General features: G+C 71.5%; 50 protein-coding genes, 1 tRNA gene and 1 rRNA gene. 9 read left to right on the top strand and 43 right to left on the bottom strand.

Annotated elements, in window-relative coordinates:
* Positions 1 to 29: 29 nt before the first annotated feature.
* The 6 genes from ACLJN9_RS29050 to ACLJN9_RS29025 all read right to left on the bottom strand — a co-directional run bounded on the left by ACLJN9_RS29050 (position 30) and on the right by ACLJN9_RS29025 (position 4143).
* Positions 30 to 383, bottom strand: coding sequence for a DUF3846 domain-containing protein (locus ACLJN9_RS29050; RefSeq protein WP_410814849.1), 354 nt, complete (start codon positions 381 to 383; stop codon positions 30 to 32).
* 151 nt (positions 384 to 534) lie between these two features.
* On the bottom strand, positions 535 to 1284 hold the full coding sequence (locus tag ACLJN9_RS29045) for a hypothetical protein (protein ID WP_410814847.1): 750 nt from the start codon (positions 1282 to 1284) through the stop codon (positions 535 to 537).
* A gap of 14 nt (positions 1285 to 1298) precedes the next feature.
* Positions 1299 to 1742, bottom strand: coding sequence for a hypothetical protein (locus tag ACLJN9_RS29040; RefSeq protein WP_410814846.1), 444 nt, complete (start codon positions 1740 to 1742; stop codon positions 1299 to 1301).
* Positions 1743 to 1976: 234 nt separating this feature from the next.
* On the bottom strand, positions 1977 to 2759 hold the full coding sequence (locus ACLJN9_RS29035; protein WP_410814845.1) for a hypothetical protein: 783 nt from the start codon (positions 2757 to 2759) through the stop codon (positions 1977 to 1979).
* Complete coding sequence (locus ACLJN9_RS29030; RefSeq protein WP_410814844.1) at positions 2747 to 3838, bottom strand: hypothetical protein; 1092 nt, start codon at positions 3836 to 3838, stop codon at positions 2747 to 2749. Before ACLJN9_RS29030 ends, ACLJN9_RS29035 begins: the two co-directional genes overlap by 13 nt.
* Positions 3839 to 3984: 146 nt before the next feature.
* Positions 3985 to 4143: a hypothetical protein gene (locus tag ACLJN9_RS29025; protein ID WP_410814843.1), complete on the bottom strand. Its 159-nt coding sequence runs from the start codon at positions 4141 to 4143 to the stop codon at positions 3985 to 3987.
* A gap of 79 nt (positions 4144 to 4222) precedes the next feature.
* Here ACLJN9_RS29025 and ACLJN9_RS29020 point away from each other — a divergent pair, with 79 nt between their 5' ends.
* Positions 4223 to 4408 carry a hypothetical protein gene (locus tag ACLJN9_RS29020; protein WP_410814842.1) on the top strand — a complete coding sequence of 62 codons (186 nt, stop codon included), beginning with the start codon at positions 4223 to 4225 and terminating at the stop codon, positions 4406 to 4408.
* Positions 4409 to 4608: 200 nt separating this feature from the next.
* On the opposite strand, the gene ACLJN9_RS29015 is transcribed toward ACLJN9_RS29020, so the two are convergent.
* The gene (locus ACLJN9_RS29015) at positions 4609 to 5376 is read right to left on the bottom strand and encodes a GGDEF domain-containing protein (RefSeq protein ID WP_410814841.1); all 768 of its coding nucleotides are present in this window, start codon (positions 5374 to 5376) and stop codon (positions 4609 to 4611) included.
* A gap of 95 nt (positions 5377 to 5471) precedes the next feature.
* Positions 5472 to 6134, bottom strand: a complete 663-nt coding sequence (locus ACLJN9_RS29010; protein WP_410814840.1) for a hypothetical protein — start codon at positions 6132 to 6134, stop codon at positions 5472 to 5474.
* Positions 6135 to 7209: 1075 nt separating this feature from the next.
* Between ACLJN9_RS29010 and ACLJN9_RS29005 the strand changes: the two genes are divergently transcribed.
* The gene (locus ACLJN9_RS29005) at positions 7210 to 9141 is read left to right on the top strand and encodes an AAA family ATPase (protein ID WP_410814839.1); all 1932 of its coding nucleotides are present in this window, start codon (positions 7210 to 7212) and stop codon (positions 9139 to 9141) included.
* A 206-nt stretch (positions 9142 to 9347) separates the two neighbouring features.
* On the opposite strand, the gene ACLJN9_RS29000 is transcribed toward ACLJN9_RS29005, so the two are convergent.
* From ACLJN9_RS29000 to ACLJN9_RS28965, 8 genes are all read right to left on the bottom strand, one after another.
* The gene (locus ACLJN9_RS29000; protein WP_410814838.1) at positions 9348 to 10325 is read right to left on the bottom strand and encodes a replication-relaxation family protein; all 978 of its coding nucleotides are present in this window, start codon (positions 10323 to 10325) and stop codon (positions 9348 to 9350) included.
* Between the two features lie 325 nt (positions 10326 to 10650).
* On the bottom strand, positions 10651 to 13191 hold the full coding sequence (locus ACLJN9_RS28995) for a type IV secretion system DNA-binding domain-containing protein (protein ID WP_410814837.1): 2541 nt from the start codon (positions 13189 to 13191) through the stop codon (positions 10651 to 10653).
* A gap of 118 nt (positions 13192 to 13309) precedes the next feature.
* Positions 13310 to 15097 carry a VirB4 family type IV secretion system protein gene (locus ACLJN9_RS28990; protein WP_410814835.1) on the bottom strand — a complete coding sequence of 596 codons (1788 nt, stop codon included), beginning with the start codon at positions 15095 to 15097 and terminating at the stop codon, positions 13310 to 13312.
* Between the two features lies 1 nt (position 15098).
* A complete protein-coding gene (locus tag ACLJN9_RS28985) occupies positions 15099 to 16037 on the bottom strand; it encodes a PrgI family protein (protein WP_410814834.1) in 939 nt (312 codons plus the stop codon).
* The gene (locus ACLJN9_RS28980) at positions 16024 to 16248 is read right to left on the bottom strand and encodes a hypothetical protein (protein ID WP_410814833.1); all 225 of its coding nucleotides are present in this window, start codon (positions 16246 to 16248) and stop codon (positions 16024 to 16026) included. The genes ACLJN9_RS28985 and ACLJN9_RS28980 overlap by 14 nt, the downstream gene beginning before the upstream one ends.
* Positions 16248 to 17495 (bottom strand): hypothetical protein, encoded by a 1248-nt coding sequence (locus ACLJN9_RS28975; RefSeq protein WP_410814831.1) that lies wholly within the window; start codon positions 17493 to 17495, stop codon positions 16248 to 16250. Before ACLJN9_RS28975 ends, ACLJN9_RS28980 begins: the two co-directional genes overlap by 1 nt.
* 1 nt (position 17496) lies before the next feature.
* Positions 17497 to 17835, bottom strand: coding sequence for a pilin (locus tag ACLJN9_RS28970; RefSeq protein ID WP_410814830.1), 339 nt, complete (start codon positions 17833 to 17835; stop codon positions 17497 to 17499).
* A 422-nt stretch (positions 17836 to 18257) separates the two neighbouring features.
* Positions 18258 to 19067, bottom strand: coding sequence for a hypothetical protein (locus ACLJN9_RS28965; protein WP_410814828.1), 810 nt, complete (start codon positions 19065 to 19067; stop codon positions 18258 to 18260).
* Positions 19068 to 19552: 485 nt separating this feature from the next.
* Here ACLJN9_RS28965 and ACLJN9_RS28960 point away from each other — a divergent pair, with 485 nt between their 5' ends.
* From ACLJN9_RS28960 to ACLJN9_RS28950, 3 genes are all read left to right on the top strand, one after another.
* Positions 19553 to 20335 carry a hypothetical protein gene (locus ACLJN9_RS28960; protein WP_410814827.1) on the top strand — a complete coding sequence of 261 codons (783 nt, stop codon included), beginning with the start codon at positions 19553 to 19555 and terminating at the stop codon, positions 20333 to 20335.
* A 222-nt stretch (positions 20336 to 20557) separates the two neighbouring features.
* Positions 20558 to 21514 (top strand): tyrosine-type recombinase/integrase, encoded by a 957-nt coding sequence (locus ACLJN9_RS28955; protein ID WP_410814825.1) that lies wholly within the window; start codon positions 20558 to 20560, stop codon positions 21512 to 21514.
* Complete coding sequence (locus tag ACLJN9_RS28950; RefSeq protein WP_410814824.1) at positions 21507 to 21818, top strand: hypothetical protein; 312 nt, start codon at positions 21507 to 21509, stop codon at positions 21816 to 21818. Before ACLJN9_RS28955 ends, ACLJN9_RS28950 begins: the two co-directional genes overlap by 8 nt.
* Positions 21819 to 22092: 274 nt before the next feature.
* Here the strand turns inward: ACLJN9_RS28950 and ACLJN9_RS28945 are convergent, their stop codons facing one another.
* The 3 genes from ACLJN9_RS28945 to der form a co-directional block, all read right to left on the bottom strand.
* Positions 22093 to 23052 carry a tyrosine-type recombinase/integrase gene (locus ACLJN9_RS28945; RefSeq protein WP_410814823.1) on the bottom strand — a complete coding sequence of 320 codons (960 nt, stop codon included), beginning with the start codon at positions 23050 to 23052 and terminating at the stop codon, positions 22093 to 22095.
* 113 nt (positions 23053 to 23165) lie between these two features.
* Positions 23166 to 23239: transfer RNA gene (locus ACLJN9_RS28940), tRNA-Pro, on the bottom strand.
* A gap of 200 nt (positions 23240 to 23439) precedes the next feature.
* On the bottom strand, positions 23440 to 24843 hold the full coding sequence (der, locus tag ACLJN9_RS28935; protein WP_410814821.1) for a ribosome biogenesis GTPase Der: 1404 nt from the start codon (positions 24841 to 24843) through the stop codon (positions 23440 to 23442).
* 199 nt (positions 24844 to 25042) lie between these two features.
* Between der and ACLJN9_RS28930 the strand changes: the two genes are divergently transcribed.
* Positions 25043 to 25657, top strand: a complete 615-nt coding sequence (locus ACLJN9_RS28930) for an AAA family ATPase (protein WP_410814819.1) — start codon at positions 25043 to 25045, stop codon at positions 25655 to 25657.
* Between the two features lie 286 nt (positions 25658 to 25943).
* On the opposite strand, the gene ACLJN9_RS28925 is transcribed toward ACLJN9_RS28930, so the two are convergent.
* From ACLJN9_RS28925 to ald, 6 genes are all read right to left on the bottom strand, one after another.
* Positions 25944 to 26714: a pseudouridine synthase gene (locus ACLJN9_RS28925; RefSeq protein ID WP_410814818.1), complete on the bottom strand. Its 771-nt coding sequence runs from the start codon at positions 26712 to 26714 to the stop codon at positions 25944 to 25946.
* Positions 26701 to 27501, bottom strand: coding sequence for an SMC-Scp complex subunit ScpB (gene scpB / locus ACLJN9_RS28920; protein WP_410814817.1), 801 nt, complete (start codon positions 27499 to 27501; stop codon positions 26701 to 26703). The genes ACLJN9_RS28925 and scpB overlap by 14 nt, the downstream gene beginning before the upstream one ends.
* Positions 27494 to 28429, bottom strand: coding sequence for a segregation and condensation protein A (locus ACLJN9_RS28915; RefSeq protein WP_410814816.1), 936 nt, complete (start codon positions 28427 to 28429; stop codon positions 27494 to 27496). The genes scpB and ACLJN9_RS28915 overlap by 8 nt, the downstream gene beginning before the upstream one ends.
* A 41-nt stretch (positions 28430 to 28470) precedes the next feature.
* On the bottom strand, positions 28471 to 29394 hold the full coding sequence (locus ACLJN9_RS28910) for a ParA family protein (protein WP_410814815.1): 924 nt from the start codon (positions 29392 to 29394) through the stop codon (positions 28471 to 28473).
* 180 nt (positions 29395 to 29574) lie between these two features.
* A complete protein-coding gene (locus ACLJN9_RS28905; protein ID WP_410814986.1) occupies positions 29575 to 30567 on the bottom strand; it encodes a site-specific tyrosine recombinase XerD in 993 nt (330 codons plus the stop codon).
* Between the two features lie 10 nt (positions 30568 to 30577).
* Positions 30578 to 31693, bottom strand: a complete 1116-nt coding sequence (gene ald / locus ACLJN9_RS28900) for an alanine dehydrogenase (RefSeq protein WP_410814813.1) — start codon at positions 31691 to 31693, stop codon at positions 30578 to 30580.
* Positions 31694 to 31919: 226 nt separating this feature from the next.
* On the opposite strand from ald, the gene ACLJN9_RS28895 reads away from it, so the two are divergent.
* Positions 31920 to 32243 carry a TM2 domain-containing protein gene (locus ACLJN9_RS28895; RefSeq protein WP_410814985.1) on the top strand — a complete coding sequence of 108 codons (324 nt, stop codon included), beginning with the start codon at positions 31920 to 31922 and terminating at the stop codon, positions 32241 to 32243.
* Between the two features lie 85 nt (positions 32244 to 32328).
* Here ACLJN9_RS28895 and ACLJN9_RS28890 read toward each other — a convergent pair whose 3' ends face one another.
* The 9 genes from ACLJN9_RS28890 to recN form a co-directional block, all read right to left on the bottom strand.
* Positions 32329 to 32934: an NUDIX domain-containing protein gene (locus ACLJN9_RS28890; RefSeq protein ID WP_410814811.1), complete on the bottom strand. Its 606-nt coding sequence runs from the start codon at positions 32932 to 32934 to the stop codon at positions 32329 to 32331.
* A complete protein-coding gene (locus ACLJN9_RS28885) occupies positions 32931 to 34682 on the bottom strand; it encodes a CTP synthase (RefSeq protein ID WP_410814810.1) in 1752 nt (583 codons plus the stop codon). The genes ACLJN9_RS28890 and ACLJN9_RS28885 overlap by 4 nt, the downstream gene beginning before the upstream one ends.
* Before the next feature lie 165 nt (positions 34683 to 34847).
* Positions 34848 to 37256: a hypothetical protein gene (locus ACLJN9_RS28880; RefSeq protein WP_410814984.1), complete on the bottom strand. Its 2409-nt coding sequence runs from the start codon at positions 37254 to 37256 to the stop codon at positions 34848 to 34850.
* The gene (locus ACLJN9_RS28875; RefSeq protein ID WP_410814982.1) at positions 37256 to 38407 is read right to left on the bottom strand and encodes a glycosyltransferase family 4 protein; all 1152 of its coding nucleotides are present in this window, start codon (positions 38405 to 38407) and stop codon (positions 37256 to 37258) included. Before ACLJN9_RS28875 ends, ACLJN9_RS28880 begins: the two co-directional genes overlap by 1 nt.
* 20 nt (positions 38408 to 38427) lie before the next feature.
* A complete protein-coding gene (murJ, locus tag ACLJN9_RS28870; RefSeq protein WP_410814809.1) occupies positions 38428 to 40119 on the bottom strand; it encodes a murein biosynthesis integral membrane protein MurJ in 1692 nt (563 codons plus the stop codon).
* A 1-nt stretch (position 40120) separates the two neighbouring features.
* Complete coding sequence (locus tag ACLJN9_RS28865) at positions 40121 to 40987, bottom strand: hypothetical protein (RefSeq protein WP_410814807.1); 867 nt, start codon at positions 40985 to 40987, stop codon at positions 40121 to 40123.
* Between the two features lie 121 nt (positions 40988 to 41108).
* A complete protein-coding gene (locus ACLJN9_RS28860) occupies positions 41109 to 42050 on the bottom strand; it encodes a copper transporter (RefSeq protein ID WP_410814806.1) in 942 nt (313 codons plus the stop codon).
* A gap of 28 nt (positions 42051 to 42078) precedes the next feature.
* On the bottom strand, positions 42079 to 43257 hold the full coding sequence (gene steA / locus ACLJN9_RS28855; RefSeq protein ID WP_410814805.1) for a putative cytokinetic ring protein SteA: 1179 nt from the start codon (positions 43255 to 43257) through the stop codon (positions 42079 to 42081).
* Between the two features lie 119 nt (positions 43258 to 43376).
* Positions 43377 to 45134: a DNA repair protein RecN gene (gene recN / locus ACLJN9_RS28850; protein WP_410814804.1), complete on the bottom strand. Its 1758-nt coding sequence runs from the start codon at positions 45132 to 45134 to the stop codon at positions 43377 to 43379.
* 90 nt (positions 45135 to 45224) lie between these two features.
* Between recN and ACLJN9_RS28845 the strand changes: the two genes are divergently transcribed.
* Positions 45225 to 46244: a helix-turn-helix domain-containing protein gene (locus ACLJN9_RS28845; RefSeq protein ID WP_410814803.1), complete on the top strand. Its 1020-nt coding sequence runs from the start codon at positions 45225 to 45227 to the stop codon at positions 46242 to 46244.
* Between the two features lie 71 nt (positions 46245 to 46315).
* On the opposite strand, the gene ACLJN9_RS28840 is transcribed toward ACLJN9_RS28845, so the two are convergent.
* From ACLJN9_RS28840 to ACLJN9_RS28820, 5 genes are all read right to left on the bottom strand, one after another.
* Complete coding sequence (locus ACLJN9_RS28840; RefSeq protein ID WP_410814801.1) at positions 46316 to 50038, bottom strand: S8 family serine peptidase; 3723 nt, start codon at positions 50036 to 50038, stop codon at positions 46316 to 46318.
* A 158-nt stretch (positions 50039 to 50196) separates the two neighbouring features.
* On the bottom strand, positions 50197 to 51081 hold the full coding sequence (locus ACLJN9_RS28835) for an NAD kinase (protein WP_410814981.1): 885 nt from the start codon (positions 51079 to 51081) through the stop codon (positions 50197 to 50199).
* A gap of 103 nt (positions 51082 to 51184) precedes the next feature.
* Positions 51185 to 52045 (bottom strand): TlyA family RNA methyltransferase, encoded by an 861-nt coding sequence (locus tag ACLJN9_RS28830; RefSeq protein ID WP_410814800.1) that lies wholly within the window; start codon positions 52043 to 52045, stop codon positions 51185 to 51187.
* A 38-nt stretch (positions 52046 to 52083) separates the two neighbouring features.
* Complete coding sequence (locus ACLJN9_RS28825; protein ID WP_410814798.1) at positions 52084 to 52383, bottom strand: hypothetical protein; 300 nt, start codon at positions 52381 to 52383, stop codon at positions 52084 to 52086.
* 28 nt (positions 52384 to 52411) lie between these two features.
* Complete coding sequence (locus ACLJN9_RS28820) at positions 52412 to 53008, bottom strand: phasin family protein (RefSeq protein ID WP_410814797.1); 597 nt, start codon at positions 53006 to 53008, stop codon at positions 52412 to 52414.
* A gap of 111 nt (positions 53009 to 53119) precedes the next feature.
* Between ACLJN9_RS28820 and ACLJN9_RS28815 the strand changes: the two genes are divergently transcribed.
* A complete protein-coding gene (locus tag ACLJN9_RS28815) occupies positions 53120 to 53458 on the top strand; it encodes an SCP2 sterol-binding domain-containing protein (protein ID WP_410814796.1) in 339 nt (112 codons plus the stop codon).
* Between the two features lie 31 nt (positions 53459 to 53489).
* Here ACLJN9_RS28815 and ACLJN9_RS28810 read toward each other — a convergent pair whose 3' ends face one another.
* From ACLJN9_RS28810 to rrf, 4 genes are all read right to left on the bottom strand, one after another.
* On the bottom strand, positions 53490 to 54515 hold the full coding sequence (locus tag ACLJN9_RS28810; RefSeq protein ID WP_410814795.1) for an HAD-IIA family hydrolase: 1026 nt from the start codon (positions 54513 to 54515) through the stop codon (positions 53490 to 53492).
* On the bottom strand, positions 54512 to 55519 hold the full coding sequence (locus ACLJN9_RS28805) for a Replicase polyprotein 1ab (protein ID WP_410814980.1): 1008 nt from the start codon (positions 55517 to 55519) through the stop codon (positions 54512 to 54514). The genes ACLJN9_RS28810 and ACLJN9_RS28805 overlap by 4 nt, the downstream gene beginning before the upstream one ends.
* A gap of 20 nt (positions 55520 to 55539) precedes the next feature.
* Positions 55540 to 57237, bottom strand: coding sequence for a hypothetical protein (locus ACLJN9_RS28800; protein WP_410814794.1), 1698 nt, complete (start codon positions 57235 to 57237; stop codon positions 55540 to 55542).
* A gap of 313 nt (positions 57238 to 57550) precedes the next feature.
* Positions 57551 to 57667 (bottom strand): 5S ribosomal RNA (gene rrf, locus ACLJN9_RS28795).
* Between the last annotated feature and the right edge of the window lie 4 nt (positions 57668 to 57671).

The raw sequence follows: 57671 nt of genomic DNA, 5'->3' as shown, positions 1-57671 counted from the left end.
CGGCGACCCGAGGCCGCCGGCTCGGGCAATCAGCGGCAGTGGGCGAGAGCGGCCAGCACCGCGTCGACCTGGTCGGCGGTGAGGCTGCGGACGGTGCCGTCCCCACGGCCGGTGACGGCGATCGGTCCGACCAGCGGCAGCCGCGCGCCGCCGAGACGGGCGACGAGCAGACCCGCGACGGAATTGGGACGGCGGCCTTGCGCAGGGCCGTCCTCGTCGCACCAGGCAGCCAGGTTCGCAGCGCCGACCCGAATCGGCTCGAGCCACCCGCCGACCGCGCGACGCAGCAGGTCGTCGACGGAGCCGGCGCGCTGCCGGGTGTGGTGTTGATGGCCGGTGCCATCCTCGGCGACCACGATGAACGTGAAAGCGGTATGGACCATGCGGGGACTCCCCTCGAAGGTGGAGTCGCCGGGCATAACCGTCTGGCCATGCCCGGCAACACGTGATGGCCGGGCATCGGCCAGGAAAGGTGCGCCCCCGTTGAGCCCGCACGCGGCGAGGCTCCACGCGGCGCAGGTGCAGCGGTGGTGGTTACGCTTCGAACACGGACTCGCCTTGCACGGTGACCCGCATCGGTACGGTGCTGTCGGGCCGGCGCAGCCACCCGGCCGCGTCGTCCAGGTGCGCCGACAGCTGCAGCACGCCACCGCCGTCGACGTAGGCGAAGACCCATACCCCCGCGACGTGGATCGCCGGGTGCGGCGCGTCGAAGCTCGCCGCGACGAGGCGGGCGTCGAGGTTCGCGGCGATCGCGACCACCGGCGTCGACTGGTGGATCTCGTGGAATCGTGCGGCTCGGCGCCGCCAACCGTCCGGGTGGTTGCCCGGCGGCGCGGTGCCGCCGTGCCGGTCGGCCCACCGCTGGGCGCGGTCGGCCATCAGCTCGCACAACCGAGCCGCCTCCCCGTAAAGGGTGGCGTGGGTCAGCTCGGCCACCAGCCGCGGCTGCGGCTGGCCCGTCGGCCCGCGCAGCTGGTGCACGCGCAGCCATACCGCGTGCGAGTCCTCGTGCAGCACCAGCTGGTAGCGGTAGTCGAGGTCACCGATGTAAGTGTCGTCGGCGGGAGCGGTGCCGGTGACCTCCAACCGCGGCAGCGTGCCGGGGAAGGTGTCGGCGTGGGCGAGCCAGTTGTCCACGGTCAGCGGTCGCTGGTGCCGGTCGGCCCAGGCGACGAAGTCGGCCAAGTGCGGGATCTGGTACTCGGGGCTGCCCCAGCCGGCCCAGAACGAGCGGCTGTCCCCGTGCTGGTCGGTGATGGTGACCACCGCGCGGTTACCCATCGGGCGTTCCTCCTTCACGACGTGGTGCCAGGTACGGACAGCGGGATGCCGTGGACGCTGACCGTCGGGGTCGGGTCGGTCAGGCGCAGGACCGCTGTCGGCGATACGACGGCGTGGGCGCCGTCGGCGTGGGAGATGACCCACCAGCGGTCACGCCTGGGCCATACGGCGGCGACGGTGCGGGTGGTCCCGTCGAAGGCGAGCACGTCGTCGCCGGCGCGCAGCTCACGCACGGGGCGCAGGCACACGCCGTCGGCGGGCCGCACCGCCCAGGGCGCGACTAGCTCGGCGCGCCGGCTCCCGGGCGGCGGGGAGATGCGGTAGTCGACGCCGACACGCGCGAGCGTGAGGGAGGTGACGGTGGCCGGTAGCCAGGCGGCGCGCGCGTTGACGTGCACGGCCTGCCCCACATGCAGCATTGCGGTGGGGAGGAAGGAAGAGGTGAACAGATCGGTCATGCCAGGCTCCTGTATCGAGGGATGAGGAACCCCGGGTACAGCGGCGTCGCCGTGCCCGGGGCGTGGGGTAACACGCGGTCAGGCCGGACAGCGGCCGGTGAATCGGACAGGGGGCGTCGCGCCGGTGGCGCCGGGCCGCGCGTGACGCGGCACCAGAAGGCGGCGGCCCACTCGGCGGAAGGCAGCTCCGCGGCATCGGTGAGTGCCGCGCCGACGATGGCTGCCGAAGCCGGGTCAGCTGGCCTGCCCCCGGACGGCGAATCGCTCGTCGAGGGCGGCCGGGGTGTAGCAGAAGCAGTCCTGCGGCAGGTCGCCGCAGTCGAGACAGCAGCCGCAATACCGGCAGGCCGGCTCGTCCAGGTCCGCGACCGCGCCGCAAGCCACGCACCGGTCGCACGCGTCGATCGCCCTACACGAGCGCGACCAGCCGTCGTCGCCGCCGAGCCAGGCGGGTTCGAACGGCAGATAGCTGTCGTTGGAGTACCAGATGCCGCCGTCCCAGATGCCCGACTCCTCGTTAAGCAGGTAGGCGCGCTGCTTGAAACGGCGATCGACGCTCAGCACGACCATCTTGTTGTCCACGGTCATCCACCGCTCGCACCGCAGACGGTTACGGCGCAGATGCAGCGACCCGAACCGGGGCAGGAAGTCCTCCACCGCGATCCGGGTGTCCGAGCGGGTGTCGCCCCGGCCCGGTTGGACGTGACGTGGCAGCACCCCGTTGTGCGCCAGCACGGTGCGCCGATCTCCCCCGACCGGGAACGGATGACAGTTGTCCAGGCTGGTGGCGCCGTGGGTGGTGAGCCGGGAATGGAACAGGGCGGGCCCGTGCGGGTGCTCACGGCGCGCCGCCGCGAAGGCGTCGATCATCGCCGGCCCGTCCATGCCGCGCCGGACGAGGATTGCGGTGCCAGCGACGACAGCGAAGCCATGGCCGTTGGCGTTGGCGTCGGCGCCATGCAGCAGGGCGGTCAGGTCCGGCATGACCGTGGCGGGCAAGAAAGTCAGCAGGCACATGTCAGGACCTCCAACTGCCCGGTCAGCGGCGCGTACGCGGGCCGCTCGGCGATCCACCGCACGAACGCCGGCCAGCTCCAGCCGCCGTCGCGGGTGATCTGCCGGACAGTCAGCTGCGCGGTGTACTCCACCGACGCGGCGGCGAACCCGAGCGCGGCCTTGACCTGCCGCGGGTCGAGGGAACTGGCGAAGATCCGCAGCTCGAACGTGTCGGTGTTACCGGTGTTGATCGCCCGGTACCGGTGACTGCGCGCGCCTTTGGCGTAGTCCTTCACCGCGCGGCGGTCGTCGCTGGTGAACGCCGCCCACTGCGGGGACGACCGGCGCGCCAGCACAGTGACCTGCCGTTCGTTGCGGTAGATGAACTTCATCCACCGGTAGACGTGACTCGGCGAGGCAAACGCAGCCCGAGAGACGTGCACGTGCATGCCGGTCCGCCCGGTGGCCTCGCAACCCCGCTCGCGAAGGTCGTCGAGCATCCGCCACGGAAAATGCTCCAGCGCCCACAAATACGACATCGGGTGGGCCACGATCTCGAAACCGCCGCCGATGGAGGTGTCGTTCTTCAGGTAACCCAGATCGCCGAGATGCGCGGCGGCGACCTCGGCGCACTCCCAGTCCCGGTCCGGCGGCGTGTCGATCTCGATCTCGGGACCGAGGTACAGCGGCCCGACGCCGTGGAAGATCGGGGACGGCTTGTAGTCGTAGTCCCAGACCAGCCCGCCACGGTCATCGTCGTCATCGCTGTCGTCCCGACAGGACGAGCAGTTGCAGTCGTCGCTGCAGCAGCCGTTTCCGCAGTCGGCGCCGTCGCGGTTCCAGCCGTCGCATCGGTCGCACTGCCAATAGCACTCGTCCAGACATCGGTCACAGATGACGGATCCGCGGACGGTGTCGGTTGTCTCGTCCTCGGCAACCACGGCGTCGCAGCGGCGGCAGGTGACGCAGTCGTCACACGGTGACCCGTCGACGGTTTCGCTGCCGCAGCCGCGGCAGCGGGCGATCACCGGCGCGGCAACGATGCCGCCGGTGTCGAGAACGTCGTTGCTGCGCCCTGCCGCGTAAGTCGCGGATGGCATGTGATGCACCTCCTTGATGCACGGCGGCAGGAGGCGCGAACCGACCCTGGCCCGCACCTCCTGTCAGCCGAATCGGCGATGAAGGGAAGGGCCCAGGTGCGGGCGATACGGCCGTGCCCGCAACAGGCACGGGGTTATGTGTGAGGTCAGGCGACGGCCCACGCAACGACCGTGGTGACCGGCCAACGTTCGTCAGCCGGTGCGGTGGCTCCGCAGGCGCAGCGACGCTGAACCCCGGCGGCGATAATGCGTTCGTCGAGCCCCGTCAGGCGGTTGCCGTCGACGACCCCGAAGGCGACGACCACACCGTTAGGGTGAGCAGGCCACTTATCGGCGACCCAGTAGCGGCTGCCCGGCTCCGTCAACCAAGTCGCAGTCGCGAACGTGGTCAACGATCAGGTCGGCCTGGCTGGCATCGATGCGGACGCGGCATCCGAGACACGACCACAGGCCCTGTCTGGCGTGCAGCAGCACCGCGATCTGGGCTCGGTGGGCCAGGTGGCGAAGCAGCCGTCCTCGGTGAGGTCGTCGCCGGCGTCGGTGCGGTGGACCTCGAAGCTGCGGCCGTGATCGGCCACACCAGTTCAGTGATCTGGACCTGGACTCCGTCGATGGTGCGGGCACCGCAGTCGATTCCGCGGACAATCCTGCTCACGAGTGCACCCATGATCGTTTTCCTGGCCAGGCCCAGGCGCGGAAGGTGACGGTGGTGACGGCCGGACCGTCGCCCTACGGGTACAGCAGCCCGCGGCGGCCCCGATCTGGCCGGGTCAGGAACTGCCGGTGCGGCGCCAGTTGGCGCGGCGGTCGCGGCGCCGGTCCGCCGGGCGCACGCCGGGTGAGAGCGGCTCGCCGTCGCGGACGGGGTCGTAGTACGCGATTCCGCCGCCGCGGCGCTTCGCGGCGTACATGGCCCGGTCGGCCCGGCCGAGGGCAAGGTGCGGGTCTCCGCCGGGCGTGCGGCAGATGCCGATGCTGACGCGCATCGGCCGAGTGACGCCGTCGATCGTGACGGGCGGCGCCAGGGCGGCGGTGAGCGACCGGGCCAATGCCTGCGGGTCGCGCGCTGTGACGAGGACGAATTCGTGGCCGCCGAGGCGGGCGATGAGGTCCCCGGCGTGGCCGGCGTGCACGAGTCGTTCGGCGAGGTCGGCGAGGTACAGGTCGCCGCCGTCATGGGTGCAGGTGGTGTTGATGGCGTGCATACCGTCGACGTCGATCAGCGCGACGGTCAGCTCGGTGCCCACGGCGTCGACGAGGTGCTGTTCGGCAACTCGGCGCACCGCGAGTCCAGTGACCGGATCCAGGTACGCGACCGCGAGGTCCGCCTCCAAGTCGGCGATGCGGTCCTTGGCGCGCACGATGCGCTCGTTGTACAGGGCTAACAAGATCGACTGGACAACGATGCCGACGGTGGCGATGACGCCCGCCAACGCGGTGTGGCCGGTGAGCAGCAGACAGAGCAGGACGGACAGAGCCAAGATCGTGGTGGCGACCGAGATCCAGCGCAGAGCTGTCACCCAGGGGGCGAGGCGCATGAACGGTTCTCCTTCCCAAGCGGAGTGAGTGGCGCACATGCCGGCAGGCGAACGGGTTCGACAGGTTCACCTGGGCGAATGGGGTGTGCTGTGGGTCAGCGGGTGCAGAGCGCGACGAGAACATCGCGATGGTGCAGCAGGCTGAGGCGGTGATTGGCCGCAGCGAGATAGGCCATCTGGGTGACGTACTGGTCGCTGGTGGCTACCAGATGATTGCCGTCGACGCAGACGAAGTTGGTGCCCGGAACGGCGCAGAGCCAGCCGTAGTGGGCGAAGCTGTGCGAGCCGGTCTGAAAAGCCTCCAGGTGGCTGGTGGGCAGATCCGTGAGCCGGGTCGGCAGGGCGTTGTAGGTGAGCATGGTCGCGATGCGGGGCTGGGCGAGGTAGTGCTGCTGGGCCTTGGCGACCGGGTACTTACCCGGGTCGACACGGTGCCGGTCGAGGAAGCTCCAATAGGGCTGGGCGGGCCGGGTGCCGGCGACGACCTGGTTCCAGACGTGCCAGCGATACCAATAGGCCCGCTGGGCGGCAGTGCGCATCGCGTCGAGGTCCAGAAGTCGGACCGGTCCGCCAGCGGCGGTGTTCTTCCAAGGCTGCAGAAGGCTGCCGCGGTGCAAGCGGGTGCTGGTGATGAAGTGCACGGCGCTGCCGAGGGTGGTCAGCGGCGTGGCCGCGAGGCGGGTTGCGGCCGCAGTGGCCAGTTGGTCGGCGGGGGTGCCCTGGGGCAGGCACACGATGGTCAGGGACGTGTCAAGCACGTTTCCTCCTCGGAAGGCGCAGCGAGATACGGGCATGCGGGAAGCGGCTAACCCAAAAGGGAAGAGCCAGGGAAAGACCGCGCCGCGGTCAGCGGCACGCGGAGAAAAACCGCGGCGGGCGCCTTGCACAGGGGTGGGCGAGACGCCTACGAGCGTCGCAGGCCGACCGGCCAGATGGCGGGTGGGCGGTTGCGATCGCAGTCGTGGGCGGCGGGACCCGGGTGGTGGTGCACGAAGGGGTTCAATAAATTGAGCCCTCACCGTAGCCCGATCACCCAACACCCCAACCGGGCGGCGCGTATCCGCCGACGGCCCCTGCCGACCTGTGCTGTTGGGTACGCCGCGGGTGTGCCGGTGCCGGCGAACAAGACGCTGTGGGATTAGCGCAAGGCACCGTTGGCCAACCACCAACCGCCGTCACGTGGTCGTCTGGAAACCCGCTGTGCGTCTCTGGCCTACGCAGCAGGTTGACGGTGGTGACACGGACGTGCCGAGTAGGGGGCGTTGCGGCAGCGATTCGGATGCGTAGAGCTCGCCTCATGAGCGACGATTTTCGCTCGTGTGCCGACGAAGGCAGGACCGGTGCCTGCGCTCGGCACCCGAGCAACGACCACACCGGGGGACCTCGGAACGCCCCTGATTCGTCAACCTGGCTGGACCCGATCGTCGCCGAAACTCGGAGGGCGGACTGTCGCGCGCTGGGCAGTAGACACGACAACCGCAGCCGAAATCATGATCAATAGTGACCGAACGCCACGAATTCTTAAGTAATATCCGCCGCCGGAGGGTCGGGTTAGAAATCAGCGTTCAGCCGACCTGCCTCTTCGGACGCGCGTTCAGGAGACGCAAGTACGGCGGCGAACCTCGTCAGCACTTTCAGTTACGATGTCCTGTGATCAAACCGAAGGACCCCGGGCGCCTCGCGCGCGGGCGACGGCATCCGGGGTCAACTCCTTGATGTGGTGTCAGGACGATACCCCGAACTCGCGCCTTGGCGTCTGATTCTTCGCCCAGGTGTGATCTTTGCCTGCCCAGCTCCCGAGCCTACGGGTCCTTCCGAGACGATGGAGGGCAATTGAAGCTCATCAGCGCGCGGGTGACGTACTATCGCTCGGTCGCGGACTCCGAGGAGTTCCGGATCGAGCAGGATGTCACCTGTCTGGTCGGCAAGAACGAGTCTGGCAAGACCAACGTCCTGCAGGCCCTGTTTCGGCTGAAGCCGATTGAAGGCAAGGCGTTCGACAAGGTCGTCGACTTCCCGGCAAACATGGGACGCAAGCGTCGAGAGCTGGGCGACTCAAAGATTCCAGTCGTAGAGGCGACGTTTCGCTACGACGACGACGAGGTCAAGCAGATCGAGGATGACCTCGGCCGAGATGCTCTCGCCAGCCCCGAGCTCGTCCTCACCACCGGCTACGGGGGACATCACCATGTCAAGCACAGCATCAACGAGATGGCAATCGTCAGCCACCTGCGCTCCAGCTTCGAACTCCCCATGTCCGCGCTCAAGCCCGTCGCGGCGGCCCGGACGCTCCCCCAGCTGCTCACCGCGATCGAGGCACTCGAGGAGCCAACCGCCGGTGCGTCCGCCGCGGCGGAACGCATCCGTGGCTGGCGGCAGCAGAGTGTCACCTGCTACTTGATCGACGAGTATGCGCTGCCGCTCATGCCGCACTTCGTCTACTACGGCGACTACGACACCATGCCGGGCAAGGTCTCGATCCCAAATCTCATCCAGAAGAGGGGAATCGGTACCCTCGACCGAGGCGAAAGGGCCTTGATCAGCCTGCTCGACATGGCCGGCGTCACCTTGGAGGAGTTCCGCACTGCGGACAACCACGAGCGGCTGATCCGGGAGCTTGAGAACACCAGCAACGCCATCACGGAGGAGGTCTTCGAGTACTGGTCGCAGAACACCGATCTCGAGGTCGACCTGAAGGTTCTGCAGCCGGAGGAGGGGGCTGAACCGCCGCTCAATGCCGGACCGATCCTGCAGGTCCGCGTCCGCAACCGTCGGCACGGCGTCACGGTTCCATTCGATGACCGTTCTCGCGGCTTCGTATGGTTCTTCAGCTTCCTTGCCTACTTCACAAAGCTGGAGGAGAGCACGCAGGGAGACCTCGTCCTGCTGCTGGACGAGCCGGGCCTGTCCCTGCACGGCCGCGCCCAGGACGATCTGCTCACGCTCATCGACGAACGCCTCGCGCCGAAGCACCAGGTCATCTACACCACGCACTCGCCGTTCATGGTCTCGGCGAAGCATTTCGAACGGGTCCGGACCGTCATCGATTACATCGAAGGCGGCACCAAGGTCTCCGCAGAGATCTTCAAGGCCGACTCCGACACCGCCTTCCCGCTGCTCGCCGCCATGGGCATCGAGATGACACAGACCCTGTTCGTCGCCGACGACACCCTGCTCGTCGAGGGTCCCAGCGACCACATCTACCTGGACATCTTTAACGACGCCACGGAGAGCGACGGCCGGGCCAGCCTCGATAGCCGCTGGGTGGTCACCCCGATAGGCGGCTCCGGCAAGTTGTCCACGTTCGCCACACTGCTCGGCGCAAACAAGATCAACGTTGCGGTCTTGGTCGACTCCAGCACCAAGGACACCCAAGCCGTCCAACGGCTACGCGACAACGATCAACTCGCCAAGAACGGTCTGATCGAGATCAAGGAGTTCACCGGCACTTCCGACGCCGACATCGAGGACCTCTTTCAGCGCGACTTCTACCTCGAGCTCGTCAACCGCGCCTACACCAACGAACTACCCGCTCCGATCACCGCAGCGGATCTGAACGCCCGTGACCCGCGCATCGTCCGCCAGATCGAGGCTTACTTCCGCAAGCACAAGATCGCCAACGGGACCTTCAACCACTACAAGCCTGCTCGCACGTACCTGCGTGAACAAGCATCGTTGCCCAGCTTGGACGCCGCCACACTCGACCGAGTCGAGAAGCTTTTTCGACGGCTGAACAGCCTGGTCCGCGAGAACAAGCGAAGGTAGACGAGGCCGCGAAACCGGCCGCGCCGGGCGTACGCAGCGCTCGGCGCTCGATATCGACTGCACAGCATCCCTGACTCTCAGTAATCAGTCCGAGCTGGTGCGAAAAAGACTGTCGGCTCGGAGAGGCCCGGCGGCCCGAGGAGAGCGTCGACGCGCACATTCCCGGCAACCTTGGGTCGTCCTCATGTCGACGAGCACCCGCTTGGTCAGCCAGCGGCGTCGACGATGAGCCGGAGTGGGTGGTCGCCCGGTCGGGGCGGCCCGGGGGTGAGGGGACCCGGTTGGCCGTGGCTGCTGGGCAGGTCGGTCAGGGCGAGCCGGTGGCGCCCGTCACCGGCTAGCCGCCACACCGGCCCGGACGGATCGGATCCGGATTCCGGTGAGGTGGTGGCGACGATCAGGGTGGGCTCGGGACGGTCGGCGAGCTTGCGATGCAGGTTCTGCTCGCGCAGTCGGCTAGGCAGGACGAACAGGATGGGATAGTGCGGGCCGCCCTCGGCGCGCAGCCTGCGGTGGGAGGCCAGTTTGTCGACGAGGCGGTCGATGGGCTCGGTACCGCGGTCGAGTTCGAGGAAGAAGCCGGTTTCCTGGTCGCCGTCGGTCCAGACGCCGTGGCCGTCGGGTTTGATGCGGTGGCCCAAGGCCGCGGCGGTGCTGCGTTCGGACCACCAGCGGGTCAGCGCGGCGCCCGGCTGGTGGCGGGCGTGTACGAGCAGGGCGACGAAGAAGTCGTTCACCTCGAGCAGGTGTTCCAGGGTGGGGCTGGAGTAGATGCGGTCTTGGCGATCTCTCAGGGCTCTGGCGGTCGGTGGGCTGTCGTCGTGGGCGAGGGCGACGTACCGGGAGGAGAGCAGGCCGGGCAGCCAGCACACCGGGTTGGGTGCGCCAGGCCGGCTGCGGATAAACCGGTCGATGAAGCCGAGGCGGCGCAGGAGGTGTAGGCGATGGCGGCAGGTGGTGGGGTTGGAGAACAGGAGGGAGGTGAGGTGTTCGGTGGTGAGGGTGAAGTGCTCGGCGAGGAGGAAGGCGATGGTGTAGTCGCGAGGTCGGAGACGGTGTGAGACGTCGATGAGGGTGTGAGCGGCAGTAGGGCGAGGGTTGATGGCGCGGAGTACGAGCGGGGAGGTGTCCCCTGCGGAGAGTTCCCCCTCGGGGAAGTGTCGGGATTCGATGTGAGCGGACATGACGGCTCCTAGCTGGGCTGTTGGGTGGGCAGGGGCGGCCTGGCCCCGGCAGTACGGCGCCGGGTGCCGGCCGCGTCGGTGGCTGGTGCGACGACCGGGTCTTGGCCGACCCGGCGAGGCAACAACCGGGGTGCTCGGCGAAGAGAATCCTCGATCTGGCGACCGGTCAGTGGCAGGCGTACGCTCGATTTGTCCCTCAGCGGCTCCCCCCGTGGTCGCTGAGGGACATTGCGTCCAGCCCTCTGGATACTCGATGGTCTCGCCCCCCGGCGGCGAAGACCGCGAACCTAGGCTGGCGAAGTCGTTGCGTGGCGTACTCGTTGGGTCACGCGGTATTCTGCGGGGTGATTGCTGGGTTGCCCGGATCAGAGTTCACGTCGTCCGGCAGGTTGGCGACGCCGGCGAGCCGGGCGATCGCCGTCCGGTTTCCGGACTGCCCGGCTGAGGCCGGCGCGGCGGCCTGTCGGACCGCCGTCGCTTCGCCGACCAGTGCCCGCGGCGGGTTGGTGTGCAGAGTGAACGCCGAGGTCTCGCGGCTGTTGACGACCAGCCGGCACGCCGCCCGGTAGGCGTCGAGGTGGGACAGGTCGTGCTCGTCGAGTTCGGGCATTGTGTGGCGGGCCAGTTGGTGGGCGTCCTCGGGAGCGCAGGAGAAAAACACCTTGTTGCGGGCGTTCGCGGAGATGGCCAGTTGCGTGTCCCGCGGCATCTGCGCCAGGTTCTGGTGGGCCAGCACGAGGCCGAAGTGATAGCCGCGCGCCTCGGCGAGCATGTCACCGACCGAACCCGGCAGGTTGAGGAAGTTGTGGGCTTCGTCGATGTAGGCGAAGGAGTCGCGGCGGTCGGCTTCGGGAAGCCGGGCCCGGCCGGTCGCGGTCTGCCAGGCGGAGGCGAGGACGAAGCTGCCCATCAGCCGGGCTGTCTCCTCACCGATCTGCCCCTTGGGTAGGCGGGCCAGCAGGATGCCGCCGTCGAGGACGCGGCGCATGTCGAAGCTCGACTGCGGTGCGCCGAGGGTGCGGCGGACGAAGTCGCGGAGCAGGAACGCGCGTAGGCGGGATAGCACGGGGCCGATGACCTGGGCCCGTAGCGGCGGCGGGGTCGACTCGAACCATTCCCAGTAGCCGCGCAGACCTTCCGGGTCGTCGAGGTCCTGGGTGAACATGTACCGGAACTTCTTGTCGTTGAGCAGCGGCGGGATCAGCGTCAGCGTGGCGTTGGACTTACGCATCAGCGTCAGACAGGCCACGCGCAAGGTGTCGTCGATCCGTGGTCCCCAGTGCTTGGCGAAGATCCGTCCGAAGATCGACACGATGTTGTCCACGACCAGGTCGTGGTCGTCGCCCTGCAGCGGGTTGAGGGTGGTGCCGGCAGCTTGGTTCGGGTCGATGATCGTGAGCCGCTTCGCGTGGCTGTGGGGGATCCGGTCGAGCAGGTCGAGGACGAGGTCGCCCTTGGGGTCAATGACGACGACGCCGCGGCGGGCGTGGATGTCGTCGAGGATCATGTTGAGCAGCAGGGTGCTCTTGCCGGAGCCGGTGGAGCCCAGCACGTGCAGGTGCTGGCGGGCGTCGGCGACGTTCACGGCGACGGAGTGGCCGCCGACGTCGGCGCGGCCGAGGACCTTCGTGCCGCGTCCGCCGGCGGCGACGGCGACGGGTGCGGGCATTGGCTTGGCGCGGGCCCGGTCCAGACCGGGCACGGCGATGTCCTGCGGCAGTGCGGCGATCGTGGCCACCTCGGCGGCGCTGAGCAGAAAGCCGCGGCGCAACATCCGGGCGGCCAGGACGCGGGCCGGATGGGTGGTGGACAGTCGGCGTAGCCGGTTGCGGCCGGTCCAGGCTCCGAACGCCGAGGCGATGCCGTGGGCGAGCGTGGTGAGTCGGGCGGTGAGGTCGTGAGGGTCGCTGCCGCGAGGGTTGGTGTGAGCGACGCCGAAGCGCAGCGCGACCTCCCACTGGGTGCCGGTGAGCTTGTCGATGCCGGCGCGGCCGTCACGCTCGCGTTGCGGGTCGCTGCCCGGTATGGGCGTGTGCCGTGACGATGCCGAGGTGTGCCGGCTCGTGGTGAACAGCTCCAGGCTGAGGTCGAGCACGACCCGCAGCCAGGTGGCGGGGTCAAGCAGGTCGCGTGGTGGCCGCCCGGTGCGTAGGCCTTGCACGCCGCGGCGCAGGCGGCGGATCTGCCGAACGGTGGCGGGCCGGGCGAGGACCTGCACGCAGGCCGACTCGGCGGCGTGCAGGCCGGACGCGGCGGCGATCAAGGTACGCAGCGGGTCGTTGTCGTGGTCGGTCTGCAGGGGGTACCAGGGTGCCAAGGTGGGGGCGAGTGCGCCGCCGATGTCGAGGGCTTCCAGGGGCAGCGGCGGGTCGGCGTCGGTGACGGTGCACGCCGCGCCGGGCCAGGCGCCGCGGATCGCGGCCTGGATCGGACCGTGTTGGATGGTGCGTGGCACCCAGAGCGCGATGGTCAGTTCCCGGCCGCTCCACCGGTACTCGACGGCGATGTGCGGGCGGCCGTCGCGCAGCCGGCGTCGCCAGCCGGTGTGCAGGATCTCGGCGAGGGTGGCCCAGAGCGTGGCGGCGCCGTCCGGATCGACCTCCGGCGGCGGGCTGATGGTGATCAGCTGTGCGTGCCGGGCCATCCGGGCGTGCCGGCGGCCGGCCACTACTGCGCGCCCGGCGTAGCCGGAAGCGATGAGCAGCACGGCGACCAGCGCGAGCCAGGGCCGGTCCTGGCACCAGTCGACCGCCGTGGCGGCGGTGTCAAGCAGCCACTGCGACGGACCGGGCAGCGGCGGGGCCGGCGGTGAGGTAGGAGCGGGCGTGGGCGTGGGAACGAACGCGAAGACGGAGCCAGTGTTCACTGGTCGGGCCCTTTCAGTGAGCAAAAAAGGGGGGGTCGCGGGCCGCCGTTGCTTTCGGCCCACGGCCTCTCGGATGGCATAGTCGAGTCGCGGCCAGGTTCAGGCCCGTCCGATACGGTCACTCGTCGTCGGGCAACTCCAGGTCTCCGATGCACAGCCGGTGCTCCTGCTTTGAGGCCACAGCTTGGAAACCCACTCGGTGGGTGCCTGAGATCAACAGGCCCTCGCCGCGGCGGGCGCCGAGCAGTACCCGGGCTTCGCCGGCGGTCAGGCCGAACACGTCGGCGACGATGTCGATCGCCTGCGGTGCCTGCCGTAGCAGCACCTGGGTCGCGGCGTTGGCGATGACGACCTGCCCGAGGTCGGAGCCGAGCAGGTCCCCGACGTCCTGGGTGATGACCGCCAACCCGGCCCGGCGTTTACGGGCGGACTTCGCGAGCCGGGACAGGAACTTGGCGCCCTCGCCGTCTTGTAACAGGGTCCAGGCTTCGTCGACGACGACGAGCCGCCGGGGCGTGTGCGCCGACCGGATGGCCGGGGTGTCGACGTCGCGCCAGATCGCGTCGAGGGCGAGCAGCATGCCAGGGGCGCGCAGTTCATCGGCGAGCTGCCTGGTCGACCAGCACACCAGCTGTCCGCTCGGCACGGTGGTGGTGGGACCGTCGAACAGGTCCCGAAATGATCCGGTGGTCCACGGTGTCAGTCGGGCGGCGAGGGTATGGGCGGCGTCGGTCTGCTGGTCGGTGAGGGCGGCGGCGACGTCGCGCAGCAGCGGGGCTTGCCGGCGCCACGTGTCAGGGTCGTTGGAGATCCCCGCGGCGTCGTAGGCGTCGTTGATCGCCTTATCGAGGGCGGCCCGCTCCGACGGCGGTGGCTGCTGGCCCAGCAGCACCGCGATCAGGGTGTGCAGGAACAGCGCCCGGTAGGTGCGCGCCTGCGGGCGGCGGTCCCCGGGCGGAATGTCGAGAGGGTTGAGCCGGACCCCGCCAGCGCCGAGGGTGATCGTGACGCCGTCGACGGCGTCGGCGAGGCGGATGTACTCGTTGTCGGGGTCGATGACCGCCACGTGTACACCGTCGGCCAGCGAGCGGAGCACCTCGAGTTTGACGAAGTAGCTCTTGCCGGCCCCGGATCTGGCGAGGACGATGCTGTTGGCGTTGTGTTGCGACCATCGGTCCCACCAGACGATGCCGTTGCTGTCGGGGTTGAGGCCGTAGAGCATGCCGCCGGTGGCGCCGGGCTCACCGGGCAGCGGCGCTGGAAGGTCCGCGGAGGCGAGGGGGAACGCCGAGGCGATCGCGTCGGTGTCCATGACCCGGCGTATGCCGAGCGCGTCGGTGGCCAGGGGCAGGGTGGTGGTCCAGCCCTGCAGTTGCCGCCAGGTCGCCGGTTGGGTGTCGAGCAGGACGGACGCGGCGGTGGCCCGCACGTGCGCGACCGCCTCGTCGAGGTCGTCGAGGCCGGTGGCATGTACGCACAGGTACAGGCCGACGCGGAAGAGTTTGCTGTGGCCGCGGGCGAGCCGGTCGGCCAGCTCCGCGGCGTCGTCGGCGGCGGCCTCGGCGATCGGGTCGGCCAGGCGGCCCTTCTCGGCGTCGGTGCGCTGGTTGGATTCCAGCCGGGCGCGCTGCTTGCGGAGTCGGGCAGCGGCGGTCTGCGGTGTGAGCGGGTCGATGTAGACGACGACGTCGAGGCGGCCCGGCCACGCCAGGAGCGGGTCCAACCAGGCCGGTCCGACCTCGGCGGGGTAGCCGGTCACGATCAGCGTGGCCGTGTACCCGTCACCGACGCTCAGGTAGCGGGGGGTGTTCTCGATGGCGGCGGGGCCCAGAACGGCCGCGAGCCCGGCCGAGTCGGCCGGGCTCGCGGCAGCGGTGGTGGGCTTTCGCAATTTCCGTGGGGTCATGTCAGTCTCCTGCTCCGGTTATGGCCGCGTCTGGTAGGGCGCGGGCCCAGGTGACGTCGGCCGGGGTGTAGGGGTCGGTGGCGCAGGTCAGCACCGCGGCGGCCCGGCCGCCGTCCAGGACGGCGGTCTGCGCGCCGAGCGCGGACAGCGCCGACGCGGCGTGCTCGGCGCGGCGCAGGACCTCGGTGTCGCGGCCCTTGTCGCCGCCTGCTGTGACCGCGACGGTGACGGTGCGCCACAGCGGGTCCCGCCGTGCCGCGAGGTCGTCGAGGAAGCCGGCGTAGTCCCGAGCCGCGCCGGCCAGCGCCGGATTGGCGATCGTCTCAGCGCCCTCGGCGATGCGGTGGGCGTGGCTGGACAGATCGACCCGCTGCGCGGAGATCACGATCTGCACCGGCCCGGACAGCGAGTTGAGCCACCGTCCGTAGCTGCCGATCAGGGCGGCCTGCTCGTCGCCGGTACGCAGTCCGATGTTCACGGTGGTGCAGGCGACCAGCGCCACCGCGTGCGAGCCGGCATCGACGACACCGGTGGCGCTGATCGCCGTCGCCGGCAGCCGCAGCACCGGCACCATCGCGATGGGTGTCTCGGCGGCCGGCGCCCAGGCCGGTGCTGCGGCCGGTTGGCCGGCCGCCGCCGGGGCCAGCCGCTTCGGAGCGCGCGCGTGCCGGACCGCCGACAGCAGCCAGGCGTCCATGGACAGGCCGTCGCGGCGGCCCATCGCGAGGACGATCGCCGCACCGGCCAGCGGGGTGAGGACCGCGATCAGGACCGGCTGTGGTAGCAGCGTCCCCACCGACCGGACGAGGCCGTAGCCGAGCACCGCGGCCACGGCCAGGATGGCCAACTGCCGCGCGGTCAGCCCATAGACGATTTTGTCCGGGGTGTCGACGTCGGCAGGAATTCGGGCGTGCGGGGCGGCGTCGTCACTCGGGCGCATCGTGGTCTCCCCGATGCGTGGTGCCAGCGGCACGGGCATTCATCGCCCGGGTGTAGAGGTCCACTCCGTCGGCGATCTCCGCAGTGGTGTAGCGGTAGATCGGCCGACCAGTGGGCCAGGCGATGGCGACGATGGTGGACGTGTCCCGGGCAGTGGTGGACGGGCTGGTGGTTTTTGCGTGCGAGCGCGAGGCGCGGTGGGTGGCGGTCATCAGGGTGCCTTTCGAGTGGACGAGGCGGCGCGGGCCTTCATGGCGCGGGTGTAGAGGTCGACGCCGCTGGCGATGTCGTTTCGGCTGTAAGGGCGCACGGAGCGGCCCGTCGGGTAGGCGATTCCGGTGCGGTCGGGACTGGCGCCCGATGGCCGCAGCAGCGGTCGGGGTGCGGACCCGCCGAGGCGGGGTGACGGGGACGACACAGCGGGGCGAGGTCGGCCACCGCCTCCCCCGCCGGAGCTCACCGGCCACGGCCGGGCGGCCGCACCCGCGCCTGCCGCGCCCGCGCCACCGCCTCTGCCGCCGACGGCGCGCGCGGCCCCGCTTCCGGAACCGACCGCGCGGGACAGTCCGCGGGTCAGTTGCTGCACGAGCACGACCCGCAGGATCGTGCCCATCGGGCTCGGCCGACTCTGCGTGACGTACCGGCGCATCAGCGCGGGAATCTTGACCACGCCCCAGAGCATGCAAACGACGATGAGCAGATTCATCACCGCGCCGGGATCACCAGGCAGGCCGAGGACCGGCAGGTTCGCGTCCGGGGCCAGGAAGATCCTCAGCGTGGTGTGCAGGGCGACGGCCTGCAGGGTGACCGTCCCCAGACAGCCGAGCAGGATCCGCCACCATAGCTTCGCCGCGCCCTCGGTCTGGGGGGTGCCGTGCAGCGCCAAGGCGATCGGGGCGATGCCGACGGTGACGATCAGCAACCCCAACCGGATGATCCACTGCACGACGAGCGTGCCGAGCAGAATGGCGATGAGCAGTCCGATCAGGATGAGCAGAAACCCGACCGGGCTGGCGCCCGTCTGCCCGGTCAGCGCGGCGGCCGTAACAGCTCGCAGCTGCTGCAGCGAGCCGGGCGCGGTGATGCCCTGCCCGGTCAGGGCCGCGGTGAGCGCGTTGGCCACCTGGATCACGGTGGAGCAGATCGGGATGGCGAAGTTGGCCGCGATCAGGCCAATGATGAGTCGGGGGATGAGGTCCCCCGGCCCCACTCGGGACTGGATGGTGTCGCGACCCATTACCAGGATCGCCACCCACAGGAACGCCAGCACGTAGCAGGTGTTCACGATGGACAGCGACGTGTCGGCGAACGCGGTGACTTGCGGCAACTGGGTGACGTCGGGGGTGACGAACACCGTGGCCGTCAGCAGGTCCCACAGGACGTTGAGCGCGCCGAGGATGGTCTCGGCGATCCAGTCGATGACGGAGTTGATGATTTGGCCGGCGAGCCAGTCGTCCACGTCAGCCTCCGACCCAGCCCCGCACGATGGCGAGCAGGACGGGCGCGAGCACGGCCAGGGAGTAGCCGATCAGCGCGCTCTTGAGGGCGGACTTGGCCTTCTCCACCTCGGTCGGGTCGCCGCCTGCGGCGAGGTAGCGCAGACCGCCGATGGTGAGGAACAGGGTGGCGACGCCCATGAGGATCCCGACGATCCAGGTGGTGATGTTGCTGATGACTACCGGCAGTGAGTTGGCGGGCGGGATGTGCGGCTCGGCCGCGTACGCCGGGGCCGGACCGGTCACGGTCGCGAGGAACGCGACTGTGACCGCGATGGTGCGGTAGAGGGTGTGGCGGACCATGGTGAGCACCTCCCGCCCCGCCTATGCGGGGCTCGAGTTGGGGTTGAGGTGCGCTGCCGGGGATCGGGGCGGGCCGTGGGAGCGTCGCTCCTTCCAGCCGTGAGGTGATCGGGCGCGAACACGGCCACTCAGGCCGGCCGCGCCCCGATCCCCGGGGCGCCGACATCGGCCGCTGCTCGGTCCGATGTCTTGCCCACGAAGGCCCGCTGTTGGGTGGCCAACACGACGTCCGCCGCGGCGCTGCGGCCCAACAGCGACCCAACAGGCTGTTGCTGTTGGGTCGCACCCGCCGTAGCGACTCGTTGTGGGGAGGCGACCGTGTGCTGTTGGGTCGCAGCACCCGTCGTTGGGTCGCGGGACGTAGCTGGAGCGACGCGCTGTTGAGCGGCGGCCGTGCGCTCCTGAGCGGCGGCGACTCGCTGCTAAGTCGCGGTGGCCCCCTGGTGGGTCGTGGCGGCCCCGAGGTGGGTCATGTCACCGCTGGGACGCCGGCGACGTCGCAGTTGCACGAACGCGAGGTCGCCCGCGCGAATGGCTTCCAGAAGCCGCCGCTCGGCCTTCAACCGCCATGACGAGGCCAGGCTGGCAGTGATACCGAGGTGTGTCGCTGCCTGCGCGAGCGTGGCGTTCTCTAGGCGGGTCGCGGCGATCAGGTTCGCCTCGTCGGCGTCGATGACCCCGGCCGCGACGGCCCTGGCCAGGACCAGGTCGGGATGATCCCACGGTTGGATCGGCGCGATCGGCCCGGTCGCGTCGGTGTGGATGAGCTGGGCGTCGGAGTCCGCGTCACGGGCCTTGCGGGCGGCGCGCAGGCCAGCGTCGATGAGCCGGCCGACCACCCGGGGTGGCTCCAGGTCGATGGTGGTGAGCCGTTCGATGAACCCGACCAGCAGCTCGGCGTCCAGATCACGGGTGTCCCCGCGCCATCCCGCGGTGAGGAGACCGGCGATGTGCCGTAGGCCGGGCAAGGCGATACCGACTGCGGCCACGACCCAGGCTGGGCCGTCGCGGCGAGCGCGGATTACCAGCTCACGCCATACCGCATCGCGGACCTCCAGGCTGGTCTGCGGCTGCAGCAGCAGCGCGCGGAGCCGTTCCAACGGCAGGATCTCGTCCGGCAGGCCGTCGAACCCCCGACCGTCGAATCCGATGTGGGTAGGGGGCTGAACGAGCAGGGTGAAGGCATGGCTCGCCGCAGTCAGCGGTGATGACGGCCAAGATCGAGTAGACATGAGATCCCTTGCGAGGCGCCCGGGCACCGCACCTCGTCGGCGGTGTGAGAGGCCTCCATCCGCGCACGACTACCGAACAGTCCGCGATCAGGCGAGCGGGCCTGGGAAGCTGTTCGGCCTGCTCAGCGCACCTATCCACCCAACAGTCAAGGGAGGACGGAGCCCGGCATCGGCATCCCAACAGCCCAGCTCAGGGCCCTTGTTGGGCGCCGTTGGCCATGAGGAACCCGCTAGTCGATGAACGACGGGACCTCGGCCGCCGCGGGCGCTCTGCAGTGAGGGTGCTGTTGGCTAGCGATCAGCCGGCACGGATACCGCTGCTTGGCCGACACCCGAAGCTGTTGGCCAACACCCGTGGCTCTGTAGTCGAGCGCCCGACCAGTTGTTGAGCAGACTCGCAGGCTCTGTTGAGTAGCTACGGCCACCAAAACCCCTGCGCTGTTGGGTGCCTGTTGGGTAGCCGACCACATGACCCGGTGCTCCGGGTGGGGTTGGCGGAGCTATTCGTAGATGCGAACACGGCCAGTCAGCGCGGGAGCCACCCGTACATGACTGCTGGACCTGATCCCACGCCCAACGGCGGGAGCCGCCCGGACCCCTTCCACCACGAGGCGCGTCAGCACGACGACGAGGCGGTTCTCGTCGGTGGTGACGACCCGATCGCCGTCTGGCGCCTCGACGACCGCGACGACACCGGACCTGCCGCCCGGGGCGACCGGCTTGCGTCGCGTTTGGCGCAGCGACTCATCCTCGTGTACACCCAACGTGGCGATACGATCGTCGACTTCGACAGTGATGCAGAGCTGGAGCACGCCAGCACCCGCGCGTCCCGCACGTACCTGTCCATCACCGATCCCGCCGCGGTCACCAACCTCGACATGGTCACCGATCCGGTCAGCCTTGTCGTCCTGCGATGGCCCTCACGGCACACCCGGACACCGGCCGCCATCGCCGACCTGTTCACCGCCTGCCGGCTCATCATGACCGCCGATACCTGCGCCATCGCCGCCGTCAGCTCCGCGGCACCCGGCCAGCCCGGCACGACATTCGCCGAGCACCTCCACGAACTCCTGCCCGCTGCTCGCGCCGTGGGTCTGACCCAGGTGCTGCAGATCGTCACCGTCCTCGGTCCCGGCGAGGGTGATCAATTCCTCTACTACGCCAGTCAGGCCGAGGCCGTGGCCTCACGAAAAAAATCGTCGATCGACGAAGGCGGCTACCACCCTATCGAGCTGTTGGTCTTCACCGGAGGGCAGCGGCATGACTAGCCACAGGTCGACCAGCGAACGCAGAGGCGCGTCACAACTCACCACATTGATGAAGACCCAGAGCTGGCTGCGAATCGGGGCGATTCTCGCTGACCGCAGTAGCCCGGCACTCGTGCAGAAGCGAGGCGCAGAAGACCGGCCCAACCTCTGGTCGGACCCCCGCTGCCGGCAGCGGCACTGCCATGGATGCTCCATCGCCCTGCAGTTCCGGGGGGCCTCGTGATGAAAGTGGATCTCGCGAAGCTGGTGGCGGGGCTGTCTCCGGTGTGGGCGGCGTTCCTTACGGATTGGGAACGGTCGTTGCGGTCGGGGAACTACCCATCGACCACGCGATACAACTACCTGCTCGCCGCGGCACAGCTCGGTCGGTACCTGAACGACGACGCCCATCAGGACGAGGCGGGGGACATCGCAGATACGCCAACAGCCGTGACCCGGCGTCACATTGAGGCGTTCCAGGCATGGATGGTGCAGACCCGATCGGCTTCGACCGCTCTGAACAAGCACAAGGCCCTCCAGCAGTTCTTCAAGTGGCTCGCTCTGGACGAGGACGAAATCGACCAGTCACCGATGCTGCGGGTTCGCCAACCAAAGACGCCGGTCAAGTTGATCCCGATCATCCGCGATGAGGACACCAAGAGGCTGCTGGACAACTGCAAGGGCAAAGACTTCGTCCAGGTACGCGACGAGGCGATCATCCGAACGCTCGCCAACACGGGAGCACGGCTGTCGGAGGTGGCCAACCTTCAACTCTCCGATGTCGACCTGACGCTCGATACCCTGCGCTACCACGGCAAGGGTGCCAAAGATCGGCGGGTTCGGCTGGGACCCAAGACGGCGAGGGCGGTGAGCCGCTACCTGCGGGCCCGCAACAGTCATCGCGCCGTCGGGCTGCCCGACCTGTGGTTGGCGGTGCGCGGCGCGCGGCCGTTGTCGGCCAACGGCATCAAGCTCATGCTCAAGCGACGCGGGCAGCGCGCGGGGGTCGTCGACGTGCACGCACACCGGTGGCGCCACACCTACGCCCACGAGTGGAAGTTGGCCGGCGGAGACACCGGCGATCTCATGCTGCTGCTGGGCTGGACGTCCGAGGACATGCCCCGGCACTACGGTGCCAGCGCCGCGGCCGAACGCGCTCAGCACGTCCAGGCCCGGATGGGGATCGGTGAACGTGTCTGACCGCGGCAACACCCACGACATGCCAGACGAAGGACAGAGACCGTCTGGTTTGACACCGGAACAGCGCCGGCGGCGGGCTCGCATCGCGGCACATGTCTCCTGGGCCAACACCACCGACCGCACGGCCCGGACGGCGGCCGGCACGAAAGCCTTCCTCGACCGCTTCGAACGCCAGGTCGATCCCGACGGCACCCTGCCCATTGAGCTTCGCAGCGCTATGGCCCAGCACGCGCGGACGGCGTACATGCTGCAGTTGGCCGAACGATCCGCCGCAGCCAGGAAGCGCCGAACATCGAAAGGCTAGAGGTTTCACCAGCGCCGACGGTGCCCGGATCGAGTTGCCGAGGCCATGGCGTCGACGCGAGCTCGTCGGGGAGGTGCCGGCGGGCGGGGACGACTCAGCGGATCTGGTGTGCTCGTGGGGCGCGTCGGCTAAGCCGCTCGACAGGCTCGGCACGCCGCCCGCGCCCGCAGGGCCGGTTATGCCCCAGGGTGGGCAGTGCGCCTAGCGCATCGCGCCGGGGCCGCCGCACCCGACCTCTGCCCGTTCGGCAGGGTCGGGTGCGGCACTGACGCTCCTACACTCGTTCGCCGATTCCCAGCCGTGCCTGTGTCTCCTGCGCCCGCTCCGCGGCAGCGCTGGCGCCGTAGTGCCGGGGCATGTCCTCGGACGTCCAGCCGAGCAGCAGCATAAGATCGCCGGTGTCTCCCCCGGCGCGCTTCCACTCGTGAGCGAAGGTGTGGCGCCACCGGTGCGCGTGCAGGTCTGGCACCCCGGCCGCCTGACCGAGCCGCTTGAGCCGGATCTTGATGCCGTTCGGGGTTAACGCGGCCGCGCCGCGCTCGGCCAGCCACAGCTGCGGTAGTCCGGCGCCCTTGTGCTTGTCCCGGGCCCGCAGATACCGGCTCAGCGCCCGTGCTGTCTTGGGCCCGAATCGCACCCGACGGTCCTTGGCACCCTTGCCGTGAAAGTGCACCGATTCGGTGTGCAGGTCGACATCGGCAACGAGGAGGTTGCCCACCTCGGACAGACGGCCGCCACTGTTGGACAGCAGCCGGATCAGCGCCTCGTCGCGCAGGTTGGCGAACGCTTTGCCCTTGCACGCGTCGAGCACCTTGCTGGTGTCCTCGGTGCGCAGGACCGGGATCAGCTTGCGCGGTGTCTTGGGCTGGCGTACCCGATCCATCGGGTTGCGGTCGATGGCCTGTTCGTCGATGAGCAGCCACTTGAAGAACTGCTGCAGCCCTTTGTGCTTGTTCAGCGCGGTCGACGCGGACCTGGTGTCGATCATCCAGGCCTGGAACGCCTCTACGTGCCCTCGGGTCACCGCGCACGGGTCGTCGGCCGCGTCATCGGCGTCCGGGTCCGGGGACGACTCCCCCAGATACCGACCCAGCTGCGCCGCGGCGAGGAGGTAGTTGTAGCGGGTGGTCTCGGGGTAGTTCCCGGCCCGCAGCGACCGGTCCCAGTCCCGCAGGAACCCGGCCCAGGTCCGAGACAGTCCAGTGGCGAGCTTTTGAAGATCAAGTAGTGACATGACAACCTGCCCGAGTCAAGGAGTCCAACAGCGGCGTGCTAGACCGGGCATTCGTGTCGAGCAATGAAAAGAGGGCTTCCGCAAGTCTCTGACCTGCGGAAACCCTCTCGCTGTCGGGACGGCCGGATTCGAACCGACGACCCCTTGACCCCCAGTCAAGTGCGCTACCAAGCTGCGCCACGTCCCGCCCCCGCGTGGTTTCCCCCGCGGCAGCCGGTACAGCTTATCGCAGCAGCCGCCGGTCCTCCTCACAGCCCCCACCCGAATTGCCGCACGCCCGAACCACCGCACACCACCCCGCCGCACGCCCGAACCACCGCACACCTCCTGCAGAAAAGAAGAGGCCGGATGGGCAGGTGCCCATCCGGCCTCTTCTCGGAGAACAGGTCAGCCGTGCGCCTTGCCTCGGCCGCCCGGGCCGAGCTTCTTGCGCGGGCGGACCGAGATTTCGATCGGGCTGCCCTCGTACCCGAACTCCTCACGGAGCTTGCGCTCAACGAACCGCTGGTAGCCGGCGTCGAGCGGGCCGGTGGTGAAGAGCACGAACCGCGGCGGCGCCACGCCGGCCTGGGTGGCGAACAGGATCCGCGGCGCGCGCCCACCGCGCACCGGGTGCGGGGTGGCCTGCACCAGCGCGGTCAACCACTGGTTGAGGTGCGCGGTGGGCACTCGCATCTCCCAGCTGGCCAGCGCCTTGTTCAGCGCCGGGGCCAGCTTGTCCACGGCACGGCCGGTCATCGCCGACAGGTTCAGACGGATCGCCCAGGGGATGCGGCGCAGCTCGCGCTCGATTTCCTTGTCCAGGTAGTACCGGCGGTCGGCGTCGACCAGGTCCCACTTGTTGAACGCGATGACCAGCGCGCGGCCGGTCTCGGTGACCATCGACAGGATCCGCTGGTCCTGCTCGCTGATCGGTTCGCTGGAGTCCAGCAGCACCACGGCGACTTCGGCGGCCTCGATCGCCGCCGAGGTGCGCAGGCTGGCGTAGTACTCGGTGCCGCTGGCCTGGCCGACCCGCTTGCGCAGGCCGGCCGTGTCCACCAGTTGCCAGGTCTGACCGCCGATCTCGACCAGGCTGTCCACCGGGTCGACGGTGGTGCCGGCGACCGAGTCGACCACTGCCCGTTCCTCGCCGGAGAACCGGTTGAGCAGGCTGGACTTGCCCACGTTCGGCCGGCCGACCAGCGCCACGCGGCGCGGCCCACGCGGCCGGTTCTCCATGATCGGCGGTGCCTCCGGCAGCGCGGCGAGGATGGCGTCCAGCAGGTCGCCGGAACCCCGTCCGTGCAGCGCGGAGACGGGGAACGGCTCACCGAGGCCGAGCGACCAGAGTGAGGTGGCCTCCACCTCGATGGAGGTGTTGTCGGCCTTGTTCGCCACCAGGATCACCGGCTTGGCGCTGCGCCGCAGCATCCTCACCGCGGCCTCGTCCACGTCGGTGGAGCCCACCATCGCGTCGACGACGAAGAGCACCACGTCGGCGGTGACCACCGCCGTCTCGGCCTGCGCCGCGATGGCCGCGGCCCGGTCCTTCGCGTCCGGTTCCCAACCGCCGGTGTCCACCACGGTGAACGCCCGGCCGTTCCACTGCGCGTCGTACGGCACCCGGTCCCGGGTCACCCCGGGGATGTCCTCGACGACCGCCTGCCGGCGGCCGATGATCCGGTTGACCAGCGTGGACTTGCCCACATTGGGGCGGCCGACAACGGCCACCACCGGCTGTGGGCCGGACGGATCCTCGGAGTCGATGTCGGGCTCGCGCAGCTCGACCCATCCGTCACTGTTGGTCATGCCACTCCCAGATCGGATCAGCAGTTCGCGGAGCGGACGGCACGGAGATGCCCGTTTCCGCTCCGGAGCTGAGAAGCACGACCGCGTCCATCGCCGCCGTGCCGGTACACTTGATCCGCCAATGCTACTGTCCGCATTCGCGAACGCCCGAGGTCCCTGCCGAGCTCACGTCGGCGACGCCACGTACGCTTTTCAACGGGTGACCTCTACTCATTTTCCCACCGCCCGGTGGGAGACCGGACGGATGGCGATGAACGGGATTCTGGCGGTAGTCGGGTTGGCGGGCACCGGGAAGTCGACGGTCGTCGCCATGGTGCAGAAGGCGACCGGTGCCCCTGTCGTCTACTTCGGTGGCGTGATCGTGGGCGAGGTGCGACGCCGTGGTCTTGCCGTCAACGAACAGACCGAGCGGACCGTACGGGAAGAAGTGCGCCGCCTGCACGGTATGAGCGCTGTCGCCCAGCTCGCGGCCGACGACATCGGCAAGCAGCTCACCGAGCAGCCGCTGGTCATCATCGACGGCCTGTACAGCTACGCCGAGTACGAGTACCTCACCGAGCGCTTTCCGGACACTCTGCGCACCCTCGCGGTGCACGCCCCCCGTGGGCTGCGGGAGGAGCGACTGGGCAAGCGTCCCCACCGGCCGCTGACGCCGGACGAGATCACCTCGCGTGACCTCCGCGAGATCAGCACCCTGGACAAGGCCACGCCGATCGTGCTGGCCGACTGGCATGTCGTCAACGACGACAGCGTCGACGTCCTCGCCGAGCGCCTCGACCGGGTGGGGCTCACCGACGAACCCATGTCTCGCTGACCCGACCGGCGCTGGCGTCTGCCACGGAGGGTGACGCCGACGCGCGCGGCGGGTTCCACCGCGTGGTGTGACGGGCTGGTGGAATGACGGCGCGGCCAGGTCCACGCCCACGAGCACCGCCACCGAGCCGCCGGCCAGGAGCGCCGGAAGCTGGTGGGGCGGCTCGTCGCCCGTCCTCGCAAACCCCGTCTGCCCACCGCGGGGCAGGCAACCGCCGGAACTGAGAGCAACAAGGTCGGTCGGGACAGCTCCCGACGACGGTCGGTGGACCGCAGGGGCGCGAGGGTCAGTCGGCCACCACGTTGAACAGGGCGGCGACCTCGGCGTTGGTCAACCGCCGGATCCGCCCGGTGCGCAGGTCACCAAGCCGGATTGGCCCGATCGAGGTACGTACCAGCCGGGTGACCGGATGCCCGACCTCGGCCAGCAACCGCCGGACGATGTGTTTGCGCCCCTCGTGCAGACTCAGCTCCACCTGGGCGGTCTTGCCCAGGGTGTCGACCACCTTGAACGAGTCGACCTTGACCGGCCCGTCCTCCAGCTCGACGCCGGCCAGCAGCCGCTTGCTCAGGTTGCGCGGGATCGGCCCGACCACCTCGGCGAGGTACGTCTTCAGCACCTCGTACGAGGGGTGCATGAGCTTGTGCGCGAGGGTGCCGTCGTTGGTGAGCAGCAGCAGGCCCTCGCTGTCCGCGTCGAGCCGCCCGACATGGTAGACGCGCTGCTCCACCCGGTTGCCGATGAACTCGGCCAGCTCGTTGCGGCCCTTGTCGTCCGCCATGGTGGTAACCACCCCGCGCGGCTTGTTCATCGCCACGTAGACCAGGCGGGTGTCGACCTGGAGGCGCTCGCCGTCCACGTGGATCACGGCGACGGCCGGGTCGACCTTGTCGCCGAGCTTGGCCACCCGGCCGTCCACGGTGACCCGGCGGCGGAAGATCAGGTCCTCGCAGGCGCGGCGGGAACCCACGCCGGCGGCGGCGAGCACCTTCTGCAGGCGCTCGGCCCCCTCATAGACGGGGGCATCGGGCTTGGGGGAACGGTTATCGGGTCGCATCAGCAAGCTCTTCTACGTCGTCGGGCAGGAAGGGTGCGAGTGGCGGCAGCTCGTCGACGGTGTTCAGCCCGAGCTTTTCCAGGAACAGCGTGGTGGTCCGGTAGAGGAACGCCCCGCTGTCCGTTTCGGTGCCGCACTCCTCGACGAGGCCGCGGGTTACCAGCGTACGGATGACCCCATCGCAGTTCACACCCCGGATGGCCGAGATGCGCGAACGGGTCACCGGCTGCTTGTAGGCGACCACTGCGAGCGTCTCCAACGCAGCCTGGGTCAGCCGTACGGACTGCCCGTCCAACACGAACCGTTCGACGTACGTCGCGTATTCCGGGCGGGTGTACAGCCGCCAGCCGCCAGCCGCCCTCCGCAGCTCGAACCCGTGCCCGCCGGCCGTGTAGCCGGCGGCGATCTCGTCGAGCATCGGCCCGACCCGCTCGGCCGGCTGCTCCAGCACCTGGGCCAGGACCAATTCGCTGACCGGTTCGTCGACAACCAGCAGAATCGCCTCCAGAGCGCCGCGCAGCTCAGCGTCGGAAAGCTCCGGCGCGGGCTCCGGCACCACCGGCGCCCGCCGCCGTCCCGACGGCTTTTCCGGGGGTACGCCGGCGTCCTCCGTCACCTCGGAGGCGCCGGGTTCCTGCGAGTCCCTGGCGTCCTCCGGGGGCGTTTCCGTACCAGGATCCGGGGCGCTCTCCGTCGCGTCGGCGGACGCGGGTTGCGCCCGGTTCCAGGGTGGGACCCACGCGGCGGCCTGGTCTGCCAGGGAATGCTGGCGATCCTCGTCACTCATCCCGTTCGCCCTCCGTCGTGTCCGCCCCGTCCGGTGGGGTGCCGGCGTACTCGTCGACGTGCAGGTCGGCGTCGCCGTCGACCGCGCCGGTCCAGCGCACCGTCAGCTCCTCCAGGGCCTGCTCCTGCACGAAGGCCACCAGACCCTCCCGGTAGAGCTCCAGCAGCGCGAGGAACCGGGCGACCACCTCCAGGGTGGCTTCGCAGTCGGCGCAGAGCAGCGAGAAGGTCGCCGTGCCGGCCCGACGCAGCCGGGCGGCGAGGATCGCCGCGTGCTCCCGCACGCTGACCCGGACCATGTGCACGTGGGCGATGGAGACCTCCGGCACCGGCTTCGGGGTCATCGCCTTCACGGCCAGCCTCAGCAGTCGCTGCGGGCCGATGCCGAGCACCAGGTCGGGCAGCGCCTCGGCGTACCGGGGCTCCAGGCTGACGGCGCGCGGGTACCGCCGGCCGCCGACCGCCTCCAGCTCGGCGATGTGCGCCGCCGCCTCCTTGTACGCCTTGTACTGCAACAGCCGGGCGAAGAGCAGGTCCCGTGCCTCCAGCAGGGCGAGGTCCGCCTCGTCCTCCACCTCGGCGGCGGGCAACAGCCGGGCCGCCTTCAGGTCGAGCAGGGTGGCGGCGATCAGGAGGAACTCGCTCGCCTCGTCCAGGTCCCAGTTGTCGCCCATGGCCCGGATGTAGGCGATGAACTCGTCGGTGACCGTGTGCAGGGCCACCTCGGTGACGTCGAGCTTGTGCTTACCGATCAGTTGCAGCAGCAGGTCGAACGGGCCGGTGAAGTTGGCCAGCCGCACGGTGAAGCCGGCGGGCGCCGGGGCGGTGGGCGGCGGGCCGTCGACCGCCACAGCCGGCTCGGTGGGCGGCATGCCCTCGACCACGGCCGGAGCAGCGGCGGCGGACGGGTCGAGGGGTGGCGCGGTCACCGGACGACCGTAGTGCACGAGACGGACACCGGGCGTTCCGGCTACCGCTCCGACTGGGCGGCGATCACCTCGCGGGCCAGCTGACGGTAGTTGCGTGCCCCGGAGGACGCCGGGTCCATGCTGGTGATCGGAGCACCGGCCACCGTGGACTCGGGGAACTTCACCGTCTTGGTGATGACCGTCTGGTAGACCTTGTCGCCGAACGCCTCCACCACCCGTTGGAGCACCTGCCGGCAGTGCGTGGTGCGGCTGTCGTACATGGTGGCGAGGATGCCCTCGAGCTCCAGATCGAAGTTGAGCCGCTCGCGCACCTTGTCGATGGTGTCCAGCAGCAGCGCCACGCCACGCAGACTGAAGAACTCGCATTCGAGCGGGATGAGCACACCGTGCGCGACGGTCAACGCGTTGATCGCCAGCAGGCCGAGTGAGGGCTGGCAGTCGATCAGGATGTAGTCGTACTCCTTGCGCACCGTACGCAGCACCCGGGCCAGGGCCATCTCCCGGGCGACCTCGTTGACGAGCTGGATCTCGGCGGCGGAGAGGTCGATGTTGGCCGGCAGGAGGTGCAACCCCGCCACGTCCGTCTTGATGACGACGTCTTCGGCGATGATGTCGTCCTGCATGAGCAGGTTGTAGATCGACAGGTCGAGGTTGTGCGGGTTGACCCCGAGCCCCACCGAGAGCGCACCCTGCGGGTCGAAGTCGACGAGCAGCACCTTGCGGCCGTACTCGGCGAGCGCCGCACCCAGGTTGATGGTGGTGGTGGTCTTGCCGACGCCACCCTTCTGGTTGGCCATCGCGATGATGCGCGCCGGACCGTGCCGGTCGGTGGGCATCGGCTCGGGAATGGGCTTGCGCATCGTGTAGGCCGCCGGATCCGCCGGACCCAGGTCCGCACCGAGCGTGGCCTGCTGCTCGCGGAGCTCCGACGTCCAGGTCTCGGCACGGTCACCGTTGCCAGCCATGTGCTCGTTGCCCCCTCCCGACGACCCACCCGGCGTCGGAGCCGTCCGACGTCCTTCGCGGCGCCGCTGCGCACCCCGGTCGTGTCGCCCCAGGAGGTCCGCGCCGATGCCGACTGTACGCCACCGATCAGCAGGGGGTTCGGCACCGGCCCGGCGTGTCGGGACCGACCGTGACCGGGCTCAGCCGCGGGCGCGCGGGTGGGCGGTGGCGTACACCTCGCGCAACCGCTCGACGGTGACCAGCGTGTAGACCTGGGTGGTGGTCACCGACGCGTGGCCGAGCAGTTCCTGCACCACCCGCACGTCGGCACCGCCGTCGAGCAGGTGGGTGGCGTAGGAGTGGCGCAGGGTGTGCGGGGACACCGCGGCGGGACCGTCGACCGGCAGCCCCGCCCGGCCCGCGCCGCGCCGCAGGATCGCCCAGGCGCCCTGCCGGGTCAGTGGTCCGCCGCGCGCGTTGAGGAAGACCGCCGGCGTTCCCCGACCGGCGGCGGCCAGTCCGGGCCGGGCCCGGACGAGATAGGCGCGCACCGCCTCGACGGCGTAACCGCCGATCGGCACCAGCCGCATTCGGCCGCCCTTGCCCCGCAGCAGCACGGTGCCCTCGTCGGTGTCGAGGTCGTCCACGGCGGCACCAACCGCCTCGGAGATGCGCGCGCCGGTGCCGTACAGGAATTCCAGCAGCGCCCGGTCGCGCAGCGCGAGCGGGGCGCCCGCACCGGTCGCGGTGACCGGGCCGGCGGTCTCCAGCAGCCGGACCACGTCCTCGACGGGCAGGGCGCGGGGCAGCCGGCGCGGCGGGGTGGGCGGACGGACGTCACGGCTGGGATCGGCGCCGGCCAGCCCCTCGCGCAGCGCGAACCGGTGCAGGCCGCGTACCGCGCTGGCCGCGCGCGCGGCCGACGACACCGCCAGCGGGGGGTGCGTCTCGTCCCCGGCGCGCAGCCGGGCCAGGTGCGACTCGACGACGCCGGCGCCGACCGACGCGAGGTCGGCGACGCCGGCATCGACCAGGGTCGCGAGATAACGGTCCAGATCCCGGCGGTACGAGGTGAGGGTGTTCGCGGACAGTCCACGCTCGACGGTGAGGTGGTCGAGGTAGCCGCGCACGGCACGACGCAGGGCCGGCGCGGGCAGTTCGCCCGCACCGGCCGGGGCCGGGACGCCGGTCAGACCGCCACCCTCAGGCCAGCGCGTCGGCCAGCGGGAGCACACCCATGCCGTGCGCCTCGGCGACCGGGCCGTAGGTGACCTGGCCGTCGTGGGTGTTCAGGCCCAGGGCGAGGGCCGGGTCGCGGCGCAGCGCCTCCCGCCAGCCGTGGTTGGCCAGCTCCAGGGCGTACGGCAGGGTGACGTTGGTCAGCGCGTAGGTGCTGGTGTTCGGGACGGCGCCGGGCATGTTCGCCACGCAGTAGAAGATCGACTCGTGCACCTTGTAGACCGGGTCGGCGTGCGTGGTGGGGCGCGAGTCCTCGAAGCAGCCGCCCTGGTCGATGGCGATGTCGACGAGCACACTGCCCGGCTTCATGCGCGAGACCAGATCGTTCGAGATCAGGGTCGGCGCCTTGGCGCCGGGCACCAGGACGGCACCGATGACCAGGTCGGCGTCGAGCACGGCCCGCTCGACCTCGTACGCGTTGGACGCGACGGTCTGCAGGTGGCCACGGTAGATGGCGTCGGCCGACCGCAGCCGGGCGACGTTCTTGTCCAGCAGCAGCACCTCGGACTGCAGGCCCAGCGCGATGGCGGCGGCGTTCAGGCCGGAGACGCCCGCGCCGATGACCACGGTCTTGGCCGCGTACACCCCGGAGACGCCGCCGGGCAGCACGCCGCGCCCACCGCCGGTGCGCATCATGTAGAAGGCGCCCACCTGCGGGGCGAGTCGGCCGGCCACCTCGGACATCGGGGCGAGCAGCGGCAGCGACCGGTCGGGCAGCTCCACCGTCTCGTACGCGATGGCGGTGACCCGACGGTCGATCAGCGCGTCGGTGCAGACCTTCGAGGCGGCCAGGTGCAGGTAGGTGAAGAGCACCTGCCCCTCGCGCATCCGGTGGTACTCCTCGGCGATCGGCTCCTTGACCTTGAGCACCAGCTCGGCGGTCTGCCACACCTCGTCGGCGGTGGCGAGGATCGTCGCGCCGGCGGCGGCGAACTCCTCGTCGGTGATGCTGGAGCCGACCCCGGCGCCGGACTCGACGAAGACCTGGTGACCACCGCGGGTGAACTCGTTGACGCCCGCCGGCGTGATCGCCACGCGGTACTCGTGGTTCTTGACCTCGCGTGGGATTCCGACCTTCACGATGCAGACACCTCTCTTCGGGGCTGCGCTCCCCCGACTGCTCGGTGCCGCGACGGCTCCGTTGCCACCGCGGTTCACCGGTCCCGCCGGCGGCAGTCTAGGCGTGCCCGGTGCCGACGCGAGCCAGCACAGTGCCATCCGGTGCCCGGGTGTCCTGACGGAGTGTCAGGGTGTCGACCGGACCCGCGCTGGGAGGCGGCCTCAGCCGACAGGACAGTGTTGGCCCATTATCGTCCCATCTGACGGGTGCCGGTGCGGACAGCGAGCGAGTGGATCACTAATGTGTCGGCCCATGACCACTCCTCCCTACCAGCCGGGGTACGCCCCCGGCTACTCCGACAAGAGCAAGATCGTCGCGGGCATCCTCGGCATCCTGCTCGGCACCTTCGGCGCCGGTCGGTTCTACACCGGACACACCAAGATCGCGGTTCTCCAGCTCGTGGTGAGCATCGTGACCTGCGGTGTCGGCGCGCTCTGGGGCGTCATCGACGGCATCCTCATCCTGGTCAACGGCGGCACGGACGCGCAGGGTCGACCGCTGCGCGACTGACAGTTCGACCAGACGGCGAGGGGCCCCGCGGCTGACCGCGGGGCCCCTCCTCGCGTACTCCTGCCGGCGGGACCGGCGGCGACGCTCAGCGTGGCAGCGGCGCGTCCGCGCGGCGCAGCGTCGACCAGTCGCTTCCCCGGGCGCGGGCGGCGGCCAGCAGCCCGGCCACCGCGGACGCGTTGGTGATCTCACCCGCCAGGACCATGGCGACCGCCTCGTCCAGGTCGATGCGGACGACCTGGAGGTCGGCCTCCTCGTCGCTACGCTCGTGGCGCTCCCCGGCCGGCACCTCGCCCAGCTCCCGGGCCAGGTAGACCCGCACCAGCTCGTTGGTGAACCCGGGCGAGCTGTGCAGGTCGACCAGCACGTCGATGCGACCGGCCGTGAGGTCGGCCTCCTCGGCCAGCTCCCGCAGAGCGGCGGCCGGCAACTCCTCACCGGAGACGTCCATCAGCCCGGCCGGCAGCTCCCACAGGTGCCGCCCGACCGGGTGCCGGTACTGCCGGATCAGGACCACCTGGCCGGCGTCGTCCAGCGCCACCACGGCCACCGCCCCGACGTGCCGGACGAGGTCGCGCTGGGCGGTCCCGCCGCCCGGCATGGTCACCTCCTCGGTGACCACGTCGAAGATCCGGCCTCGGTAGCGCTCCTGCACGGAGCGCACCTCGTAGCGGTGCTCGACAAAGCTCACGACGCGGACGCCGCCTTCGTCGCGGCGCCGTTGCGGGCGGCCTTGCGCGTCGTCGGGGCGTCCGTCGCCGCGTCCAGGTCGACCGGCAACTGGTCGGCCTGCGAGTACGCCACGGCGGCCTTGACGAACGAGGCGAACAGCGGGTGCGGGCGGGTGGGCCGGCTCTTCAACTCCGGGTGCGCCTGGGTGGCCACGAAGAACGGGTGCAGGCCCCGGTCCAGTTCGATGAACTCGACCAGCCGGCCGTCCGGCGAGGTGCCGGAGATGTGCAGGCCGGCCTTGGTCAGCGCGTCCCGGTAGGCGTTGTTCACCTCGTAGCGGTGGCGGTGCCGCTCGCTGATGTCGGTGCTGCCGTACGCCTCGGCGACGATCGAGCCCTCGGCCAACGTCGCCGGGTACGCCCCGAGCCGCATGGTGCCGCCCAGGTCGCCCTTGCCGGCGACGATGTCCTCCTGGTCGGCCATCGTGGCGATGACCGGGTGCGCGGCCCGCTCGTCGAACTCCAGCGAGTTGGCGCCGTCCAGGCCGGCCAGGTGACGGGCCACGTCGATGGTCATGCACTGCAGGCCGAGGCAGAGGCCGAGCAGCGGGATGCCGTTCTCCCGGGCGTACCGGGCGGTGCCGATCTTGCCCTCGATGCCACGCACCCCGAACCCGCCGGGGATGAGGACGCCGTCCACACCGGCCAGGGCGGCAGCCGCACCGGCCGGGGTGACGCACTCGTCGCTGGGCACCCAGCGCAGCTGCACCCGGGCCCGGTGGCCGAAGCCGGCGGCCCGGATCGCCTCACTCACCGACAGGTACGCGTCGGGCAGGTCGACGTACTTGCCGACCACCGCGACGGTGACCGTGTGCCGGGGTCGGTGCACCCGCTCCAACAGGTCGTCCCAGCTGGCCCAGTCCACGTCCCGGAAGGAGAGCCCGAGCCGGCGCACCACGTACGCGTCGAGGCCCTCCCGGTGCAGGACCTTCGGAATGTCGTAGATGCTCGGCGCGTCCGGCGCGGCGACGACCGCCTCGGTGTCCACGTCGCAGTAGAGCGACAGCTTCTCCTTGAGCTTCACCGGGATCTCCCGGTCGCAGCGCAGCACGATGGCGTCCGGCTGGATACCGATGTTGCGCAACTGCGCCACCGAGTGCTGGGTGGGCTTGGTCTTCAGCTCACCCGACGGCGCCAGGTAGGGCACCAGCGAGACGTGCAGGTAGAAGCAGTTGTCCCGGCCCAGGTCGTGGCGGACCTGACGGATCGCCTCCAGGAACGGCAGCGACTCGATGTCGCCGACCGTGCCGCCGACCTCGGTGATCACCACGTCGGGCAGGTGGCCGTCGTCGTCCGGGTCGGCCATCGCCAGGATCCGCGACTTGATCTCGTTGGTGATGTGCGGGATGACCTGGACGGTGTCGCCCAGATATTCGCCGCGCCGCTCCTTGGCGATCACGTCGGAGTAGATCTGGCCGGTCGTGACGTTCGCCTTACCGGACAGCGCCCGGTCCAGGAAACGCTCGTAGTGCCCGACGTCGAGGTCGGTCTCGGCGCCGTCCTCGGTGACGAAGACCTCGCCGTGCTGGAACGGGTTCATCGTTCCGGGGTCGACGTTGAGGTAGGGGTCGAGCTTCTGCATCACCACGCGCAACCCGCGCGCGGTGAGCAGGTTGCCGAGGCTGGAGGCGGTGAGGCCCTTACCCAGCGAGGAGGCGACGCCCCCGGTGACGAAAATGTGCCTGGTCGTCCGTGCTGATGGGGCCAAGGCCTGCTCCCGTGTCGTCTGTCGCGGTCATGCAGACCGCCGCTGCTTGATCAGCAAAATTGATCACGCGATCCACGGGATTCCACGGTAACACCTTCCGAACGGGTACCCGCAGGCCGCACCCCGGGTGCGGCACCGACCCGCCAGCACGAGGACGTCCGGCGCTCAGGGAGCGGCAACCTCCGTCGATGACCGGGTGACCTGCCGCGGCGCCGGCGGGGCGTTCGGCGCCGGCCCGTCCTCGGTCGGCACCGCCGCCGCGTCGGCGCTGGAGCCCACGGTTTTCCCGCCAGCTCCAGTCTCGGTGACCGGAAGTGGCTCGACCGACCGTGGTGCGCCGGCGGGTGCTCCGCTGATCGGACGGGGATGCCCCGCGCCGAGAGGCCCACCACCACCGGTCGGGCCGTTCCCACCACCGGCCGGACCGGTGCCGCCGGAACCGTCGTCGGCGCCGTCGTCGCGTGCGCGGCCCCCGGCCGGGCGGGTGCGGTCGGCGGCATGCCCGAGCACCCGCAGCGAGGCCAGCGCGGCCATCGGCACCACCAACGCGGCGGCGGCGCCGGCGACGTCCAGCGCCGCACCGTCGAGCACACCACCGAGCACCGCGGCGACCGCCGTGCCGGCCAGGGCCGCCCGGACGGCCGGGTAGATGCCGAACAGCCGCAGCAGCCCGCCCCACGGCCGCAACAGGACGAACCACACCAGCAGCCCCCCGGCCAGGGCCAGCACGGTCAGCGGACTGTTGACCAACGTCTCGAAGTTCTCCGTGCCGGACCGGTGCACGGTGAACCCGCCGGTGCCGTCGCCGACGGCGGACAGGAACCGACCCAGGCTGCCCCGCTCCGCCGCCGGACGTCGCAGGTCCACCACGGCGAAGCCGATGCCGACCGCCAGGGCAGCCATGGTGGCCCAGGCCAGCCGACTGATCGTCAGCCAGCCGCCGGCGCTGATCGCCGCGGCCACGCTCAGCCCGGCGGTGAGCGCGATCGCGCCGACCGGGTCGGCCCCCAGGTAAGGGCTGCCGACCACCACCACGGCGAGCCCACCCACGGCCACCATCACCGCCGGCCGCCACCCGCGGGGCACCCGCTGGGCGAGCCAGCCGCCGCTCAACAGCGCGGCGGCCAGGAACGCACCCAGCCCGACCGTGCTCAGGCCCGCGTACCGGCCACCCTGCAACGCCGAGTAGCCGACCACGCCATTGAGCTGCAGGCGTGCGCCGCTGAGCACATCCAGCCCGACGACGACAGTGGTGAGCCCGGCCACCGCGCCCAACGGGCCGAGGGTGGTCGGGTAACCGGGGGCGAACCGGACGGCCGCCGTGCCGGCGACCACCAGCGCCGCGGTGACGCCAGCGAAGATCCAGCCAGGGTGTCCGCCCCGCCACCAGGGCACCGCATCGGCGAGCAGCGCAGCCGGCACGATCACCGCCACCGCCACCAGCAGCAGCTCCACCACCGACACGACCCGCCTGGACACCGGCGTCGGCCCCGCCGGGCCGGCATGTGGACGGGCCCGGCGCAGCAGCGGCAGCACCGCGAGGACCAGCAGCACCTGCACACCGGCGAGGAGAGTGAAGAACCCGCCGGAGACCGTCCGCTGGGCGGCCGACTCCCGGTCGGCGTCCGCCGGCGCGCTGATCCCCTCGGCCAGGTCGGCCGGGCGGCCCCCGGTGCTCACCGCCGGTCGGCCGAGGAAGAGTCGCTCCGGCATCGGCCGGCCCAACGCGGCCAGTGCGGTCGGCGCGAGATCGACGAGTTGCAGGTACCCGTCGCGCCCCGTGCTGGCCGAGGTCAACCAGCCGCGTTCCCAACCCGGCCCGTCGGCGACCGCCACGTGCAGCCGGGAGGGCTGGGCGGTGTCGGAGACTCCGGCGACCACCACCAGCGACCTCGGTGGCCGGGCGGCCAGCACCCGGGCCAGCTGGGCGTCGGCCGCACGGGCCGCCTCGGCGCGCGCGGCCGGGTCGGTCCCGTCGACCGTGCCGAGGTCGACGATGCTCAGCACACACGAGCCGAGCAGCGCACGCGGATCTGCCGGCAGCGTCGAGGCGTACCGGTCGACCCGGCCGAACGGACGAGCCGCCGCCACGGCCGCGCCGGGGCCCACCGCGACCGTGCAGCGCACCGACTCCGCGAGCGACCCGGGCACGGTGCCCCAGGGCAGTCGCTGCTGGTTGTACTGGACCACGCTCTCCTGCTCGGGGAGGTTCGCGCCGATGCCGTCGGGCTGCTCCACGGCCACCGCGGCCGCCGGGCAGCCACCGGCCGGCCGGCTGCCGTTCCACGCGGCGAAGCTGCCCGCGCCCAGGGTCAACCAACCATCCACGGGGCAGGTGGGCCGCTGCGCGGAACGCACCGACAGCGAGCCGATCGAACCGTTCTCGGCCATCCGCCACAGCGTCGGGGTGCGCTGCGGATCCACGTCCTCCCAGCGCAGCCCGGCGACGCCGGCGAGCACCACGAAGTCGGCGGTGCGCTGCGGGGTGCCCTGCGGCGGGCGGGCGGCCAGCGCGGTGACGCCCAGCGCCACCACGAGCACGGTCAGCAGGGCGGGGGCGAGTCGGCGCAGCATCACCGGTGTCCCGTTCTCGGGGCGTCGGAGCCCGGGGCCGCCGGACCGGCGGGATCCGCGGCCACCTCGGCATAGAGGGCGGCCAGCGCGGCGACCGTGTCCGCCTCGGTGGGCCACGTCGCCGCCCGCTCGGCGCCCCGTCGAGCCAGCCCGGCGCGGGCGGCCGGGTCGTCCAGCAGCGCCCGCACCGCCGCGTCGACCGCGTCCACGTCGCCGGCGGGAACCAGGGTGGCGGCGTCCCCGACCAGCTCCGGCAGACCACCGACCGCGGTGGCCACCAGTGGCACGCCGGCCCGCAGCGCCTCCTGGGCGAAGAGCTGCCGGGCCTCCCAGTCGCTGGTGACCACCGCGAGATCCGCGCCAGCGAGCAGGTCGGCCACGTCGGTACGGTGCCCCAGAAGGGTCACCGGGGCACGGGCCGCCGACGTCCGGGCGGCCAGCGGCAGGTAGGCCGGGCCACTCCCGGCGATCACCACGACCGGCGGCGGCGTACGCGTACGCCAGCGGGCGGCCGCATCGATCAGCACGTCGTAACGCTTCTGCGGATGCAGCCGGCCCACCGAGACGATCAGCGGCTGGTCCGGGCGGACGCCGAACTCGGCCCGCACGGCGGCCGGACGTCGGCGCGGCGCGGGCAGCGTCGGCGCGGCGACCGGGGCGAGCCGTGCGTCGGCGGCACCCAGCGCGGCCGCCCGCTGCACCAGATCCGCGGAGGCGCCCAGGGCCACCCGGGCACTGCGGGCCACCACCCGCTCGGCGAGCCGGGACACCCCGCCCCGCAGTCCGCCCGCGAGCACCGCGTTGTGCCAGGTCACGATCAGTGGGACGGCCGGACGGGCCAGCACGGCGACCAACCCGGCACGCAGCCCGTGCGCGTGCACCACGTCGACCTGGGCGGCGGTGAGCGTCCGGCGCAGGGCCAGCACCGCGCGCGCATCGGCCGGGGTCGGGCTGACCGGGATCTCCACCGGCTGGAAACGGGCGCCCACGCCGGTGAAGTCGAACTGCTCCTGCGTCGCCGCCGGCCCGCAAACCACCACAACGGCACCAGCCGCGACGAGGCCGCGCGCCACCGAGCGGACGTGCTGGCCGACACCGCCGGTGCTGGACGCGAGCAGCAGCGCGACGCTGCCCGACCATCCGGAGGGCAGAGCTGGCTCACTCCCCGCGCTCACTGGCCCACCGTCTCCTTCCCGTCGCCACGGTCCGGCGTGGCCACCCCCGGCGTCGACTCGCCGCCGGGATCCCGCGGCCGCCGCCGACCCAGGCGGCGCAGCACCCCGGCCAGCAGGGGCCGTACGTCCCGCCGGTCGACGAACCAGACCACAGCGAGGAACACCACCCCGACCAGAACCCCGGACAGCATGCCCTGACCGAGTGCCGCCGCCATCGTCGGGGTGCCGTCACCGGGCGTGTCGAGCCAGCGGGTGAGGCCGAGCCCCGCGAGCGCGGCGAGCACCGCGCCGAGGCCACCGACCGCCCCGGCCCGGGCCGCGCCCGCCAACGCCGGGCGGCCGGCGCTGCGCAGCACCGCCACGACCAGCAGCGCCCCCAGCACCAGCATCCCCACCGAGTTCGCGAGAGTCACCGCGAGCACCCGGTCGTCGGTGTCAAGCAGCACCGTCAACGGCAGCGCCACGGCCGGAACGACCAGCCACCCAAGCGTGATCGCCACGGTCGCCGGCCGGGTGTCGCCCCTCGCGTACAACGCGCGGGACAGGACCGCGAACAGCCCGTAGCCGACCAGGCCCGGCGCGAACCCGGTGATGGCCGCCGAGGCGGACGTCGGATTGTCCGGGTAGAAGAGGGCGGCGATCGGATGCGCGGTGCCGATCAGCGCCGCGACGCCCAGGCAGCTGAAGAGCAGCACACCGCGCACCGCGCCGGAAAGGGTCCGCCGGTAACCGTCCTCGTCACCGGCTGCGCTGGCGGTCACCAGCGTCGGATAGGACGCCACCGCCAGCGGTACGGCGAGGACGGCCCACGGCAGCAGGAAAATGGCCTGGGCCAGGTTGAACACCTGCGGGGAGCCGGTGGGGCCGCCGGAGACACGGTGCAGAATCACCAGGAGCGCGACCTGCTGCGCCGCCACCGTCACCGCACCTGCTGTGGCGAGCCCACCGATGCGCGCCCGCGCGTCAGCGGTGAAGGCGTACCCGAATCGGGGCCTCAGCCGCAGCCGGCGTAGCGGAATCAGCAGCGACAGGGACAGCACGACCACGCCCAAGGTGGTGCCGGCGGAGAGGAGCAACTCACCGCTGCGGCCGACCTGGGCCACGGACACGCCCCGTCCCTGGGCGGCACCGAAGGCCACATAGACGACGACCACGGTGAGGCTGGACAGCAGCGGCGCGATGACCGGCCAGGCGAAGCGCCGGTGCGCCTGCAGGACGCCGGTGAGCACGATGCCGATGCCATAGAGCGGCAGTTGCGGGGCGAACACGCGCAGCATCCGGGCACCGGCGGCCAGTTCCGACGCCGAGCGTCCCTCGCTGATCAGCGAGATGATCGGGTCGGCGAACAGGACGACGAGCACGGCGAGCGGGACCAGGAGGCTCACCGTCCAGGCGAGCAGCGCGCCGGTGGTCGCCGCCACCGCCCGCCGGTCCTGCGCCGCGACCGCCCCGGCCAGCAGCGGTACGACCAGGCTGGCCAGCGCCCCGCCCGCGACGATCTCGAAGACGATGTTCGGCACCGTGTTCGCGATGACGTACATGCCGCCGAGGTCGCTCTGCTGCACCACCCAGGTGAACACGGCGGTACGGCCGAAGCCGGCGAGGCGGCTGACGACGGTGAGGACGGAGATGAGCGCGGCTGCCCCGGCCAACCGGCCGGCGCCGGCAAGGGGTGCCGGTCTGGTCACGTCAGTCGGCGCGCCGGCCCAGTGCGTCGAGCTCCCGCAGCCCCGGGGTCCGCTGGATCACCGACGTGAAGCTGACCTTCTCGCTGGCGGCGGTGAGACCGGCGAGCACGGCGAGCAGTCCCGCCCGGCCGAGCGGGCCGGTCCGGGCGGCGAGCGCGACGCCGAGCAGCGCGCCGAACGCGTTCGCGCCGCTGTCGCCGAGCATCACCTCCTCGCCCAGGTCGTCGCGGAGCAGGCCGGCGGCTGCGCCGACGGCACCGGCGGCGATTCCGCCGTGCTGACCGCTGGCCAGTGGCGCGCCGAGCAGCAGGCCGGACTTGATGGCCCGTCCGGGTCGCAGGTCGAGCAGGTTGAGCAGGTTGGCGGTGCCGGCGATCACCCCGGCGCCGAGCAGCACGTCGACGCCGCGACCGAACGTGCGGTGCTGTTGGCGGCGCGGATGCGCGGCGACCCGGGGGTCGGCGGCGAGCAGTGCGGCGGCGCACAGCCCGGCGGCACCCACCCCGGCGACCTTGACCAGCCCGGAGGTGACCCGCCCCTGGCGCAGCGCGGCGAGGTGGCCGGCGAAGCCCTTTGCCGCCTTCTGCTCCGGTCGACCACCGATCACGTCGTCGTACAGCCCGACGCCACCGGCACCGAGGCCGGCGACCAGGGCGGCTGCACCGGAGGCGGCGTTGGTGGCGCCGAGCGCGCCGGCGACGGCCGCACCGACGGTGAGCGCCGGCCCGGCGGCCAGGGTGACCGTCCGGCCGCGGAAGTTGGTCCGCTCGAGCGTCGGCCCGATCGGGGCGGTGCGGACCTCACGCAGGGCGTAGCGGGCGGCGGCGGCTCCGGCTCCGGCGATCAGCAGCCGGCCCAACGCGCTCACGCCGCTGTCCCGCTTCGCTCGGCACCGGCGTGAGAGGCCGCCCTGCCGTGCCTCGGGTTCGCTCGCTGCGCTCGCTCACGCGCCGCCTCGTCGGTTTCGGACACGCGGGTACGTCGTTCGCTCACTGGGGCAGTCTAGGCAGCAGCGAGGCGGCGTTGTCGCCGACGCCGTACTGGCCGGCCTTCTTCTCGGTGAGCTGCTGCACCAGGGCGAGGCTGGTGACCACCTGGCCCTGCACGGTGTTGGCGTTGTCGACGGTGCTGATGGTCTGGGACAGCACCGGATCACCGCGGACCACGGCCACCAGGTTGCCGCCGGCGGAGCCGTTGCCGCCGACCACGATCGACCCGGTCCGGTCGAACTGCTCGGCGATCTTGACGACCGACTCGTCGCGCTTCGCGGAGTCCTTGTCGACGTACGGCTGGCCGCTGACCACGACGACGGCCTCCGCCGACCCGGTGACCTTGTTGTCGTCGGTGGTCAGGTAGCCGGCGTTGTTGTACGCGGCGAGCACCGCCCGCCGGTCGGCGTCGCTGACCGGCGCGGCGCCCTGTGCCCGGTCCAGCAGAACACTGGCCAACAGAGCGCTGGAGGTCTCCACGCCGTGGCCGTTGCCGGGCAGGCCGGTGGTCTGCGCGGTCGGGCGGGCGGCGGTGACGGCCAGCTCCAACAGATTGGTGTTGTTGTCCGGGTTGATGAACTTGTCCTGCAGGTCCACCCGGCCGGTGAGAGTGGCTCCGGCGAGCTGGAGCTTCTTGAGCACGCCCTCGGTGTGGTCACGGCCGTTGGGCAGGCTGAGCACCAGCACCCGGCGCCCGGCGAGAGTGCCCGGCAGGACGACCTGGGACATCTCCTCGGCGAACTCCTCTTCCAGCCCCAGCTGCTTCTCCATGCTGTTGACCTGCTGGCGCCACTGCTGGTTGTCCTTGCGCAGCCCGGTGACCTGCTCCTTGAGCGAGTCGGCGACCGGGCCGTTGAGCGCGGCCGTGCCGACCACCAGGCCGATGGCCAGCGCCAGGAAGACGGCGGTCAGGGACACCACGTGGTAGCGGAAGTTGATCACGCTTGCAGCCTCTTGATCCGTCGGGAAACTAGAAAAGGCGGTACAGCTGGAACACGAAATTGTCCCACCACTCGGCAACCACGCCCAGGTACGCCTTTCCGACGGTGGACACGGCCACCGCGGAGGCCATCGCGGAGATGGCCGAGAGCACCAGCAACAGCAGTGACGAACCGGAGATGCTCTGCCGGTAGAGCCGGCTCACGCCCTTGGCATCGACGAGTTTGCCGCCGACCTTCAGTCGGGTCAGGAACGTCGAGGCCATCCCACCCCGCCCCTTGTCCAGGAACTCGACAAGCGTGGCGTGGGTGCCGACGGCCACCAGCAGCGAGGCCCCCTTCTCGTCGGCCAGCAGCATCGCCAGGTCCTCGCTGGTGGCCGCCGCCGGAAAGGTCACCGCCGGAACACCGAGCCCCTCGACCCGGGGCAGCCCGGGGGCCCGCCCGTCCGGGTAGGCGTGCACGATGACTTCGGCGCCGCAGCGCAGCACGTCGTCGCTGACCGAATCCATGTCCCCGATGATCATGTCGGGGGTGTACCCGGCCTCGACCAGCGCGTCGGCGCCGCCGTCGACGCCGATCAACACCGGCTTGAACTCCCGGATGTACGGGCGCAGCACGTCAAGGTCGGCCTTGTAGTCGTAACCGCGCACCACGATCAGGCAGTGCCGACCCTGGATCTGGGTCTCGATATCCGGCACGCCCACACCGTCGAGCAGCAGGTCGCGCTCCTGGCGGAGGTAGTCCATCGTGTTGGCGGCGAACGCCTCCAACTGGACCGAGAGACCCTCCCGGGCGTCGGCCATCGCCTTGGCGACCGACTCGGCGTCCTGCAGGCTGCCGAGTGCCACCGGCTCGTCCCCGGCGAAGACCGTGTTGCCCTCGATGCGCACCTGGTCACCCTCGCGGATCTGCTCGAAGACGCCCTCCCCGAGGTCGTCCAGGAGCGGAATGCCGGCGGCGATCAACACTTCCGGGCCGAGGTTGGGATAGCGACCGGAGACCGACGGCTTGGCGTTGAGCACCGCCGCGACCCCGACGGCGACCAACGAATCGGCCGCCACCCGGTCTAGGTCGACGTGGTCGATGATCGCGATGTCACCCGGGCGCAGCCGGCCGACCAGGCGTTTTGTCCGGCGATCGAGGCGCGCGGTGCCGAGGACTCTGCCCGGCTCGGCGGTCCGGTTCCGGCGCAACGTGGGTAGACGCATCGTGACCATCCTGGCATGTGAGGCAGGTTTTTCTGTCGCGACATGCCTGAGCAGGGCCGCCTACCCAGGGAAGCACACCTGGACACGGGCCGGTGTGCCTGCCGTCACAATACGCGGCGTCACGGTCGCCTTTCCTTCGCCGCCACAGCCAGAAGCTCCTCGGCGTGGGCGATACCCAGATCAGAGTCGGGTAAACCGGCGAGCATCCGCGCGAGCTCCCGGGCACGCTCGGTGTCCTCCACCACCCGCACTCCGCTGGTGGTCACCGCGCCACCGGTGTCCTTCGCCACCACCAGGTGCCGGTCGGCGAAGGCAGCCACCTGCGGCAGGTGCGTGACGACCAACACCTGGTGGCTGCGGGCCAGCCGGGCCAGCCGCCGGCCGATCTCGACCGCCGCCTGACCACCGACCCCCGCGTCGACCTCGTCGAAGACCAGCGTGGGCGGCCCACCCGAGCCCGCGAAGACCACCTCGATGGCGAGCATCACCCGGGACAGCTCGCCGCCGGAGGCTCCACGCTGCAACGGCAGCGACGGAGCGCCCGGGTGGGCCAGCAGTCGCAGCTCCACCTCGTCGCCGCCGTCCGGGGTGACACCCACCTCGACACCGTTCACCGGCAGCGACGGCTCCGACCGCCCGACCGGACGGGGCACCACCGCCACCTCGATTCGCGCATGTGGCATGGCCAGCCCGGCCAGCTCGACGGTGACCTGGTCGGCGAAGCGGACGGCCGCCTCCTGTCGGGAGGTCGACACCCGACCGGCCAGATCGGCCACCTCGCCGGCCAGCCGCTGACCATCCCGCTCCAGCTCGTCGAGCAGGTCGTCGGACGTGTCCAGGTCGGACAGACGGCTGCGGGCCCGCTCGGCCCACGCGATCACCCCGTCGACGTCGTCGGCGTACTTGCGGGTCAGCGCGCGCAACGCGGCCCGCCGCTCGTAGAGGTGCTGCAACCGGGCGGGGTCGGCGTCCAACGTCGCCAGGTACGCCGACAGTTCGGCAGAGACGTCGGTGACCAGGGTGGCCGCCTCCTCCAGCCGGGCCGCCAACTCGCCCAACGCCGGGTCGGTGCCGGCCTGCGCCTCCAGGGTGCGGCGGGCGCTGCCGAGCAGCGCCGTGGCGTCCGGCGTCTCGTCGGCTGCCTCCACGCCGCCCGCCACGCACTGCTGGGCCACCTGCGCGGCCGTACGCAGACCCTCGGCGTGCTCCAACCGCTGCGCCTCGGTCTTCAGGTCGTCATCCTCGCCGGGCTGCGGATCGACCCGGGTGATCTCGTCGAGGCCGAGCCGCAACAGGTCGGCCTCCTGGTTGCGCTCGCGGGCGTTGCGCCGCCGGTCGGCCAGGTCGTCGACAACCCGCCGCCACCCGGTGTACGCCTCGCGCAGCGCGTCGAGCAACTTCTCGTGCCCCGGGCCGGCGAAGCGGTCCAGTGCGGCCCTCTGCTCGGCCGGGCGCAGCAGCCGCAACTGGTCGGACTGGCCGTGCACGGCCACCGCCTGCTCGCCGACCTCACCGAGCATCGACACGGGCATGCTCCGGCCACCGACGTGGGCGCGGGACCGGCCCTCCACCGTCACCGTGCGGCTCAGCAGCAACGAGCCGTCCTCGTCGGGCTCACCCCCGGCGTCGGTGATCCGGGCGTGCACCGCGTCCGCGACGCGACCGTGCAGGCGCAGTCGCCCCTCCACCACGGCCCGGCCGGGTTGGGCGCGAACCCGCCCGGCGTCGGCCCGGCCACCGAAGAGCAGGCCGAGGCCGGTGACCACCATCGTCTTGCCCGCACCGGTCTCGCCGGTGATGACGTTCATGCCGCCGGTCAACGGCAGCGTCGTGTCCTCGATGACGCCCAGTCCGGTGATGCGCAGCTCTTCCAGCACAGCACCCGACAGTAGACGCGAGGCCCGACACTTGACCAGCCGACCGGGCCGCAGCACGCCCGACACCTGGTGGACGTACAGTTCTGCCCCGTGTTGGACGTGATCGGCCTGAGCCCGGCCGAGGAGGAGCTCTACCGCTGCCTGCTCCAGCTCACCGCGGCCCGGATCGACGAGCTGGCACGCCGGCTGGACCGGCCGCGCGAGCAGGTGGTCGCGCAGGTCGCGGCCCTGCGGGCCAAGGGCCTGGTGCAGGCCACCGACACCGATCCGGACGCTCCCCTGCGCCCGACCGCCCCGGACGTCGCCCTCGGGGCGACGCTGCTGCGCCGGCAGGAGGATCTGGAGGCGGCCCGGCGGCGGGTCACCCAGCTCGCCGAGGAGTACCGGTCCGGGCTGCGTCGGCACCACGTCGACCACCTGGTCGAGGTGATCACCGGCACCCGGGTGCTCCGGGACCGGTTGCGCGATCTGCAGAATTCGGCGCGTACCGAGGTGCTGTGGTTCTGCCGGGCCAACCCCCTCGCCATGGCCGGCCCGGAGAACGTCGAGGAGTTCGACGCGCTGGCTCGCGGGGTGAGCTACCGGGCCATCTACGAGCGGGACCTGCTCCTGGAGCCGGGCGCGCTGGCCGACCTGGCCAAGGGGGTCGCCGCCGGCGAGCAGGCCCGGGTCCTGGACCGGCTGCCGGTCCGGCTGGCCATCGTGGACGCTCGCACCGCGATCTGCCCGCTCGTGCCCGACCGTGACGGCGGTGAGCCGAGCGCCGCCGTGATCGGTCGCAGCCAACTGCTCGACGCGCTGCTCGCCCTCTTCGAGAGCCACTGGCGGTCGGCCACCCGGCTGCGGTTGGAGGACCCGCTCGCCGTGCCGACCACCGAGGTCCGGCGACCGGACCCTGGAGACCACCCGGGTGGCGGCTACCAGCCCGACGCCGACGAGGCGCGGCTGCTGTCGCTGTTCGTGGCGGGCGTACCGGACAAGTCCATCGCCTCCCAGCTCGGGGTGAGCCGGCGGACCGTGCAGCGGCGACTCGCCGACCTGATGGCCGCCGCCGGCGTGGACACCCGGCCCGGGCTGGCCTACCAGGCCGCCCGCCGGGGCTGGCTCTGACGCGGCGGGCCCGCCGTCGAGAAGACGGCGGGCCCGGCGGGGCGGGACGACTCCCGCCCCGCCCCGCCCGATCAGCGCAACCCGTACGCCTGGAGCACCGTCTGGTCGACGGTGTTCCCGGCCCGGTCGGCGGCGTGCACCCGCAGCGACACCGTTCCGCGCCCCGCCGGCACGGTGGCGGTGTACCGGGTACCCGAACCGGTGGTCCGCGCCGAGCGCCAGGTGGCGCCCCCGTCGAAGGAGACCTCCACCCGGACGCTCGTGCCGCTGGGTGCGCGTACCCCGGCGGGCTGGCGCAGGGTCAGCCCCAGCTGGTGTGACCGGTTCCCCCGGACCGTGCCGCGCAGGTCGGCCGGCACCGCGTAGTCCACCTGCAGCAGCGACAACGGCGTGACTTTGTCGCCCGCGGGTCGTGCCGAGGTGAACTGCCAGGCCGTTTCGGTACGCGTGGCGTAGCGCCACTCCGGCGAGGATCGCTGCGTGGTCAGGTCCAGCCGGTAGCGGGCCGACCCGGCGGTGGTGGGCACCGGTGCCCAGCCGCCGGAGAGGTCGGCGATCTGCCGCCCGTCCCGACTGAGCCGGGCCTCGACGGTGTCCGACTCCTCGCTGCCACCGGCCGGGGCGTAGTGCCCGTCGGCATCGACGAACTCGGCCACCCGCAGGTCCAGCGTGTCCCCGGTACGCGTCGGCACCGGCGCACCCCCGACGGCCGGCACGGCCGGCCGGACCACCGGCGCGTGCCAGGTCTCGGTGTCCCGGTCGTTGGCGGCGTACCGCCGGGGCTGCTCGTTCAACCCGCCGATCAGGCGCCCCCAGCTCGACCACGTCATCTTGTGCAGGACCCGGTGCTGCCACCAGTTGTCACCGGAGCTGACGAACTCCTGCCGGGTGGTGCCGGCCCGCACCAGCCGCTGGTCGTCGTTCCAGGAGGTCTCCTGCCACGGACGCCAACCGAACCGCTGCTCGCTGACCCACTCGGCGCCGACGCTGCCGTAGCGGGCGGTCACCTCGGCGGTGTTCCGCGCGGTGACCCGGTGCACGATCCGCTCCGGGACCCGGCCCGTCGAGACCTGCCACACGTCGTACAGGTAGGGGCTGTCCACGGTCAGCTTCAGGTCGATCGTCGCCCGGCCGCGTCTCGCCGCCGCGATCACCTTCTGCCCGTCGTCGTACGCCACCGCCAGCGCGGGAACGGGAAGGCGGTCGCCCAGCGGGGTCCAGACCGTCCACGCGCTGCGGTCCTCCGGCCGCACGACGAGGACCGACACCGCGCCGGCCGCCGCTGCCGCCGCGATCTGCTCCTCCTCGGAGGCATCCGGGCTGGTGGTGAGCAGCGCGGCGGCGCCACGGACCCGGGTCAGTTCGGCGGCGGTGCCGGTGCCGGCCCAGACCAGCGGCAGCTTCCGCCGGTCGGCCGGCGCGGGCGAGGTGCCCATCAGGTTGATGTCCAGCGGACCGGACACCCCGCTGATCCGGGCGTCCACCATCGGCGCGACCAACTGCCAGCGCGAGGCGAACTCGAACTGACCCCTGGTCACCGGGCGGGTCGGAGTGACGTTGACCTGCTGGATGGTGCTGAAGGTCATCACGCCGTGGTCGACCTGCCGGCCGTTGCCGAAGATCCGGTGCTCGTAGAAGCTGATCGTCGCCCGCTGCTCGGTCGGTTTCGGTGTCTCGACGCGCACCGGAGTGCCCTTGCGCGGGTCCAGCACCAGGGTGACGTCCCGGGTCACCACCAACTCGGGGTCGGTGACCAGGGTGATCTGCTCGTCCAGCGGAGCGCCGTGCTCGATCAGCGCCTCCACCAGGTACGGGCCCTCCTCGACCTGCACCTGGATCTCGCCGGGGACCCAACCGAGGAAGTCGGACTCGGGGTGCTCGCCGAACAGGGTGAACACCGGCACGACGGCCGGTTGGCCCTGCATGTCCAGCGCCCGGACGGTGACGGTGTGCACCGGGCCGCTGAGGGTGAGCGCGACCGCCGTACGCACGGCGACGCCGTCCGCCCCGGTGGCCACCAGCCATCCGCTGTGCACACCCCGGTCCAACTTCGCCGGGTCGGCGCGTAGCGGCACGGTCGCGCTGCCGCCGGCCGGCACGGTCACCTCGCCGCCGCCGACCGAGACCCCGTCGGTCTCGGCCACGCCGGTGTCCAGGTTGCGCAGGTCCAGGGCCAGCCGCAGGGTTCGCGGGGCCGAGGTGCCGTTGGTGTACGTGACGGTCCGCTCGACCAGCGCGGCGCCGGTGCTCAACCGTCCGAAGTCGGCGGTGGCGGTGCCGTACACCCGCTGGCCGAGAGCCCGGGCCACGTCGACCCGACCGCCGCCCTGCTCGAAGACGGTCAGCGCGGGGTTGCCCTTCGCGGTGCTGACCAGCGCGTCCTTGAACTGGGAGGCGGTCCAGTCGGGGTGCTCCTGGGCGAGGATCGCGGCCGCGCCGGCCACGTGCGGGGTGGCCATCGAGGTACCGGACGCCTGCGTGTACGCGTCGTCGACAGGCGTACCCATGGTGGTGCCCGCGGCGCGCGCGGCGATGATGCCGACGCCCGGCGCGGTGATCTCCGGCTTGAGCCCGTTGTCGCCCACCCGCGGTCCGCGGCTGGAGAATTCGGCGAGCTGGTCGTCGCGGTCCACCGCGCCGACCGTGAGCGCCGAGGTGGCCGCACCGGGCGCGCCGACGGTACGGGCGGCGCCCTCGTTGCCGGCGGCCACCACGAACAGTGCGCCGGTCTGCGCGGTGAGGTCGTTGAGCGCCTGGCTCATCGGGTCCGTGCCGTCGGTGGCGCTGCCGCCGAGGCTCATGCTGACGATCTTCGCGCCGGAGTGGGCGGCCCACTCCATGCCGGCGATGATGTTCGAGTCGTAGCCGGAGCCGTTGTCGTCGAGCACCTTGCCGACCAGCAACGTCGCGCCGGGGGCCACGCCCCTGCGCCGGCCGTCCGAGGCGGTGCCGCTGCCCACGATGGTGGATGCCACGTGGGTGCCGTGGCCGTGGCCGTCCACGGAGCTGCCCGAGCCGCTGAAGTCCTGGCTGCCGGCGATCCGGCCGGCCAGGTCCGGGTGGTTGGCGTCCACGCCGGTGTCCAGGACGGCGACCCGTACGCCGGCGCCGTCCCGGCCGGCCGCCCAGGCCTGCGGCGCACCGATCTGCGGCACGCTGTGCTCCAGCGTCGCGGTGACCTTGCCGTCCAGCCAGACGTGCGCGACGCCGCCGCCGAGGGTGGCCGTGCCGGGCGCGGCGGCCCGGCCGGCGGGGGTGGCCCGCAGCGCGGTCCAGAAGCCGCCGAGTTCACCGTTGCCGACACGCAGTGCGGCACCGCCGATGCTGTCCAGCGGCCGGACCTCGTGGGTGCCGGAGAGCGCCTGGACCCGTCCGGCGCTCGGGTTCTGGTAGCGCACGATCAGCGGCAGGGCGTCGGCCCCGCCGTACCCGTCGGCGGCCAACTCCTGCACGTCGAAGAGGTCGGGGTCGAGGACCCCGGCGGCGAGATACGGCACCACGTCGCTGGGCAGCACCCGCAGCCCGCCGTCGACCTGTGTGCTCTGGAAGATGACCCGTTCCCGGCCGGGGCCGGGGCGGACGGTCGCGGACACCCGGCCCGGCGCGGCCTGGACGAGGTCCACCTGGTCGCCGGTGATCAGCGTGACGCGGGTGGGCGCGGGCGCGCCCGGGGCCGGCGCGGCGGGGGTGCCGGCGGCGGATCGGACGGGTGGGTCGGCGGACGCCGGTGCGGCGATGCCGACGACCAGCACGCCGACCGCGCCGGCGGCAAGCCAACGGGGGAACCAGTGCATGCGATGCGCTCCTCTACTCCTCCAGGTCCGTCATCCGTAGACGAGGACCGATCGGAGTCTGCGACGCAGCGCGTTCCCAGGTCACTAGCAGCAGGCCGCCGCAGCAGCGACATGTCGTCAGGTGGACAACCGCCGTGCACCAGCCGTTCGTGACGCGGTCAGCGGCGACTTCCCCGCCAGCCGTGCACCGGCAGCCCGAACTTGGCGACCAGCCGGTCGGTGAACGGGCGGGCCCGCAGCCGCACGATGCGTACCGGCAGGGCGCCTCGGCGCACCGTGACCCGGGCGCCGGGCGGCAGGTCGTAGACCCGCCGACCGTCACAGCAGAGCACCGCGAGGGTGGTGAACGGGTCCACGGTGATCACGAAGGTGGACGTCGGTGCGGTGACCAGCGGGCGGCTGAACAACGCGTGGGCGCTGATCGGCACCAGCAGCAGCGCCTCCACCTCCGGCCAGACCACCGGCCCACCGCCGGAGAACGCGTACGCCGTGGAGCCGGTGGGGGTGGCGCAGACCACGCCGTCGCAGCCGTAGCGGGACAGCGGCCGGCCGTCCACGTCGACGAGGAGCTCGAGCATCTGCGCGCGCTCGCCCTTCTCGACGCTGATCTCGTTGAGCGCCCACGACTCGATGGTGGGCCCACCATCGAACTCGGCCGTGACGTCCAGGGTGAGCCGCTCGTCCACGGTGTAGTTGCGCCCGACCACGTCGCGGACCGCAATGTCCAGGTCGTCGATCTCGGCCTCGGCCAGGAAGCCCACCTTGCCCAGGTTGATGCCGAGCAGCGGCGCCTTTGCCGGCCGCGCCAGCTCGGCCGCGCGCAGGAACGTGCCGTCCCCGCCCAGCGCGAAGACGATCTCGGCGCCCTCGGCGGCCTCCGGGCCGACGACCGGCACCACGCCGGGCAGATCGAGGTCCTCGGCCTCCTCGGCGACCACCCGCACCTCGAAGCCCGCGGCGATCAGGTCCGCGGCGACCGAGCGGGCGTGCTCGGTGCTGCGCCGACGACCTGTGTGGGTCACCAGAAGCGCCGTCCGGCTCATCGGAGCTGCCGCCCGTCCGGAACCCGGCGACGTTCCACCGTCGTCGCTGCCCCGGTACGCCCGCGTGTCCCGCGGGCCGTGCCGGAACGCCCGCTGCACGCGTTCACCCTGCGACCTCCTCCGCCGCCCCGGCCGGCACGTCGCCGGCCGTCGCCGGACCGTCCGGCCCGGCGGCCACCACGGCCCGCACCCGCTCCGGGTCGGCCGGTGGTGCGCCCCGGCGCAACCATACGAAGAACTCCACATTGCCGCTCGGCCCGGGCAGCGGACTGGCAGCCACGTCGGCCAGACCGAGGCCGAGCCGCGCCGCCGCGGCGGCCACGTCGAGCACCGCCTCGGCGCGCAGCAGCGGGTCGCGGACCACACCGCCGGCACCGACGCGTTCCCTGCCCACCTCGAACTGCGGCTTCACCATCAACGCCAGGTCGCCGTCGTCGCGGGTGCAGCCGGCCAGCGCCGGCAGCACCAGCCGCAGCGAGATGAACGACAGGTCGGCCACCGTGAGGTCGACCGGGCCGCCGATCGTCTCAGGATCGAGAGTACGGACATTGGTGCGTTCCAGGACCCGCACCCGCTCGTCGGTACGCAGCGACCAGGCGAGCTGCCCGTAACCGACGTCCACGGCCACCACCTCGGCGGCACCTCCGCGCAACAGCACGTCCGTGAAGCCACCTGTCGACGCGCCGGCGTCCAGGCAACGCCGGCCGGTGACGCCCAGCCCGCCGCTCGCGAACGCGGCCAGCGCGCCGACGAGCTTGTGCCCGCCCCGGGAGACGTACTCCTCGGTGGGGTCGGCGCCGGTGACCAGGAGCGGATCGGCGGGGTCGACCATCGCGGCGGCCTTCCGCGCGGTCACCCCGCGCAGCAGGACCCGGCCGGCCTCCACCAGCGCGGCCGCCTGCTCACGGGAACGGGCCAGACCGCGGCGGACGAGTTCGGCGTCCAGCCGGTTGCGACGTGCCATGGGGGGTTCTCCGGTCTGCTCAGGCCTGGTCGTCCCGTTCAGGTCTGGTCGATGGTGGCGAGGGTTTCCCGCAGCGTCTCGTAGGCCGCCTCGTACTGCGCGATCTGGTCGGCTGGTGCGAGTGTCGCCGCGTTGGCCATCGCCCGCACCGCGGCGTCGACCGCCGGATGCCGGGGCACGTCGCCGTCGTCCACCTCGGGCAGCGGACTCGGGCGGGCACCCATCGGTGGGACGGGTCGGGCGGCGAACGACCCGCCGGCCGGCGGACCTGGTCGGACACCAGGCGGCGGAACCGGGCGGGCACCGGACGGCGGACCCGGACGGGCGTCGCCCGTCAACTGAGGCTCCGCCCGGGCGGCACGGCGCTCACCGGGTGCCGTCCGGTTGCTGCTTGCGGACGGCCTTCTTGGCCGGCATGACCGCAGGGGTCGGTGTCTCGTCGGCGGTCGGGCTGATCGTCGCCGGCGGCTTCCTGGCAACGGCCTTCTTGCCCACCGCCTTCTTCGCCACGGCCTTCTTCGCGACGGCCCTCTTGGCCACCGCGGAGACCGGGGCGCCCGCCGGGCCGTCCGACGGCACCAGAGCGGCGTGTGGCGGCGCGGCACGGGTCGGGTCGGGCTGCGCCGTGGGACCGGCGGACGGCGCGCTGGCGGGCTCGGCGGCCCGTGCCTCGCGCAACTGCCGTTCCAGGTCGTGCACCCGCCGGGTCAGCTCGGCCACCTCGTCGGAGGTGGCCAAACCGACGGCGCCGAGAGCCCGGTCGACCTCGAAGCGGACCAACTTGGTCAGCGCCTCCCGGTTGGCCGCGCCGGTGGTGACCAGTTCCTCGCCGAGAGCCTGGAGTTGCGCAGCGGTCGCGCCGCCGGAGCCGACGAGGCGACGCGCCACGTCCTGGGCCTTCTTCCGGGGCGCCTCCGTCAGGCCCATGGCCAGTTCGAGGTAGGCGCGCCACGCGTCCTGCATGCCTGTGTCCTTCCGCCGGGCGGGGTGTTCAGGTGCCACGCTACCGGGCACCCGGGACCGACCTGTGCGGTACGGTGCCGGGGACGGTGTGGCGATCAGTAAGGGGAAGACGTGGCCAGCGTGGACGAGTGTCGGCAGGCATTACAGGACCTGGCCGCACGGCTGGATCGCAACGCCGAGACGGTGCGCGAACGGGTCGACCTCGACAGGACGCTGGCCTGCCGGATCACCGACCTGAACACCGCCTTCCACGGCCGGATCAGCGGCGGCCGTCTGATCGAGCTGACCGACGGCGACGACACCAAGGCCAAGATCGCGCTGAGCACGTCGAGCGACGACCTACTCGCCCTGGTCCGCGGTGATCTGGACGTCACGGGCGCGGTCGCCTCCCGCCGGGTGTCGATCAAGGCCAATCCGTTCGACCTGTTGAAGCTCCGCAAGCTGCTCTGACCAGCGCTCGGTCAGCCGGGCGGGGTCCGGGTCACCCGCCTGCGGGCAGGCCGAAACTCTCCAGCGCGCGACCCGCGTCCGCGCCCGCCGAGCGGATCCGCGGCGGCGTCGAGGCCGACCAGGCCGCCGCGCAGAGCGCGGCGAGCGCGTCGAGAGGCCGGCCCGAGCCACTCAGCTCCACCGTGCCGTCATGCTGCGCCACCGACCAACCGGCGATGTCCGCCGTGCCCGGAACCCGCACGGTCGACGCCGGGTCGAAGAGTCCCGCGAGGTCCCGCGCGACGTACGTGGGACGGCGCTTCGGCTCCGCGGCGAGCAGGTCCGCCACGCCGCTGACTCCGGTGAGCACGAGCAGGCTGTCCAGCCCGGCGCGACGTGCGCCCTCGATGTCGGTGTCCAGCCGGTCGCCCACGACCAGTGTCCGGCCACCGTCGCTACGCCGCGCGGCCGTCTCGAACAGCGCCGACTCCGGCTTACCGACCACCACGTCGGGGTCCCGTTCCAGCGCCGTACGCAGCACGGCGACCAACGCGCCGTTGCCCGGTAGCGGTCCCCGCCCACTGGGCAGGGTCCGGTCGGTGTTGGTGGCGATCCAGAGGGCACCCGCCCGCACGGCGACCGATGCCTCGGCCAGCTCAGCCCAGCCGACCTGCGGACCGTAGCCCTGCACCACCGCGGCCGGCTCCTCGTCCGCCCGGGAAACCGGGGTGAGCCCGACCGCACGCACCTCGGCGCGCAGCGCCTCAGCGCCGACCACCAGGACCGGCGCGCCCGCAGGAAGCCTGTCGCGCAGCAGTTCCGCCGAGGCGGCCGCGGAGGTCAGCACCTCCTCCGGCCGAGCCGGCACACCCATCCCGGTCAGCAGGTCGGCCACGTCACTGGACCGGCGGGACGCGTTGTTGGTGGCGTACGCCACCGCCCGCCCCTCGGCGTGCAGCCGCGCCACCGCCTCGACGGCGCCGGGGATCGGCCGGTCGATCAGGTAGATCACCCCGTCCAGGTCGAAAACGACCAGGGTGTACCCGTCGATCAGCCGCCCCCCAGCGTCCGCGCTCATCGCTTCGTCGACCCCGGCTCGTCGCCCTGGACAGGAGCAGTTTCGTCGGTGTTCAGCGCGTCACCGGCATCGGCCGGCGCTGCCCGGTCGGCAGCGCGGTCCGCGTCGGCGTGCTCGCGCTTGCCGTCGACGTCCACGTCCTTGTCAGCCTGGTCGCCAGTCTGGTCGTCGGCGGAGTGGCCGGCAGCGCCGACCTCCTCGTCGTCGAAGTCCCCGTCGGCGTCGGCGTCGGCGCGGTCGTCGTCCTCGCGGTCGTCGTCCTCGCGGTCGTCGTCCTCGTCGTCGAAGTCGTCGTCGTCGTCGTCGTCGTCGTCGCGGTCTGACGCGTCGTCATCGGCGGCCAGGTCGGTGTCCGGTCGGGCCGGCACCGCTCCGGGAGCACCCGGGCCAGCGGTGATCTCCTCGGCCGCCTCGTCCTCGTCGTCGCCCTCGATGACCACGCCGTCGAGCTCCAGCAGCCGCTCCGCGGCGTCGGTCTCGCCCTCGGTGTCCACGTCGGCGGCCCGAGAGAACCACTCCCGGGCTTCCTCGCGCCGGCCGACAGCGAGCAGCGCGTCGGCGTACGCGTAACGCAGCCGAGCCGTCCACGGCACGGTGGCCTCGCTGGTGAGGTCCGGGACCTGGAGCATCGCGACCGCGGCGTCCTTCTGCCCCAGGTCGCCCCGGGCACCGGCGGCGACGATCAGCAGCTCGATCGCGACTGCCTGGTCCAGCTTCTCCCGGTCGGCGCCGCGGAACAGGTCGATGGCCCGCTCCGCCCGACCCAGTGCCCGCTCACAGTCGGCGAGAACAGCCAGGTGACTCTGCAGCCCGGTCATCCGGTGGTACGTGCGCAGCTCGGCGATCGCCGTCTGCCACTCCCCCGCGTGGTACGCGGCCAGGCCGACCGCCTCGCGAACGGCGGAGATACGCGACGCGAGCCGCCGAGCGGCCAGCGCGTGCGCCAGTGCCTCGGCCGGGTCCTCGTCGATCAGCTGCCCCGTGGCGACCAGGTGCCGGGCCACCGTCTCGGCAACCGGCTTGTTCAGCGAGAGCAGTTCAGCGCGAACGTCCTTGTCGAGGTCGGTCGCAACGATGTCGTCCGGCAACGCCGGGGCCGAACTGCGCCCACCCTCGAACGACTCCGAACCGGCGCCGCGGTCGTCGCGGCGGAACTCCCCTTCGCGACGCGGCCGGTCGTCGGCCCGGTAACCGCCCTCGCGGTCGCCGCCCCGGAAACCACCCTCACGGGGCGCACCGCCTTCACGACGGTCACCGCCCCGGAAGCCACCTTCGCGGTCACTGCCGCCCCGGAAGCCGCCCTCACGACGGTCACCTCCACGGAACCCACCGTCGCGGTCACCACCGCGGAACCCACCCTCACGGGGAGCACCCGAGCGCGACCCATCACGGTCACCGCCACGGAAACCGCCCTCACGACGGTCGCCGCCACGGAAACCACCCTCACGGGGAGCACCCGAGCGCGACCCGTCACGGTCGCCGCCACGGAAGCCACCCTCACGGGGGGCACTTGAACGCGAGCCGTCACGGTCGCCGCCACGGAACCCACCCTCACGCGGAGCACCCGAGCGCGACCCATCACGGTCACCGCCACGGAAACCGCCCTCACGACGGTCGCCACCGCGGAAGCCACCCTCACGGTCACCGCCACGGAAGCCGCCCTCACGCGGTGCACCCGAACGCGAGCCGTCACGGTCACCACCACGGAACCCACCCTCACGCGGTGCACCCGAACGCGAGCCGTCACGGTCACCACCACGGAACCCACCCTCACGGGGAGCACCCGAACGCGAGCCGTCACGATCACCACCACGGAACCCACCCTCACGGGGAGCACCCGAGCGCGACCCATCACGATCACCGCCACGGAAACCGCCCTCACGCGGAGCACCCGAGCGCGACCCATCACGGTCACCGCCACGGAAACCGCCCTCACGACGGTCACCGCCGCGGAAGCCACCCTCGCGGTCACCACCACGGAAGCCACCCTCACGCGGAGCACCCGAGCGCGACCCATCACGATCACCGCCACGGAAACCGCCCTCACGACGGTCACCACCACGGAAGCCACCCTCACGCGGCGCACCCGAGCGCGACCCGTCACGATCGCCGCCACGGAAATCGCCCTCACGACGGTCACCGCCGCGGAAGCCACCCTCACGGTCACCACCACGGAAGCCACCCTCACGCGGAGCACCCGGCCGGGAGCCGTCGCGGAAGCCACCCTCGCGACGCTCGCCGCCGCGGAAGCCACCCTCGCGGTCACCACCGCGGAAGCCACCTTCTCGGGACGGGCCGGAGCGCGTGCGGTCACCGCCCTGATAGCCGCTTTCGCGACGGTCCCCACCGCGGAAACCACCGTCGCGCGGGGCGCTGGACCGTGAACTGTCACGGAAGCCACCTTCGCGACGGTCGCCGCCGCGGTAGCCACCCTCACGCGGAGCGCTGGAGCGCGAACCGTCACGGTCGCCGCCGCGGTAGCCACCCTCACGCGGAGCGCTGGAACGCGAACCGTCACGGTCGCCGCCGCGGTAGCCACCCTCACGCGGAGCGCTGGAACGCGAACCGTCACGGTCACCGCCGCGGTAGCCACCCTCACGCGGAGCGCTGGAACGCGAACCGTCGCGGTCACCGCCGCGGTAGCCACCCTCACGCGGAGCGCTGGAACGCGAACCATCACGGTCACCGCCGCGGAAACCACCCTCACGACGGTCGCCGCCACGGAATCCACCGCCCTCGCGCGAGGCGCCGGAGCGCGGACCGCCATCGCGGGAGCCACCATCGCGGCCGCCGGCGTATCCGCCTCGGGCGCCGCCCCCGCTGTCGCGGTCTCCCCGGTACGGGGGACGGTCGCGGTCGTCGCGGCGCGGGCCGCTGTCGCGGCCACCCGGGCCGTCAGTACGGTCTTCGTAGCGACGGGGACGATCTCCGCCCTGCGGTCCTGAACTCACAGGTACATCCTTCCTGATTGCGCCACCAATGGCGCTACGCAGTCGAGGGCCGACCCGGATGGGGCGGCCCTCGACTGGAAGATTGTCCGGCGGTGTCCTACTCTCCCACACCCTCACGAGTGCAGTACCATCGGCGCTGGAGGGCTTAGCTTCCGGGTTCGGAATGTGACCGGGCGTTTCCCCTCCGCCATGACCGCCGTAACTC

Source organism: Micromonospora sp. 067-2, assembly GCF_046549295.1.
Taxonomy (GTDB): domain Bacteria; phylum Actinomycetota; class Actinomycetes; order Mycobacteriales; family Micromonosporaceae; genus Micromonospora.
Note: the sequence above shows the minus strand (reverse complement) of the source record. Positions and strands in the feature narration are given on the sequence as shown.

Coding starts and splice junctions, on each gene's coding strand:
- ACLJN9_RS29050 (WP_410814849.1), bottom strand. CDS start 383: ATGGTCCATACCGCTTTCACGTTCATCGTGGTCGCCGAGGATGGCACC.
- ACLJN9_RS29045 (WP_410814847.1), bottom strand. CDS start 1,284: ATGGGTAACCGCGCGGTGGTCACCATCACCGACCAGCACGGGGACAGC.
- ACLJN9_RS29040 (WP_410814846.1), bottom strand. CDS start 1,742: ATGACCGATCTGTTCACCTCTTCCTTCCTCCCCACCGCAATGCTGCAT.
- ACLJN9_RS29035 (WP_410814845.1), bottom strand. CDS start 2,759: ATGTGCCTGCTGACTTTCTTGCCCGCCACGGTCATGCCGGACCTGACC.
- ACLJN9_RS29030 (WP_410814844.1), bottom strand. CDS start 3,838: ATGCCATCCGCGACTTACGCGGCAGGGCGCAGCAACGACGTTCTCGAC.
- ACLJN9_RS29015 (WP_410814841.1), bottom strand. CDS start 5,376: ATGCGCCTCGCCCCCTGGGTGACAGCTCTGCGCTGGATCTCGGTCGCC.
- ACLJN9_RS29000 (WP_410814838.1), bottom strand. CDS start 10,325: ATGTCCGCTCACATCGAATCCCGACACTTCCCCGAGGGGGAACTCTCC.
- ACLJN9_RS28990 (WP_410814835.1), bottom strand. CDS start 15,097: ATGACCCCACGGAAATTGCGAAAGCCCACCACCGCTGCCGCGAGCCCG.
- ACLJN9_RS28985 (WP_410814834.1), bottom strand. CDS start 16,037: ATGCGCCCGAGTGACGACGCCGCCCCGCACGCCCGAATTCCTGCCGAC.
- ACLJN9_RS28980 (WP_410814833.1), bottom strand. CDS start 16,248: ATGACCGCCACCCACCGCGCCTCGCGCTCGCACGCAAAAACCACCAGC.
- ACLJN9_RS28970 (WP_410814830.1), bottom strand. CDS start 17,835: ATGGTCCGCCACACCCTCTACCGCACCATCGCGGTCACAGTCGCGTTC.
- ACLJN9_RS28965 (WP_410814828.1), bottom strand. CDS start 19,067: ATGTCTACTCGATCTTGGCCGTCATCACCGCTGACTGCGGCGAGCCAT.
- ACLJN9_RS28955 (WP_410814825.1), top strand. CDS start 20,558: ATGAAAGTGGATCTCGCGAAGCTGGTGGCGGGGCTGTCTCCGGTGTGG.
- ACLJN9_RS28945 (WP_410814823.1), bottom strand. CDS start 23,052: ATGTCACTACTTGATCTTCAAAAGCTCGCCACTGGACTGTCTCGGACC.
- der (WP_410814821.1), bottom strand. CDS start 24,843: ATGACCAACAGTGACGGATGGGTCGAGCTGCGCGAGCCCGACATCGAC.
- ACLJN9_RS28925 (WP_410814818.1), bottom strand. CDS start 26,714: ATGCGACCCGATAACCGTTCCCCCAAGCCCGATGCCCCCGTCTATGAG.
- scpB (WP_410814817.1), bottom strand. CDS start 27,501: ATGAGTGACGAGGATCGCCAGCATTCCCTGGCAGACCAGGCCGCCGCG.
- ACLJN9_RS28910 (WP_410814815.1), bottom strand. CDS start 29,394: ATGGCTGGCAACGGTGACCGTGCCGAGACCTGGACGTCGGAGCTCCGC.
- ACLJN9_RS28880 (WP_410814984.1), bottom strand. CDS start 37,256: ATGCTGCGCCGACTCGCCCCCGCCCTGCTGACCGTGCTCGTGGTGGCG.
- steA (WP_410814805.1), bottom strand. CDS start 43,257: ATGCGTCTACCCACGTTGCGCCGGAACCGGACCGCCGAGCCGGGCAGA.
- ACLJN9_RS28840 (WP_410814801.1), bottom strand. CDS start 50,038: ATGCACTGGTTCCCCCGTTGGCTTGCCGCCGGCGCGGTCGGCGTGCTG.
- ACLJN9_RS28835 (WP_410814981.1), bottom strand. CDS start 51,081: ATGAGCCGGACGGCGCTTCTGGTGACCCACACAGGTCGTCGGCGCAGC.
- ACLJN9_RS28830 (WP_410814800.1), bottom strand. CDS start 52,045: ATGGCACGTCGCAACCGGCTGGACGCCGAACTCGTCCGCCGCGGTCTG.
- ACLJN9_RS28820 (WP_410814797.1), bottom strand. CDS start 53,008: ATGCAGGACGCGTGGCGCGCCTACCTCGAACTGGCCATGGGCCTGACG.
- ACLJN9_RS28810 (WP_410814795.1), bottom strand. CDS start 54,515: ATGAGCGCGGACGCTGGGGGGCGGCTGATCGACGGGTACACCCTGGTC.